The following is a 57671-nucleotide window of genomic DNA, read 5'->3' on the forward strand; positions in this document are numbered from 1 at the left end:
TACTCCCATATTGCCGCCATTCTTGCCAAAAGCTGCCCGCACTTCTGATGCTGTACGGTTTACGTTATTTGTTAAAGCGTCAACAATAACCATCGATCCGCTCGGTCCAAAGCCTTCATAGCGAAGCTCATCATATGTCTCATCTGATCCGCCCTTTGCTTTTTCAATGGCACGATCAATAATATGTCTAGGCACGTTGTATGTTTTTGCCCGCTCAAGCACAAACTTTAATGCTTGGTTGGATTCAGGATCAGGTTCTCCCCGTCTCGCTGCTACATAAATTTCACGTCCGAATTTAGCATATATACGGCTTGTGTTAGCGTCTTTTGCTGCTTTCTTTTCTTTAATGTTGTTCCATTTACGTCCCATCGTAAACACTCTCTTTCCAATTTGAATCTGAATTAAATGATGAATGCAAAATAAACTGGCTTTTCAACACTTTTTCAAAATAACTATACGGAGCTTGTGACGACTTTATATAACGAATCAAATACGTTGTCAAATCATGTGCAGATTATATTATACCGCAATTAAAGCCGCTTTGAAACAAAGAAGAGCAAGGTGTTTCTCCATTTTTTTCAAAAATAAAGCCATCCAAATCCATGACAGTAACTTTTTATCATGCTAAACTATCGACTGTGGAATCGTTCCCACATTCTGTTGCATACGAAAAAGGAGGGTTCTTCCTATGTATAAGCTGCTTGCCTTCGATTTAGAACATACGCTTTCTGATCCTGAATTACCAATGCTGCGAGAAGCCGGTGTGGCGATTAGAATCGGCTTAGAAGAAGCAGATTACACCTTCAGCCATATTAGAGATCCAGTTTCGTTTATTAAAGAGCAGCTCATCGCATCATAAAACAGGCCTTATGAGAAGTTCTCCTTAATCTCATAAGCCCTGTCCAATCTCTTTATAAATCACGAGCATTAAAGGTGTCTCCACCCTTTAAACTGCCAGAACGAAAGCCTTTATAAAACCAGCGTTTTCTTTGTTCAGAGGTTCCATGTGTAAAGCTTTCAGGAACGACATAGCCTCTCGCTTGTTTTTGCAGAGTATCATCCCCAACAGCGCTGGCCGCATTTAAAGCTTCTTCAAGATCCCCTTCTTCCAGCAAGCCCATTCCTTGCGCATGATGAGCCCAAACACCAGCCAGATAGTCGGCTTGCAGTTCGAAACGAACGAGATATTTATTAAACTCTTCCTCACTCATCTGCTGGCGAAGCGGCATAATCTTGTCGCTTGTGCCAAGAAGCGTCTGGACGTGATGACCAACCTCATGAGCAATGACATAGGCCATCGCAAAATCCCCAGGTGCGTGAAATCTTTGCTGCAGCTCATCGTAAAAACTTAAGTCAATGTATAGCTTTTGGTCACCTGGACAATAAAATGGTCCCACTGACGCGCTAGATGTTCCGCAGGCAGACTGCACACTATTTGTGTACAAGACAAGCGTCGGCTCTTTATACACTAAGCCTTCCTGCCTAAAAATATCTGACCATACATCCTCTGTATCCGCTAGCACGACAGATACAAACTCTGAACGCTCTTTTTCCGCTGCTGTTTCTTCGTAAGGAGTATTATTATCATCAACCGTTTGCAGACCGTTCATCAGTTCTGTCGGATCACCGCCGAGGAAGGTAAAAACGAGTAAAAGAATTAAACCGCCGATTCCTCCTCCAATAAGTGTTCCTCCGCCTCTGCCTCTCCGGTCTTCAACGTTTGTGCTTTCTCTTCTTCCTCTCCACTTCATCCTTCTTCCTCCCCTGGTTGCTTCGTCACTAGTGTTATACCCGGGATTGGTTAATTTAAAAAAGAAGATTTTGGATAATAAACAGCTAATGCGGGCGAATAAAGCGGTTCAGGAACCGATCGCGCCCGCTACATCATATAACTGCAGATCAATGTCAACCTCTTCACCAAGAGCCAGCTTAGCGAGCTGCGCGCCAAGAAACGGTCCGGCTGTTAAACCGGAGGCACCCAGTCCGTTGGCGAGAAGAAGGTTTTTAAAGCCTGGTACCTCGCCAATGATCGGCAGAAAGCCCGGTGTGAATGGACGAAAGCCGACACGCGCTTCAAGAAATGTACCGTCAGCTAGCCCGGGGGCAACAGATAATGCTTTATCTAATACTTCATGTAAGCCGCCAGCTGTCACACGCCGATCAAAATGTTCATGTTCTTCATGCGTAGCGCCAATCACGACGCGGCCTTTGTCGAAAGCGAGAATGTATTGATCATTTGGCGGCATAACGACCGGCCATTTAGCCGTTTCGGTATCCTCCAGTTGAAGATGAACAATTTGCGCTTTTTGTGAAGTCACTTGAAAATTCAAACCAAGCGGTGCCAGCAGTTCAGCACCCCAAGCTCCTGCTGTCAAGATGACGCAATCTGCTGCATATGCCTTATCTTTTACCCGCACACCTGTCACTTGACCTTCTGTATGCTCCAGCTCCGCAGAACCATTTACACATACAGCACCATGCTTCTGTGCTGCCCGGAGAAGCGCATTTCGTAAGGCCCGGCCGTTCACACGTGCAGCACCGCTCACATGTACAGAAGCAAATTCTGTTGATAATGGCGGAAATAGTTCAGTGGTGACCGTGGGTGTCAAAGGGCCAACCTCGCCGATTTCTGGAGCATCTTTCCGCCTTTTCAGAGCCCTTTCTTCCATTTTCTCAAGCTTTTCAGCATCCGTATGCAGGCTAATAGCTCCTACTTGCTCATACCCCGTTTCTGTTTCTCCATCTTTTTTAAGCTGTTCAATCAGTGAAGAATAGTACGCGGCCCCGCCTTTTACGAGCGCGTACCAGGCTTTATTCCGCCGCTGGGACAGCCACGGACAAATAATCCCGGCAGCCGCATCTGTCGCCTGTCCTGCATCCCGCCGATCTATGACCGTTACATTGGCGCCTGCTTTTGCTAAGTGATAAGCTGTTGAGGCCCCTAAAATCCCTGCACCAACCACAATAAAATCTTTCATATGAACACCTTTTTCAATTGTATTTCGCTAATCTGTTCTTCCTTTAGAAGCAAATGCTTTGTGTTTATATTTTAACATGCTGCTTCATCAGCACGACAGAATACATCACCAGCTTAATGACAATATTATAAGAGAAATATACCGATAAGGAGGCCAGTTGATGAATACACAGCGTGCGAAAGAAATTGCCGCTTCACCTGTTATGATGGACGTTACTTATCAAGGAATGCCCATTTACATTCAACACGTCGATGAACAAAATGAAACGGCTAGAATTTATCCTTTAACTGAACCGGAACAAGAGCAAACAGTATCATTAAATGAACTAGAAGAGCACCAATAAGCCTGCTTGCTGCCGCCTCTACTTTTCCCTTGTGAAACGTAGAGGCATTTAAAGTTCTCCCTCATGCCTTCTTTCAAATAAATCTTGAGTAAACCGCAGCCATTCACGTGCTGCAAACGACAGATAGCGCTCTTTACGCCAAATCATGACTAAATGCCATGGGATCACCGGTTCAACAAGCGGCAGCACCCGAATGCGCTCTTTATCCAGTTCTCGGCAAATCGGCTCTGGGAGCAGAGCAACACCAAGATTGGCTGCCACCATTTCACTAATAAAATCCCATTGTGAACTTTCATATATGACCTGTGGATGAAATCCTACTCGTACACATTCTGCGATCACTCGGTCATGAAGGGCAAAATCTTTGCGAAAAAAAACAAAAAATTCTTGTTGCAATTCCGATAAGGTGACTTTTTCCTTTTCTGCTAACGGGTGTGAAGGATGAACAAGCACCATTAGCTTTTCTTTTACAAGTGAAAATGAATGAAACAGCGCCTCATTTGTTGGCGACAGCACTACTCCCATGTCAAGCTGACCGCTTTCTACATCGGCTTCTACTTTCTTCGCTCCATCTTCCACAAGATGAATGGTCACATCAGGATACTGCTCCCGAAACTTCCCGAGCACTTTAGGAAAAAAGCTCGATCCAATCATCGGAGGAAGCCCAATACTAATACGGCCCCTTTTCAAATTCATTAAGTCATCCAGCTCCGTTGATAAATTGTCAAAGGAGTTCACAATGTCTTGCGCTTGGGCGAAAATCACTTGTCCTGCATCTGTTAATTCCACCTGTTTGCCAGAACGGTTAAATAACTCTACTCCCAATTCTTCTTCAATGCTTTTGATCATTTTGCTAATGGTGGGCTGTGTAATATACAGAGACTGAGCGGCTTTCGTAAAACTCTTATACTGTGCAGCTTTTAAGAAATATTGCAAATGCCGGATATCCATTTTTTTCTCCTTTTTAATCATAGATAAAAAGAATGCTATAGATTCTATATATGCATTTTACCTATGAGAGCAGATGAAGTACACTTTTCTTTGAAAGGGGGAAATGGCATGGTGATGTTTCTTAAAAGCATCTTTCAAATAATCCTTTTATGCACCTTTTCTCTAGGTATGACCCAGCTAGTCAACTGGCTCGATTTGCCCATACCCGGCAGCATTTTAGGCATGTTTATTCTTTTTATCCTGCTTCAAACGAAAATCATTCGCCTGGAATGGATCGAGCTAGGTGCAAATTGGCTGCTAGCAGAGCTATTATTATTCTTTATTCCAGCTGCTGTTGGGATTATAAAATATAAAAATGTACTAATAGATGATGGTCTGTATGTCACATTAGTGATTGTTTTAAGCACCGCTGTCGTCATGGCTTGTACAGGTCTAACGGCTAAAAAAATTGCAGAAAGAAAGGAACAGAGACATTTATCATGATTGCTCTCTTTAGTCTTATATTGACAATTTGTTTGTATTGGGGAGCCAAATGGTGCTATAAACGAAAACCAAAAGTATATTTGTCTCCCTTGCTTACCGTGCCGGTCCTCGTTGTCGGCGGCTTATTTCTCACCCATACTTCATATGAAGCCTATGATACCGGCGCACACTGGCTAAGCCGGATGCTTGAGCCGGCTACTATTGCTTTTGCTGTGCCGCTCTATAAGTATTTCAATATATTAAAAAAACATGCAGCTGAAATTATACTAAGCGTACTATCCGGCTCGGTTACCGCTATTATTTCATCCATGGCGATGGCCAAAATGCTGCATTTAAATACAGAAATTGTTGATAGTCTCATCCCACGCTCTGTCACTACGCCTATCGCGATGGGTGTCTCTGAAAGCATTGGCGGCGTGCCCGCTATTACAGCTGTGTTCGTCATCATGACCGGGTTGCTTGGTTCTGTGATTGGCCCAATGATAATCCAGCTTTTGCGTATTGAGAATGACATTGCCCGCGGAGTGCTTCTTGGCACGGCTGCACACGGTGCTGGCACATCAAAAGCCTTTGAGTTTGGCTCGGTTACAGGAACCATTTCGAGCTTATCCATGATTATGGCTGCTCTTATTACGCTTTTCCTGACGCCGTGGATTCTACCGGTTATGCTTATCTTTTTTTAACTGTTGTGTAATACAAAAGGGACTTGTATCTAAAAGCAAGTCCCTTTTGTATTTCGTCATTGCACTCTAAGCAGCCCCCGTATAACACGAAGGACTGCCTTCGCAACCTGACTTCTACCGTAAAATAATACTGCCATTCAACTGTATATAAATAGGTTGTTTCCCTCCACAGTGAGACGACTGAGATTTTACAGGCGCATCTAACAGCTCAATATCCACCTGCTTAATTTGCCCGGTAAAAGGAAACTCCGGCACCGGATAATGAGGACTGACAGGTGTTAAGCGATCACGCCCAATGTCCAGCCCTTCAATTGAAAGGACAAATGGCAGAGTCCTCTCCAAATGAACGATGCCTGCTAATTCGTTATTAATATAAAGCTTTCCTATGCCCTGAATAAGCTTTTTTCTCTTAAATTCAAAACGGATAACCGAAAATCCAATCGGTACTTCTATAGACGATCGCACCTTATAAACCGTGCCTACATAGTTGTACTCGTATATTAAGTAGTTATCCTTTATATAGAGCGTATAACCGCTCGAATGGCTTCCATAAGCAATTAAAACGCCTTCTTCTGTAGTGTTCAAGCGAAGAATGGGAATGGTAATCGAATAAGAGGTTAAAGTCATTCTGGGAGCGGCACCACTGGGCAGATGAGCCATTCCTGGATAGTAAGTGAAGAGGGTTCTTCCTTCCTGCAAACCCTGATATCCTTTGTGAAACATCCTATCATCGAGAGGAAGGACATTGTACTTCTCCGCTTCCTCTACCCACCTTTCTTCCATTTCTTTTACCTTTTCGGGATACCGTTCTGCCAAGTTGTACTTTTGCGAGAAATCCTCATTGATATAATAGAGTTCCCATTTATCTTCATGGAAAGGAACACCTTTTTCATGATACGTAACAGCCATCCAGCCGTCATGCCAAATCGCCCGATTGCCAAGCATCTCAAAATACTGTGTTATCCGTTTGGTGGGAGCTTGAGGTTCCTTAAAGGTATCCTTCATGCTGACACCGTGCATCGGCATCTGGGCAACACCGTCAAATTCTTGCGGCGGAGCAATCTTTAAAATATCGAGGATAGTAGGCATAATATCAATAGCATGATAGAACTGGGAACGAACAGCTCCTTTATCACAGATTTCCTGAGGCCATTGAATAATGAGAGGAACACGGACCCCTCCTAAAAATGTATCTTGCTTATAGTATTTAAAAGGGGTGTTACTAACTTGAGCCCACCCTTTCGGATAATTTGGACTGACAGAGGCCCCCCCAATTTCATCTATTTTTTCAAAGAGCTCGTCGACACTCTCCCCAATTCCATTAAAATAGGCTGCATCATAGATGGAACCATTCCATCCACCTTCCTGGCTGCCTCCATTATCCGATAGCAAAACGATAATCGTATCATCCAATTGATCTTTGTCTCTTAAAAACTCTAAAAGCCGCCCAATTTGCTCATCGGTATGTGTTAAAAAGCCAGCAAACGTTTCCTGAAACCGAATAAATAAAGCTCTTTCCTTCTCAGTCAGTTCAGACCATGGCTTGATTCCGGGGTTGCGCTCTACCAGCTCAGCGTTCGGCGGGATGACACCTAATTCTTTTTGGCGCTTAAACCGCTCTTCACGGATATAATCCCATCCTTTGTCGTAGACCCCTTTATATTTTTCGATGAAAGATTTCGGCACTTGATGCGGCTCATGCTGTGCCCCAAAGGCTAAATATAGAAAAAATGGGCGTTCTGGAGTAACAGACAAGTGATCCGTCAAAAATTCCAATGATTTATCAACAAGATCCTCCGATAAATGATAATTTTGTTTTTTATCCCGCTGAACACGGTGATTGTCGTAAATTAAATCGGGCTCATACTGATCTGTCATCCCTAATAAAAAGCCATAAAATCGGTCAAACCCTTTAGCAAGCGGCCAATTGTCAAATGGGCCGCTGGAAGCCGCTTCATGACCGGGAACGAGATGCCACTTTCCAGCCATATAAGTAGCCATTCCATGCTTTCTTAAAATTTCTGCTATGAGAGCCGCGCGCTCTGTAATTCTTCCTCGTTTATTAGGATATTGAGGCCCCCAGTCCAATTCAGTTACCATCCCCACTCCAACAGCATGACAGTTACGGCCAGTCAGCAGACAAGCGCGAGTGGGTGAACATAAAGGAGTCACATTAAAATTATTGTACCTTAACCCATTGTGCGCGATTGAATCTATATAAGGTGTTTTGATTTCCGAACCGTAACAGCCTACTGCAGAAAACCCAACATCATCTAATACAATAAATACGACATTTGTTTTCTGTTTACCGATGTCTGTTTCCTTTTTCATTCCCCTCTTCCCTTCAAGTAAGATAGGCATAACTACATGAGAGTGTAGACGAAGCCTCTATTAGGCTGATGGAAACGTTTGTCAACAGCCTAATACATTATGAAGTGTATTTTGAGAACGAAATAGTTATGCTGACGGAACATAGAGGTTTATGTGCATAACAAAAAAAGCTTAACCTGTAAATGAGGTTAAGCTTCACTATCTATTGCCGTTGCTTTATTACGTTTTAGATGGGTCTTTTCTTAAGGATTTCTGGCCGATCGTTATTTAGAACGTGATTGCTCCGCGAATTGATTGAAATCCGGCATAGTTGGATTAGATATATAGTGTCCGCCTTCTACTTGAATCGTTTGTCCTGTAATAAATTTAGACTCATCAGAAGCAAGGAATAAAACGGTATAGCCAATGTCGTCCGCTTCCCCGTGGTATGGCAACGCATTATATTTAGCGAAAATATCAAGCACCGCTTCCGGCATATTGTTTTTAGCTGCAGGAGTTAAAATTAATCCTGGGGCTACTCCATTACAGCGAATACCATCTTTTCCGTATTGTGCTGCAATGTATCTTGTCAAATTCACAACAGCGGCTTTAGAAGCGCCGTAAGCAGAACGCAAGGCATCGCCAGCAAAGGCGGCCATAGAAGCGGTATTAATGATCGAGCCGCCTCCCGCTTTAATCATATGAGGGATGGCAAACCGGCTGCCTAATAACACACTTTTTGTATTAACATTCATTAAACGGTCCCATTCTTCTAAATCCATATTTACAACGTCCAAATCTTTATGAAGGTTTGTTAAGCCTACATTGTTAAAAAGGACGGTAATCGTTCCATATTGTTCAACTGTGAAATCAACAGCCGCTTTAATAGACTCTTCCTTTGAAGCATCTAAAAATACCGCCGCTGCTTCACCCCCTTGTTTCTTTATATTCTCTGCAGCCTCTTTGGCTCCTTCAATGTTAAAGTCAGCAATAATAACCTTTGCTCCTTCTTTTGCCATTAAGGTAGCAGCCGATAATCCAATTCCAGAAGCGCCTCCTGTAACGAGAGCTACTTTTCCCTCTACACGTTTCATTTCCTTCACTCCTTTATATATTGCTACTCTCTTAGCTATTCCCCACTGATTAACTCAATGATAACTCTTTCATCCTTAAAATATTTTAACATTTAAATATTAACTTTCAAAACAATTTGTTTATCCAGTTTTCCCCTATATTTCCCCGGCTTTTTTACATATTCTTTCTCTCAATTGGAAATGATAGGAGACGTGAAGAAAGGACGGAGTACAGAATGGACAATTTACTCATTGCGCGGTCCCTGTTTGGCACAACGATGGCTTTTCACATTATTTTTGCCACTATTGGAGTCGGACTGCCCTTAATGATTTTGACGGCAGAATTGCTTTATCAAAAAACGAAGGACTTAGACTATGTGGTGATGGCCAAACGCTGGACCAAAACATTTGCCGTTTTGCTTGGAGTTGGCATTCCAACCGGTACGATCGCTGGCGTTCAATTATCTCTTCTTTGGCCTGGCTTTATGGAGGTTATCGGACGCGTCATGCCGCTGCCATTTCAAATTGAAATCTATGCTTTTTTCATAGAGGCCCTCTTTATGTCTATTTACGTCTATGCAGCCGAAAGAATTGCTCCATGGATGAGAGTTATCAGCTTAACGTTAGTTGCTCTAGGAGCGCTCGCATCGGCTGTTTTGATCACCAATGTGCATGCTTTCCAAGGCACTCCCGCCGGATTCCGTTATGAAAATGGCAAATTTCTTGATATTAATCCATGGGAAGCCTTCTTTAATCCGAGCTTCTTTGTTACGGCTGGACATGTCGCCTTATCGGCCTATGTTGTTGGCGCTTTTGTAGTAGCTTCCGTTGCGGCCTTTAAAATGATGAGAAATAAATATGGTTCAAGAGTATATCTTTTTCATCAAAAAGCGTTAATGGCAAGCCTTGTTTTAGGAGGAATCTTTTCTTTTTTAACAGCGATTAACGGGCATGAATCGGCCCAGTATTTACATGAATACCAGCCAGAAAAATTAGCGGCTGCTGAAGGCTTGTTCGAAACACAGTCACATGCTCCTTTAGCGATCGGAGGCATTACGGATCGGGAAACCCAGACGATCAAAGGGGCTATTGAAATTCCCTGGTTATTAAGTTTTCTAGCAGGCAACAGCTTTGACACGGTTGTGGTCGGGTTAAATGACTTTCCCGAAGAATTGTGGCCGCCCTTGTTTATTCACACACTTTTTAATGCTATGGTCGGGATCGGTTCATTGCTTATTCTCATTTCGCTAGCGGGGATTGTATGGAAAAAGTTTATGAAAAAGGACCGCTTTCCAAAATGGTTTTTGTGGGTGTTAGTGGCATCCGGCCCGCTAGCGGTGATTGCGATTGAATGCGGTTGGATCTTCGCTTGTACAGGAAGGCAGCCATGGGTCATTTATCGAGTGTTGGCTACCGCTGATTCAGTTACCTCCGCAACCAACTTAGGCGTTCTTTTCCTCTTATTCTTTAGTGTATATGTACTTCTAGGCATTACCGTTGTAGCAGTGCTGTTGTACTTTTTTAGAAAGAATACAGAGTTGGATGATATCCAAAAGGCTGAAAAAGGCGCTTAACGATTCTACTTACATGTATAGGAGGCCCTATTGATGACAAATGAATTAATCGCGATCACAATCTTGTGGGGGTTTGTATTTATTTATTCTATTATGGCAACGATGGACTTCGGTGCAGGCTTCTGGTCGATGATTTACATAAACCGGGAAAAAACAAGGGCGACGAATATTGCCAACCGCTACTTATCCCCCACTTGGGAAGTGACAAACACGTTTATCGTCGCCTTAGTTGTTGCTGTGTATAGCTTATTTCCGAAGGCCGCTTACACGCTCGGTACAATTCTGCTCGTTCCAGGAAGCATGATTTTGTTATTACTGGCGGTCAGAAGTGCCTTCTTAGTCTTTTCAAATATTGCAACTGAGTATAAAAAGCCGCTAACGTATGTTTCAGGTATTACCGGCATTTTAATTCCCGGCCTGTTAATTAGTGTGCTGCCAGTTGCTCACGGCGCATTCATCGAGTACGAAGGCGGTCACCCGTCTTTAAACCTCCAAAAGCTGTTTACGAGCCCGAATGAATATGCCTTTATCGGCTTTGCGATTAGCAGCACCCTTTTTTTGTCTTCTTTATTGCTAGCAGATTATTCGAAAACCTCTAATGAAATGGAGGCTTACAAAGTTTATTTAAGAGACTGCCGCATTTTAGGTCCTATTTCATTGTTAATGGCTTTTGCGATTATGCTGACTTTAAGAGCAGAAACACCTTGGCTATACACACGCATGATGAATGATTTGCCTTTGTTGTTCGTTTCACTCGGCTTCTTTTTAATTGGCGGGATTAGTCTGTTCCTTCCATCCTTTCCGAACAAAGAAGAGAGGGGAATGCCAAGAATTGCCGTCATTGCGGTTACAATTCAATATTTCATTGCTAGTTATGTGTACGGGAAAGCTCATTTGCCGTATATGGTCTATCCTAACGTAACGATTCAATCAGGCTTCACAGACCCCAATTCTTTTATGGCTGTGTTCATCACGTACATTGCCGGCTTTGCCATTCTCTTTCCCGGCTTTATTTATTTTTGGAGATTGTTTATGCACGATAAAAAATACTTGCGGCAAAAAAGTTCCTAGCCATGAAAAAAGCTTAACGGGCTACAAGCCCGTTAAGCTTTTAGACTATTGAGAAACGTTGGCTTTCTTCGTTGCTCGCCAGATACTGCGCCTCGAAAGACAAACTTTTTCAATCAGCCTGATGATATATAAAGTAGACTTTGCTTACAATCATTCCTACCAATAAAAAACGATGGTGAACAGCCTAAAAGCTTTGCTTTATTGCTGCCAATAATCCAGCACGGACGTAACCAGTACTGACAACGCGTAGATAAGCAAAATGACTTGTAACAAGTTTACTTTTCTCTTGCGTTGATTTATGAAAAAAAGCCCTATACAGATAATTGCTAGGAGGATACTCGTCACATTGAGTAAAAGTTGGTTTTCTACCATTGCTCTTACGTAAACACGATTGTTTTATTACCATGAACAATAATTTTATCCTCCACATGCCAGGAAACCGCCTCAGCAAGTACACTTCTTTCTACATGACGACCAGCAATCTTAAGGTCTTCTGCTGTGTAACGGTGATTTACCCGCAGGATGTCCTGTTCAATAATCGGTCCCTCATCTAGCTCGTTTGTCACATAATGCGCAGTCGCTCCAATTAATTTTACCCCACGGTTAAAAGCTCGCACATAAGGATTTGCCCCTACAAATGCCGGCAAGAAAGAGTGATGGATGTTAATGATTTGATTTGGATATTTTGATATAAAACCAGGAGAAAGGATTTGCATGTATCTCGCTAAGACAATAAAGTCTACTTTTCCTTCCATTAGTTCCATTGCTTTTTGTTCCGCCTCTTCTTTCGATTCATGGGAAAGCGGAATATGGTAATACGGAATGCCATAGCTCTCTACTACTTCTTTTAAATCTGGATGGTTACTAATCACCATTGGAATTTCAACTGGGAGCTCCTTTGATTTCCAGCGCCAAATTAATTCTAACAGACAATGATCCGCCTTAGAGACAAAGATAGCCATGCGCTTGGCTTTTTCTTTGTTTCTTAATTCCCACTCCATTGGATAGGACTCGGATAACTCCCGCAACCCTTGTTCAAGCTTCTCAACGGCTGTATCCGTCTCTTCCATATCAAATTCAATTCTCATAAAGAAAATGCCGTCTTTTGGATTCGTCGTATGCTGGTCAAATTGAACAATATTCGCTTTGTGCTCCAGCAAAACATTTGACACAGCTGAAATAATGCCCGGCTTTTCCGGACAAGTGACTAACAATTTAAAGTAATTAAGATTCCCCTTTTTATGCAAAACTCTTCCTCCATCCTTAAATGTTATATTCATTTCAAAAAGAACTACTCTATCGCACAGTCGCTTGAAGTAAAGCTTTCCCCCACTAGAAAACCTAATTCTTCTGTGTAATCAACCTGTGTTTCTGTATCTAAGTACCGTTCGGTAAAACGATCCATTCGAATTTCAATTCCTTGACAGTCAATCACTTTATCATTTCGGCGCGGCTCATCAAATACAAGCTGAAACCTCACAGATACACCACATCCGCCAGCGACATCCGCATCAATTCTTGGACTATTCTTTTCCTCTAGTACCATTGCTTTTAACTGTTTTACAGCCGGCTCTGTTAATCTGATCACGATTATTCCACCCCTTCCTGTAAGCGTTTTCCCTGGTATATACCCTTCTCCATTTGTCGGCTTTCAACCACTTCCCGACACTTTTTATACACGCAAAAAAGGACAGAAAAGGGTAACGTTCCCTTCTCTGTCCTTTTACCTGAGAGTTTAACTCCATCCAGCGATCGGATTGAGCCTTCCCCTTTGGTGGCGTATTTAAACGCGCTCTCCAGAGGTGCGTCCCATTGTGGTTCTTCTACCTGAGAGATTGATTCCAAGGGTCTTTTTGGAACTTGCTCCTTCGGTGGCTCACTGCTTGCACTCTCCCACAATCGTCATCCGCTATTTTCATTCAGAATAATTGAAATATTAATGATTGTCAATTGCTTTTATTTTTCTTTGACGATTCCGCTTACAAAAAAAGAGGGAACCATTAGTATCCCTCATGACGAAAAATCAAAAACCGTTCATTGTCATTCTTTTCATAGAGCCCTGGCACCTTCACTTCTTTTAAAAGCTGAAATGGAGTATACATCTCGAGAAATTGAATGTATTCGGCCGTTGGGTAGTAAAGAACAATATCAACAGACCGCTGTTGTTCTTCAACTGAGCTCATAATATTGTGAACGACTTTCATAAAAATTTGGATAGAAAACGGGTTAAAAAAATAAAAGCGATTATCTTCCTTCCCAATTTTATAGTCCTCTGCGGCACAACATTCAAAGCGGATAGAACGAACGGGACTCTTTTTTTTCTTCATATACTCGGCCAGATTTTCAATCGCTTCCTGGTATAGCTGTCCATTCACCTCAACCCCCGTGCCCCGCACGTTAAACCGATAGTGAATATAAAATAACAGACGCCCTTTTCCACAGCCGAAGTCTACGACTCCGTCCGTTCTCTTTAGCTCGTATTCCCGGAACAACTCGTCTATTGCTTCATAAGGGGTTGCTTCATAACGATTATAATGAAGCGACTGATAGAGCCATTCCCATGTGCCGCCTGTCTGAATTTTGAGCAGACGGTCGTACTCTTTTTCATTCATTGCAGTTCCCCAATTCGTTTTTCTCTATTATAAGACAGCCGCTTTCTCCTGCTCAAATAACGATCCTATCTCTGTGGTCAGTAAAATGGCGAACATGGCGAGTAACGGACACTCCCCTTACTCAAACAAGCTTTTAAACTCTCCATATCCTTCTTCGTCTAGCTTATCCTTTGGCACAAAGCGAAGAGCGGCTGAATTAATGCAGTAGCGCGCCCGATCTGGACCGGGACCGTCATCGAACACATGGCCTAAGTGGGAATCAGAGGTTTTCGCCCGTACTTCAATCCGCCTCATGCCATGAGAAGTATCGAGCTTTTCCTCTAACTCTATACGGCGCAAGGGCTTTGTAAAACTCGGCCAGCCGCAGCCAGCATCATATTTATCAGTCGAACTAAACAATGGCTCTCCTGAAATAATGTCGACGTAAATCCCCTCTTCTATATGATTCCAATACTCATTGCGAAACGGTGGTTCCGTTGCGTTATGCTTTGTCACTTCATATTGAAGCGGTGTTAATTCTTGACGCAATTGCTCATCTGTTTTCCGATTCTTCCAATTTTCACGAATAAACTTTGCCCGTCCAGACCCTTCTCTATAAAGATTATAATGGAAAGGGTTCTTTTTATAATAATGCTGATGCTTCTCCTCCGCCCGGTAAAAAGGACCTGCCGGCAGGATGGCCGTTACAACGGGCTTTTGAAAACGGCCGCTCGCTTCAAGCGCTGTCTTCGAAGCCTCTGCTAATTCTTTTTGTTCTTCGTCATGATAAAAAATCGCCGTTTTATAAGACAAGCCCCGATCATTAAATTGCCCGCCCGCATCTGTCGGATCAATTTGCTGCCAGAATAGTTCCACTAATTTTTTATAGGGAAAAACAGCCGGGTCAAACTTTATTTGGACCGCCTCATAGTGGCCGGTTGTATCAGAGCAAACCTCTTCATATGTCGGATTTTCCGTGTGACCGCCTGTGTAGCCTGAAACAACCTCTTTAATTCCCGGCTGCTCGTCAAAAGGCGAGACCATGCACCAGAAACATCCTCCGGCAAACGTAGCTAACTTCCATTGTTCAGCCATGAAACAACACTCCTTTACCTCTATTTTTTGTTTCCAATCTTCAAAAGTTTTTTATATGCCGATAAAAATTGACCCCAATCCCTTTTTTCACCCCAAAAGCTGCGAATGAGATTGGCAAATGCTTCATACTTTCCTTCATAAGGGAACCAGTTCACTTCTCTTTTCTTATGACCCTTGTCTACCATAACAGCGGTCTGCACACAAAAACTCTGCATGCCCACATCTCCATGATAAGCGCCGATCCCTCCTTCTTTTACTCCTCCATAAGGAAGATAAGGATTGGCTACAGTGATAATGACATCGTTAATCACAGCATTTCCCGATATGAGCCGGGATACAATCCGTTTCCCCCGATCTAAGTCGGCCGTCCAAACGCTGGCATTCAGGCCAAAGCGGGTATCATTCGCTAAAGCAATGGCTTCCTCTTCCGTCTCAAAGGACATAACCGGCAGCACCGGTCCAAATGTTTCTTCTTGCATAATCGCCATTTCGTGATCAACCTTCGTTAATATTATAGGTTTAATAAACATCTGATCCTCCCCCCACTGATCGGGATGGTCACCGGCAATCAATTCTGCCCCTTTTTCGAGTGCGTCTTTTACATGTGCTTTAATGATGGCGGTTTGTTGAGGGAAGGTCATCGAACCAATATCGCTGTCAGCAGCTGTCCCTTGCTTTAAAGCTTGTGCTTCCTGAACTAAACGGTCGACAAACTCTTGATAGATGGACTTGTCCACATACACCCGTTCAACTGACATACACACTTGACCGCTATTTGTAAAAGCTCCCCAAATAGCTCCTTGTACAGCTCTTTCCATATTGGCATCGGCGCAAACAATCATCGGATCTTTGCCGCCAAGTTCCAACAAAGTCGGGATCAATTGTTTGGCTGCTTCTGCTTGAATAATTTTTCCTGTTCGGACAGAACCCGTAAAGTGAATAAAATCAGGCTTTCCTTTTACGAGGGCTGCGCCTAGTTCCTTGCCGCCATGGGCAACTTGCAATAGACCAGCGGGAAAACCAGCTTGTTCAAATAACTGTTCAATCAGTACTCCCACCATCGGGGTAATTTCCGATGGCTTTAAAATAACAGCATTTCCCGCAACGAGCGCTTCCACAATCGGAATCATCGAAAGCTGAAACGGAAAATTCCACGGAGAGATGACTAATACTGTTCCCCGCGGCTTGTATTCAATGTAAGAGTATTTTCCAATAAATGCAATCGGCGTTTTTACTTTTCTTGTTTTCAACGCCGCTGCCGCCCTCTTTTCAATATGTGAAATGGAATCTACAACGGTCATTACTTCCGTTGTTAAAGCTTCAACAGCAACTTTTCCAGTGGAATCATGAATGACTTTCACGATATCGTCTAACTGTTCCACAATAGAAAGCCTTAGCTTTTGAAGGAAATGAACCCTTTCGGAAATTGACAAGCCAGACCAAGTTAAAAAGGCTTTATTCGCGTTGGTATATAGGTCTTTAGCTCTCTCTAAAGGCGTCTCTTCTAGTGTGCCAATTACCTTCTTCGTTGCCGGACTTTTCACCGTCCATGTCATGTCTGTTCCTCCTTAATGAACCACAATCATCTTGTCGTGACTTTTCGATGCTTCTGATAAAATTGTACAGCAGCTGGAACATAATCGGCAAAGTCTGGACACTGAATGCCGGCACCTTTTAGCTCTCTTATCGCTTCTGGACGGTCATACTCTGTTTTCAATAGAAAATACTGAATCATCTCTTTTTCTGCCAGGATCCACCGCCGATAGCAAGGAAGAAACAATAGGTAGCGGAATCATATATTGGATGTTTGGCCTATTAGCGTTTCACAAATGACCCGATAGACATCCTTTGTTTTATAAAGGTTCGGATCTGTTAAAGGATAAACCTTATTTTCGCCTCTCGGGTCCAGTGCTAAAAAGCAAGCGGCACTTACAATGTAATCAACCGGAACTAAGTTAAATCCTCCTTCTCCTTTTCCAAGGTAAGGAATCGGTAACCTCGCAAGCTTATCTAAAAATCTCATCATAAAATAAGGCCCATCAAAATGGCATTCACTCATTACAAAAAAAGACAGGCCGTACCCAAAGAGGTCGTGTCTGTCTTTTGCTTATCCATAAGTGGTCATTCTTTATCAGAATCGGAAAACTCGGATTCAATTCGTTTCATGAATTCTTCTGCAGCACTGTACCCTTGCTGCTGCAAATACCAGTTATTCGCTGCCGCTTCAATTAATCCGGCTACATCACGACCCGGCTGAAGCTGAATTTGAATGTGTGGAACACGAACACCCATGTATTCTGTGAACTTCGTTTCAACTTCCAGTTCGTTATTTAACGTATTGTTCTGCCACTTCGTCAGCTCAATATCAAGCGCAATCCGCGTCTCTTCCTGAAAAGCCTTTCGTCCATATAAACGGACGACATTCAACAAACCAACACTGCGCAACGCGAGGAATTCCTTGTTCTTTTCATCATGAGTACCGAGCAGCGTTTGCGGACTTAGCTTCTTGAGTACTACGATATCATCCGCAACCAATCGGTGCCCGCGGCCAATCAGTGTGTGGGCGGTTTCGCTCTTTCCAACTCCTGATTTCCCCCGCAGCAAAATGCCGATTCCCGAAACATTTACACAAACGCCATGTACGGCAATTTCCTGTGCCAACGTCTTCGTCAAATAAGCATCTAATTTTCCAACAAATTCATAAGTGGATTGATCCGTGCGCAACAAAGGAATCTTTTCCTCTGTGCAATACTGCGGCAAATACATTAATTCCTCTTCATGAGCGGTGACAATAATGCAAGGGGGATGGTATTTCACAATATTGCCGATCCGCAGCTTGCTTTCGCTGTCGCTCAATCTATGTAGGTAGTTTATTTCATTGTTGCCGAGCACCTGGACGTGTCCACTTGGGAAAAAATCAAAGTAATCAATAAACTCCAATCCCGGACGCTGAGTTGGAGACTTTTCAATCTTCCGATGCAGCTGATCCTCTCCAGCTAATACCTCTAATGAAAATCTACGGACTATATCTCCAACCGTAATGGATTTCATCATGAACACTCTCTCCTTGCTTCATCTCTTTAAAAACCTGATAGACTAAATCAGCAGTCTGTTTTTTTCCTAGCCTCTTAGCATTACACTCTAATTTAACATAATAATGGCATGATTATTGCACAAGTTGACTTTGTTCAATAAATGTTAACCTTTATATGATGAAAGCGTTTTATCATGCCTATTTAGTGGCACTTGGATTACTAGATAGTGCTTACCATTTAGTATTTACCAGTTTCCTGAATAATTACATTATATCGGAAAATACTCCTTAACATTCTGTTTTTAATTTATTTTCCAATTATTTACCCAGAACATAAAGAAGCCCTAGGTACAGGTTAACAGTATGCTAGGGCTAACAATGTAGTATATTGAATTTTTTAGTGAAAATTACTGCGACTATATGGTGGAAGAATAAAGAATCCTTCCATTTAGCTACATTAAAAGCTTTCGTCTAAATCAGCTGAATGCGTAACGCGATTTCGTCCGTTAAACTTAGACGTATATAAAGCCTTATCTGCTTTAGCCAATATAGAAATATTCGTATCATGCTCTGTGAAAGTAGCTGCGCCGATGCTTATCGTTACAGGACAACAGCTCCACGGCGCCTCTTCAACAATCTTCCGCAGCCTTTCAGCTGCCTGTTTTGATTGCATTTCATTCAATTCTGGCAAAAGAATAATAAATTCTTCTCCACCATAACGGGCTATAGTGTCACTTTCTTTTGAATTGGCCTCGAGAATCCCGGCAAATTCTCGTAAAACTTGATCCCCAGTCAGATGACCATACGTATCATTCACTTTTTTAAAATGATCGATATCCATAATTAGAAGAGAAAAAGGAGTTTTAGAAAGAAAAAAATGGTCAATATGCGAATCTAGCTTTTCAATAAAATAACGCCTATTTCTTAATCCAGTTAAGGTATCTGTGACTGCCAGACTCTCTAATTTAGCATTTAACCGCATAAGTTCTTCTTGCTTTCTTTCGACATCACGATGCAATGCCTCTAATTTCTCAAGTGCCTCATCTTTAATCCGGTAAGCTTCCTCTATTTCTCTCTTTGCATTGCGGATTTCTTTCTCGTAATCAATCCGCCGGGCCATCTTTACAAAAACACAGTCTATCTTCTCTGTTTCATTCTCTTCATAGCTTTTTCCATTTAAAAGAACAGGGATGCTCTCCCCTTTGCTGGATTTCAATGTTAAATACATCTCATCTACGTGTCCATACAATTGGATAAATGGGTAAAAGTATGTGTGAAACAGAAATTTATTCGCCATGGACATAATCGACTCAATATGATGATTCATAAGGTCCTCTCTGCCGTAACCGACCATATCAAGAAACGTTTGATTGACATGGCTGATAATTCCTTGACTATTAATAGTCATATATCCACAAGGAGCACGGTCTAGCCGTTCATCCATTTAATACACCCTCTCAATCCATATAATCCTCTTTAAAGCTTGAAAGATACTCTTTTATAAGGCGGACTGTCTCTTCGGGGTGACTTAAATGCGGGTAATGTCCTTTGGCCTCCATTAAGCGAAACGTGCTATTTTTAAGATGACTCTCTAAGTACTTTCCTACTCCTACAGGAACAATACTATCTTCTGAGCATTGTAAAATAAGAGACGGTGTTTCCACTTTTTCCAAATCTCCCCTATGATCGGAGAAAAAAGTGACTTCGGCAAACTTGCGGGTAACAGCCGGGTCTGTTGAGCAGAAGCTTGTCTCTAACTCTTTAGTAAGAAGAGGACGGTCTGAATTGTTCAGTGCAAGAGGGGCAAGATAACTTGCCCAGCCCACAAAGTTCATCTCCATCATATCCAATAATTCTTCGACATCTTCTCGCTCAAAGCCTCCATAATAACCGGATTCATCATTTAAATAACGGGGAGATGGTCCGACCATAATCAAACATTCAAAATATTCCGGTCTTCGAATAGAAGCCATCATTCCTATCATGGCACTGATAGAGTGTCCTACAAATATCACTTTGCCTGCATTTAAGGCTTCCATAACCTCTAGCAAATCCTTTACATATCCTTCAATGGTTCCATATCTTTCATAAGAATAGGCCGTTAAATCTGACTTTCCTGAACCCACATAATCGAATAGCACGACTCGATATTCTTTTTCAAATTGAGGGGCAACAAACCGCCACATATTTTGATCGCATCCAAAGCCGTGCCCAAAAACAATTGTCTTTTCCCCTTGACCAAAAACTTTTACATTATTACGAACAAGAATATTTTCCATTTAATAAAATCCCCTAATGTTCATATTTCTTATTCTTCTGCTGGACCGCCATATTCAAAATAATTTTTAGCTGTCTCCCAAAGCCCTACTTTCGATAAACTTGGCAAACGTGATTGCAGTAATTCCCAGAAGACTATAGTCATAACCTCGGCTGTTGGATTCAATCCATTAAATTCCTCAGTATCAAGATTAAGGTGTTTGTGATCGAATTTTTGTATGATGGTTTCATCTACTATTTCATCGAGTTGAGCCAGGTTTATAATCATTCCTGTTACAGGATCAATTTCTCCTTCTACCGTTACTTCAAGAACATAGTTATGCCCATGTCCGTTCGGGTTGTTGCACTTTCCAAAAATCTCTTTATTTTCTTCATCAGATAGCTGATCACTGTGCAATCTATGTGCAGCCGAAAAATGATATTTTCTTGTTAATTGAATCATTGAATTTTCCCCTTTTTGAGAAAACAAAAATGGATTCTCGTGCAATATTATTCTATCAAGTTTACAGCCATTAAATCTATCTTTCAATTCATTCCATATATAATTCACAATATTTTCCGTTGTTGGAATGTGTTCTTTAAAAAAAGAATGTTCCCGGTTTAAAAATTTTCCATCTAACTCCTCTAAAACTACGCTCTTTACTATTCTATCAACATCCGTAATATTCACTACGATGCCTGATGAAGAATTAAGGTCTCCTTTGACCGTTACTTCTAATGTATAATCATGCCCGTGGCCGTTAGGGTTGCTGCATAGACCAAATGCTTTTCTATTTGTTTCTTCATCCCAAGCATCAATCCGATAACTATGAGCTGCTGAGAACTCCACTTTTCTTGTTAGTAAAATCAAGATTTCATCTCTCCCTGGTGCAAGAATTGATCAATATAGGCTCTCTTACTATTCGCTTTTTCTGTTTATCTTAGTGAGTGCAGCTTCTTGTATCTCACTGAATGCCTTATAAAACTCTTCTATCGATAAAGGCTTGCTAAATAGATAGCCCTGTACTTCATTGCATTGTTGCTGTTGAAGGAATTGAAGCTGTTCAGCTGTTTCTACGCCTTCTGCGATAACATTGACCTTTAGATTATGAGCCATCGCGATAATGGTCGTAATAATTTTATTATCATCAGAGTCTTCCTCTATATCTTGAATAAAGGACTTGTCGATCTTTAAAGTATGGAACGGGAACTTCTTAAGATAGCTTAGCGAAGAATATCCTGTTCCAAAGTCATCGATTGCAATCTTGACCCCTAGATCTTTTAGCGCCTTCAGCTTGGCAATCACATAGGATTCATTGTACATAGCGATTGTCTCTGTAATTTCCAGTTCTAAATATTGTGGTGCAAGTCCCGTTTCCTTTAATATCTTGCTAACGATTTCTACCAAGTTCGCTTGTTGAAATTGTCGCGGAGAAAGGTTCACTGATACACCCATTTTAGGCAGACCTAGCCTTTGCCATTCTAGGCTTTGTTTGCACGCTGTGCGCAATACCCACTCTCCAACTGAAACAATTAATCCAGTTTCTTCAGCTAGCGGAATAAATTCTTGAGGGGAGATCATACCCAGTTGCGGGTGTCTCCAACGAATCAAGGCTTCACTTCCAGTTATTTTTCCGGTATTTATATCAACTTTAGGCTGGTAATACAAAGTAAACTCATCATGCTCCAACGCCTGACGCATGCCTTTTTCTAAAATCGCTCTTCTTTGAATCCAATCATTCATATCAGCTGTATAGAATTGAAGATTGTTTCTCCCCTGTTCTTTAGCACGATACATGGCCATATCAGCATTCTTAATCACATCTTCAACGTGTTTACCATCTGCCGGATACATACTGATTCCGATACTTGATGTGATAAACAGTTCATTTCCTTCATAAATGAAGGGCTTTTCTAATTCTTTTAAAATAGTTTGTGCCCTATCATTCGCTTCCTTACAGCTAGTGTTAGGCAGAAGCAAAATGAATTCATCTCCACCAATACGTGACATCATCTCTCCTTCTTTAAGAAGGGAAGAAATACGATTCGTGACAGCTCTTAAAATAGCGTCCCCTGCAGAATGTCCAAGTAAATCATTAATGAATTTAAACCTGTCCAAATCGAGGAATAAAAATGCCATCGTTTCCTTATCGTTTGAATTCGCTAACTCTAATGCCGTTTTATTAAAAAAGCGCAAATTTGGAAGCCCAGTTAAAAAATCGTAATAAGCGTGATATTGGATTTCTTCATTTTTTTTCTTAAGCTCATCGGTATGATCCAACAAATTCAACGACATGACATTCACTTGATTAGCAAGCGCCCCTAATTCGTCACGACGTTCAATTATTACCTGTTCCCCAAAATTTCCCTTGGCAATTTCGTCAACTTTTAGTAAAATTTGATTAATAGGACTGACAATATACCTAGATAAAAAGTAACTAACAATAAAAACTAGTACTAAAATAGCAATCGAAATGATGAGGTTATTCAATAACTGCTTGTTCAGTACGTCTTGAATTACTTTATAATCTGTTACGATTCCAATTACATAAGGATTTTGAGCAGAAACAGGAATAAAGCTCTTAAGGACTTTTTTACCATTCACTGTGCTCTGTACACTGATTGGTTTACCCGTTTTCATTGCTTTTCTGACAGCTGAAACATCTACGTTTTTATCTTTATACTCGTATTCACCAAATTGAATGGCCTTATTTTCTAGTTCAATAAATTTCTTTCCGTTCTGTTCTGTATAAACTGGCGGAAGGCCAAAGGTGTTTGGGTTAAATCCAGTAATATTCAGTAAACTCTTGTTGTTGCTTAATGTTTTCTTCACGATAGCGTCAGGACCAATGTGTTCTTCAAAGTCCATAATCCGTTTGTCCCTCATATAGGGACTGATTATATAGTTTGTTGTGCCATCATAATAGTATCCCCATTTATCAACATGATCAGGATTGGAGGCAGAGACATTCATAGGGCCTGACCAATAATTTGATAATTTTTGACCCTGAGGAATTGTGACATTTTTATTAGAAAATAGCTGTTGAAAGGCAGTATACCAATATCCCCATTCTTTAGTACTTAAATTTCTCTCTTGCGGATCAGAAGACTTGACTCCTACGATGTCTCCTTTTTCTTTGACTAGTAGGGTTATATAGGAAACATCGAGCTTTTTGCTAAGCTCTACAAGTTGTTCATTCGTCACTTTATTGATATCGGGATCAAGCGCATTCTGCGCCGCAATGGCTGCGGCACGAAGCTTTTCCCCTATTGCATTCTCCAAAGACTCTACTCCAAATTGTGAATGGTTAATGGCTATACTAATTTCCTTTACTAAGAGTTCCATCTGTTTTTCTTGATCTTTGATTAATAGGTCTCTCGTATAGTAATAGGATAATATATTGTTTAAAATGAGTATTAACGTGACTATCGTAGAAAAAATGAATGAAAGTTTTTTCTTCAGAGACAAACTCTCTCCCCCAATGCAGGTTGTTTTTTATAGTGATTACAATACACCCTTTGGAGGAGTTAAGGTGATTTCATCCATCCGAACATGAAGTGGAGTAGCAGCCACAAATGACACTACACGCGCTACATCATTAATATGCAGCATATCTTCAGGAGAAAATCCTTCGACACCTTTCCAAATATCCGTGTATGTTGCACCTAATTGAAGATTTGTAGTGAAAATATTATGTTTATACCATTCTTCTGCCAAAACACTGCCTAAGCCGCTCAGTGCTTGTTTAGAAGCCGCATATATAGAATTTAACGGCAAACTCCTTTTCGTGGCGATAGAACTAATATTAATGATGCGCCCTCCTTCTTTCTCCAGTAACGGGAAGGCATTTTGGATGCAGTGAAACAAACCAAACACATTCGTTTGAAAAACATCTTCCCATTCCTTAGGAGTAAACTCTTCAAATGCCTTAAAGTAACCAATGCCTGCATTGTTAACCAGCACGTCTATAGCTTCATGCTGTTCACCGATCCTGTTAAAAGCGTTCTTTATTTCTTCTTCATCCATGATGTTCATTTGCAGAGGGATCACATTTTTCACATCACTGTTTACTTCTTTCTCTCGGGTCGTCGCATAGGTGATGAAACCTTGTTTCGCAAGATTTCGGCTAATTCCTTCGCCAATCCCTTTTAACCCACCTACAACAACAGCAACTTTATCTCTCATATTGCACCTCTTTTTGCTTAGTTACTTTGTAAATATAGCCAAAAATATCTGTTAATAGATAGTAATCACTATATTCTTTCATCCTATCAATCCAATTACCTGCGACTTTTAAATCAACATTATGAGCTCTTTGCTGTAACGCAGCAAAATCGAAAACATACTGATTTTCCTCAATTTCCCCATGGTCAATATGGTACAAAATCCAATTTAATGGATTGTCAATAATGAGCTCACAGCCACTTTCGGTTACCAATGGTACGGGCCTTGGGACGATAGCTGGAGCCGCAGCATCAATTCCTTCAGACGTTATAGAAGGCATAATTAATTGAAATGTAATATGTTGATTTTCAAGCAAATCTATTTCAGGAGTATACTCATATGCTTGCACCGTAACAGGTGTGTTCCCCAGCTCGTTCTTTAATCCTTGAAGTTCATTTAAGGAAAATGGAATTTTCGTTTTTTTCGTATATTCACTTCCTTGGAGATACGTTCTATTAAACTCCTCAACTAGCTGATGCACCGTCACATCAACCCCTAATGTGCCTATTCTGCTCGCTGTAGTCTGGATAGCTAATCGAGAATTATCACTCGCCAGCCATCTTCGATTCATTTTTTCTGCCGTAAAAGATAAAGAGCCGCTTCCACAATAGAAATCCCCCACTAAGTCTCCTTCACTTGTCGTCATTTCTAAAATACGCTCCATAAGTTTTTCAGGTTTTTGTGTAGCATAAAATGTATCTTCTTCTCCCAGGTGTTCATACTGCCCAACATCATCCCAAACGGATGAATAAGAAACGTCCTTCTTTTTAAAGTAGTGATCTGTTTTAGCATAAAAAAATAAAGATTCATGATTAAGGCCAAATTGCGACTTCTTATATACCGCGTTATCCGCAAATTTCCAAACGACTTCTCCAAGAAACCGATTGGGTCCAAATATTTCATCTAAAATTACTTTTAAATAATGCCCTTCTTTTTGTGATGTATGAAAAACAAGGATTCCTTTTTCATTTAGCAACTCTCTAGCAGCTGCGATTCTCTCTCGGTAATTAGAACGATAAATATCCGAATGATAGAAGTTTTTAATAGTGGCAGCCTCATTCCACGGATCAATAATACGTTCATCTAACCTCTTATTAAACACAGAAAAAACCCAGCCGGAATTGAACGGGCCATCAAAATAAATCATGTCGAATTTTTCTTTGTAACCTATATTAATTAACCCTTGCATAATATACAAATTATCACCATAAAATAGGCTATTTTCCTTAATTTCATTTGGTTCAAATATCACAACCCAATCTCCCCTCCATGTCTTTAAACCTATTTTATTGAAACTGTTTTCCATAAGAGGAATTATTCAATAATACTTATTGTACTTTTTTTATCGAATTGTCGATACCTCTTTTTATTTGTCGATAAACAAAGAAATAGGTCTATTTTTAAGTAATATGGATTGAACTACCTAAAAAGCTATGAGAACTCCTTAAAACACCGCTATAATGAGAAAAATTATTTATAGAGAATTTAGGAGGATGACAAGGTCACAAAAAGGAGTCATTCTATGCAAGAATTATTAATTACCATGCTCGAATGACTTGGAATTATTGTCACTATCGTTTTTATCTTGACGCGCTTTAAGTTTTTTAAGGGCATGGTTTATTAAGAACAGCTGCATCACTGCGATCCTATTCTTCAATTTTTGTGGCATTATCGGTACATATACACGGTTTAGTTGCTAATTCGTGTATGGACGGTGCCCTATTAGTCGGTCTTCTTGATAGTTATAGAGTTGGTATTGGATTTGGACGGCAAATTGCTGCTGCATTCACAAGAAGGAAGCGGTCTTGCTATTTACAACGTAAACCGCAGGCTAATGGAGAGATTTTTGATCTGAAACCTAAAGACATTCTTTATACATTTATTGAGAGACGATAAATTAACGAGGATTATTACAAAAACAGCAAAGAAGTACATGCCTGTACTTCTTTGCTGTTGTCTTTATCTTATAGATAAGCATCTGTTACAAGAAGGCGATCTACCTCTTTGATGGAACTTCGTCCTGAAATAGCTAATTGCAGCTCAGTCTGTGCAATAAAGTTTTCAATCACTTCCCGTACACCCATTTCCCCGGCTACCCCTAGAGCATAAGCATAGGGACGGCCAATTAGCACGGCGGAGGCACCAAGAGCCATCGCTTTCATAACATCGGCTCCCCTTCTGATCCCGCTGTCCAACAAAACAGGAATTTTATTTTCAATGGCTTCGCATATGGAGGGGAGTACATCTAAAGTAGCAACCGCTCCATCCAACTGCCGGCCGCCATGATTAGAGACAATAACGCCTTTTACCCCATGTTCTAGCGCAAGCAGCGCATCGTCCGGATGAGTCACTCCTTTTAATAAGACGGGCAGCGAAGTTTGCTGGCAAATATATTCTAATTCCTTCCAAGTAAAAGCCGTATTATTTCCTTCATCTAACGCCTTCTTGCTTGCCGCTTTTACATTTTTTTCTGGCGGTTCCTCTAATTTTGAAAGAAAGACAGGATCAGAAAAATAATTCCCCATGCCTTCTCCTGACAGAAAGGGCAAGTACGCATTATGTAAATCCTTCTCTCGCCAGCCGAGTAAAGTAGAATCGATTGTAACGACGATCGCCGAATAACCAGCGTTCTCTGCCCTTTTTAAAAAGCTATTTGTCAGGTCATGATCTTTAGGGGGATACAGTTGGAACCATCTTAGGGCATCGCCCATTGCTTCAGCCACTTCCTCCATCGACTTCGTAGAGACGTTGCTGAGAATATAAGGAACCCCTAACTTAGCTGCTGCTTTTGCAGGGGCAAGTTCAGCCTCTGGGTGAAGAATCGAATTCACTCCAATAGGTGCAAGTAGAATTGGGACAGGAATCGATTTTCCAAACAATTTGATTGTTAAATCACGCTTCTCGACGTTACGGCAAATCCTTGGCTGAATCTGATACTTTTGAAAAGCTTCTAAGTTGGCTCGCATCGTATCTCCTGCTCCTGCCCCTCCATTTACATAGTCAAAGGGTCCAGCAGCAAGTATCTTTCTTGCTCTTTCTTCCCATTCCTTTATCGAAACCGGCAGAAGCTTTGCCCCTTCATCTCCGCTCTGGTAAAACTTCATCTGAATATCTTCACAGTTCTTCATTTTAGCCCTCCCCTTAGAGTTATGTGTCAGGATGTATATTGCTTATCCAACAAAGTGAGATTGAATATTCCTTCTGTATTATTGCCTAAATCCTTTCACTATATTGTTGGAAGAGAAAAATTTACTCTTAGCACGTTGTCATAATCATTCTCAGACAAGCCTAAGAACAACAGGGACCAATATTTCAAGAAAAACCTTACAAAGATGTAAGAACGGTGTAAGAAAGATAAATTTCTTGCTTTCAATGAATGGCCTATACTTTTTTAAAATGAGATATAAGGAGGAGCAATCCAGTGAATTTTTATGAGGTAAACGTTGAGCTATTTAGAATGACCAACAATTTAGGAAACCACTTTACATACTTAAACCCTGCTATGACATTCACCGCTGAATATATGGTCTTTTTCTTAGCCTTAAGCATTATCCTGTTTTGGTTTATGAGAAGTGAGACAAATAGAATGATGATCGTTTGTGGAGCCATTACTTTGGCTGTAGCTGAAGTATTAGGGATGCTCGCTGGAAAGGTCCATTCCAACCATCAGCCATTTGCCGAACTAGCTAATGTGAATAAATTGATCGGGCATGCTGTCGATAATTCCTTTCCGAGTGATCACACCATTTTATTTTTTTCGTTTTGTATGACCTTCTATCTGTTTAAAAAAAGAGGGAGAATATTATGGCTGTTATTAGCTGTCTTAGTTGGCTTTTCTCGTATTTGGGCAGGCGTTCATTATCCGGCGGATGTCTTCGCGGGAGCAGCCATTAGCGTTTTCACTGCCGTACTCGTTTATTGGGGAGTGCCTAAGTTAAGCTTTATTAAGAGGCTGTTAGTGATGTATGAAAGAGGAGAACGAAGAATCCTTCCTGTAAAAAGCAATTCAAGAAACTATTAATGAGATCAAAGTGTTAAGAATAAAAGCTGCTCATGACAGCACTCTGGAGCATTTACACATAGACAGCTATCATGAGCTGCTAACTTTTTCAGTAATACTGGCTTTTTCATTTAATACTATATAATTTGCATTTATCATAAAAGCTGGTTTTGCTAATTCCTAATAACTTTGCTGCTTTTAACTTATTGCCTTTTGCAACGGCTAAAGCACGCTGCATAGCTTGTTTTTCAGCAGCAGCAACTGTTTCTTTTAAAGGTTGAACTGACAAGGATGCAGATAATTCATGAATATTTCCTGGTTGATGCTCATCATGTACATTGATTTCAGCTTCTTCTGTTATGTCGGCTTCCTGATCGCGTAAATATAATGGCAGGTGAGGCAGCTTAATGACTTTGCCATCCAGCACATTAATGGAACGTTCTAGCACGTTCTCCAACTCGCGAATGTTCCCCGGCCAAGAATGTTGTGTTAATCTCACTGCCACTTCCGGCGATAACTCTATGCTGTTACGGTAAAATTTTGTTCCTAACTTTTTTAATAGCCAATTAGAAATAAGGATAATATCTTCCCTTCGTTGTCTCAGCGGAGGAATTTCGATTTTAATGACATTTAAGCGGTAATATAAATCTTGGCGAAAATCTCCTTCCTTCACCATCTTTTCTAAGTCACGATGGGTAGCTGCAATGATCCGCACATCAACAGAGATAGATTTTTGACCGCCTACCCGATAAATTTCTTTTTCCTGGAGGACTCTTAACAGTTTACTTTGCATAGAGAGAGGCATGTCCCCGATTTCATCCAAGAAGAGCGTACCCTTGTTGGCCATTTCAAACTGCCCCTTCTTCCCCCCTCTTTTAGCTCCTGTAAAAGCGCCATCCTCGTAGCCAAACAGTTCAGATTCCAGCAAATGCTCTGGAATAGAGGAGCAATTAATCGCAACAAAAGGACCGGACGCGCGCATGCTGTTATGGTGGATCGCATGAGCAAACAATTCCTTTCCCGTACCGGATTCACCAATCAATAGAACCGAAGAATTGCTTCCTGAAATTCTTTGGGCAAGTTTTTTAACCGAAAGAAACGCCGGGCTGTCTCCAATTAAATCATTAAAGTTATATTTACTTTGCAAGTCTCTCTGGGCCCTTGCTTGGTAATAATTCAACTCCTCCACCAGATTTTGAATTTTTGTCTTGTACATCTGCCACTCTTCAGGGTTACGAAACATAACACTGCCTAAAGCCCCGACAATTTCCCCATTCTCAAACAGAGGAAACCGATTAGCAATCATCTCGCTGCCATTGATCGATTGGAGGGCAGCAAGTTCGGTTTGTCCTGTTTTAGCTACGATATGCATGCGTGAGTTTTCAATTACGTCCTGTACGGGACGATTGACCGCCTCTTCTACCGTCGTTCCAATAAACTCACAGTACCCCTCATTGATATAGATAATAATGCCGTTGCGGTCGACAACAACGACTCTTTCCGCCAATAAATTAATGATTTGTTCATACCAACTATCCGGAATTTTTTCAAAAGCCCGTTTCATTCCACATCCCCCCCTTCTCACCTGCATGTATGTATTATAACAAAAATGCAACCATAAATTTCCTTAACATCATTCATATACAACAAATAAGAGAACCCTATTCCAATCAATCGGACAGGATTCTCTTTGAACTTTTAGTTTACATTCACATTATCCATTTCCTACTTTACTGAGCGGTGTAGCCGCCATCTAGCACGACAGCTTGCCCTGTCACTCCTCTCGCTTTGTCACTGGCTAGAAAGACAGCATAATCAGCGATTTCTGATACCGTTAACAGCCGCTTTTGGGGAACAAGAGGCAATAACACTTCATCAATCGCACGGTCCAAGCTGACATTTCTTGTTTCCGCCAAGTCACTTAATTGCCCCCTGACTAACGGTGTATCTACATAACCAGGACATAAAGCGTTGACCGTGATGCCATGTTCTGCACCTTCTAATGCGGCCACCTTCGTCAAACCGATGACCCCATGCTTGGCACTATTGTATGCCGCTTTTCCGGCAAAGCCAATAATGCCATTTATAGAAGCCATATTGATAATTCTGCCAAAGCCCTGTTCCTTCATAGCTGGAAATACATGCTTTATCCCAATGAAAGGCGCCGTTAACATGACTTTGATCAACTGTTCAAATTTCTCTGTAGGAAACTCTTCAATAGGCGCAACATATTGAATTCCTGCATTGTTCACTAAAATATCTACTTTCCCGAACGTTTTTTGTGCCAATTCAAGGCTGTTTTTATAAGCTGCCTCATCCGTTACATCACACGGAGCAGCCAATGCGGTGAACCCATGTTCCTTTAATTCTAAAACTACTTGTTCACTTTTTTCAGCGTTTAAATCTGAAATAACGATATTGGCTCCTTCTTCGGCGAACGTCTTGGCAATCTCTAAGCCAATTCCGCTGGCCGATCCCGTAATAAATGCTGTTTTTCCTGTTAATGCTTTGCTCATATTTCCGCTGCCTCCTTAAATTTAAACACTTTCGTGATCAAAAAGGCCCTTTTCCTATTAAACAATGCCAAAAAATGTGTAAAGGGCAATCACAACGAACACGGTTAATGTCTTGATAACTGTAATAGCAAATATATCTCGATACGATTGCTTGTGTGTCAGTCCGGTCACAGCAAGAAGCGTGATAACGGCTCCGTTATGAGGAAGCGTATCCATGCCGCCTGATGCCATTGCGACTACTCTATGCATTACTTCAGGAGGGATATTAGCTGCCGCAATCGCCTGGTTGTATTTATCAGCCATTGCTCCCAATGCAATGCCCATGCCGCCAGAAGCCGATCCAGTCATCCCCGCAAGTGTAGTCGTTGTCACCGCTCCATTTACGAGCGGATTAGTGAACGTATTAGAGATCCCATCACTCATTTTCGCAAATCCTGGAAGCGCGGCGATAATTCCCCCAAACCCATATTCCGCTCCGGTATTCATAGTGGCCAAGAGTGAACCACCGATGGCCGTGTTCACGCCTTCTTTAAATCCTTTTGTAACCCGTTTCCAATCGTACGCTATTGATGAAACAATACCCACTAACAGGGCCATAATAATCGCCCAAACAGGTGCAACCGTGGCAACATCTACTGAATAATCCTTTAAGCCAATAGCCGAAAAGTCAAAACCATTAGGGTACCATTTTGGTATATACGTAATAAACAGCTTATTCGTCACCCCGACGAGAAGAAGCGGAATGAAAGCCAAAACCTGTCTAGCTGTCGATTGTTGTGATGTTAAATTAGGAAGCCCAGTGCTTTCCTCTCTTGTCTCAGTGTTTTCCACCGCAGCTGCCTCTTCTGCTTCAAATCCGTAATAGCCTTCACCGGCCTTTTCAGCTTTCTTTCTCCTTGTTTCCAAGTAAAACAGGCCTGCAGCTAACACAAGAATCCCGCCAATAATGCCAAGCGTTGGGGCTGCATAAATATTTGTTTTAAAAAACGAAATGGGAATGACATTTTGAATCTGCGGCGTTCCCGGCAGAGCATCCATTGTAAATGTAAATGCCCCAAGCGCAATGGTTCCTGGAATGAGCCTCTTTGGAATATCCGCCTGCCTAAACATTTGAGCAGCGAACGGGTAGATAGCAAACACGGCTACGAATAAACTAACACCGCTATACGTCAATATCGCCCCTAATAACACGATCGTTAACATAGCCCGTTTGGCTCCAAGCCAACGCACAATCGTCTTAGCGATCGATTCTGCGATTCCTGACATCTCTACAACCTTCCCAAAAATAGCTCCTAATAGGAAAACAGCAAAATAAGATTTAATAAATCCAACCATCTTTTCCATAAACACACCCGAGAAGAAAGGCAAAACGTGCAATGGGGCAATTAGCAAAACAGCGAGCAGCGCACAAATAGGCGCAAACAAAATGACTGAATAACCCCGATAAGCAAAAAAGATTAAAAGGCCAAGCGACAATAAAATAACTAGCAAATCCATGTAAATCCCCCCTGTATCGTTTGATCAATCATAAAGTGCTGCCTTCTGGTAAGCGTTTACATTAGAAAGCAGCCTCTATGTTATTTCCCCCTCTGTCTCCAAAAGCTAATCATCCTGTTAATTTCTTTCAATCATTATAAAACAGGCTTACCTCTATTTCTCTTTAGATTGCAATTATCGTACCAATCAAAAGAAACTCACAAATATTCCTATAGCAAAAGGAAATCTCATACTAATGAGCGAAAGACGGATTCCAAAAAAACGGAAAATTCCTGTTTTACGGAATTAATCATTCAGAAAAATCCTAAAAAACGGAAAATCCTTATCATTTTACTGAGTGAAGCCGCCCTATTACATTCAGAATGAATAAAGTCTTAACTACGTTTAAATTGTAAAGATTGATATACCCTAAGTTAGAACCTCAAAAGTGGAGGAACAGATTAAGAGATAGCCGTACACTCCCCACCTCTCCAGGTGAATGGCTTATTAATCCAGTTAGGCATGACTAGGCGGCTGAAAAATTCTTGAAAACACATCGATTATTAAGTTATTCTTAAACATACAACTCTTACTTAAGGCTGTGATCAATATTGCGTATTAATAAATTCATTAGCGAGTCTGGAAAATCATCTAGAAGAGGAGCAGATAAATTAATTAGTGAAGGAAGAGTCACCATTAATGGGAAATTAGCGGAGATAGGGAGTCAGGTTGAACCAGGAGATGACGTCCGGATAGATGGAAAACCTATTCAAATGGAGAAAAATCACGTTTACATTGCATTAAATAAACCTGTAGGCATTACGAGTACAACCGAGAAACATATCAAGGGAAACATCGTTGATTTTGTCAATCACCCCTTAAGAATTTTTCACATTGGCCGGCTCGACAAAGATTCAGATGGCTTAATTCTGCTCACAAACGACGGAGATATCGTAAACGAAATTTTGCGTGCTGAAAACAATCATGAAAAAGAGTATATTGTAACAGTGGATAAGCCTATTACGGCTGAATTTCTGAAAAAGATGGCAAGCGGAGTAGAAATTTTAGATACAAAAACACTTCCTTGTGAAGTAACAAAGGTTTCGAAATACGTATTTCGTATTATTTTAAAACAAGGATTAAATCGACAAATTCGACGTATGTGTGCAGCACTCGGATATAAGATCTATAGACTTCAACGGATTAGAATTATGAATATACACTTAGGAGACCTTCCTATCGGGCAATGGCGAGACTTAACTAAGAAAGAGCTCAATCAATTGTTTAAAGACTTGAACTACACACCAAAGGATTGGTAAATAAAAGGGAGGTGAGATAGTAAAAGCTATTCCACCTCCCCTTTCTATATCTCCTCCGCCTTTTCGTTAGCTAACATACTAGACTTTCTTTGCCCATAGTAAAAGAACACTGGCAAAAATAATAAAGAAGCAAATGACAGTAATATAAAAGTATTAAGCATGGGGCTAATAGATCCTTCTGTAATTAATAATAGCCCGCCCCCTGCCTTGCCGATCAATCCGTAAAATAAACCGTAAGCAACATTTAATCCAAAGTGAATGCCTGTATCCGCCCAAACCGAGCCGGATTTATAGAAAGAGAAGGTTAATGAACAGCCTAGAATAAGAGAAAAAACAAAATTTAAAATGGTGAGATCGCCATTCCAAAAGTCGTCTAAAGCATAGACAAAAATACTAATGATACTGATAAACATCGGCGGTAACTTGCCTATCAATATATTGATAACAAATCCCCTTGTAATCAAATCGTTGATGAAGGATCCTAGGAAAAATCCGATCATTACCTGAATTAACGTCCACCAAGCCTCTCCGCCTGTTTGGATTCCTATTATTTCAAACTTTCCAATCCACCCATAAACACTATACATGAGCAGCCAAACTCCAAAGCCCATGACAAAACTGGCAGCAAAATGTTTCCGCCAGTTGTGGTGGAACACTAATCCGATTCCTTTCAGCCCTTGAAGCCCATTTAACTTTCCAACAGACGAAGCAAGAGGGAAAAATAACAAGAGCCCCACAAATTGAATGACCGTATTGGAAATAAAATGCGTGATCACATTAAAGTATAGATCTAATATCAAAAAGCTGCTCATGCCTATTATTAATTTTTTCATATGTTCTCCTTTTACCATGATTCTTCTTTGTTTCAGCATTGGTTATAGAACGCTTTATAGTTCAAAATTACCACAATTTAATTAGGAGCGTAATCTTTTTAATGAAGAACAAGCCTTAGCCTGCTCAATTTTTCCAGAAAACAAAAAACCGGAAGAGCCTATGAGCTCTTCCGGAGTGGATATTCTAAATCTTAACAGCGTTATTCAGCTTTGGTTAATCGAACGACTAGTAACCCAAACAGTACTAGGGAAGCCAGAGCGATAAAGGCAAGAGTCAGCAGCACTTGGCTAAATGCAATCTTATCTATCATAGCAGCTGTGTAAGCTATACCAATAGCAGCTGCTACATTTAATACTAAATTATAAAATCCAACAGCTGTACCTGCTTTTTCTTTCGGAATCGTGTTAATGCACGTATCGAGCAGTGGTGCATACATAAAGGCAAAAGAACCTGAGAATAACACCATTGAAAGAACAAACACGACAACCGAACTCTCTACGAGGAACGATGGCAGCAATAAGCTTATGGCAATACCAAGCATAGCCACTGCAATCGCCCGCTTGCTGCTCAAGATCTTTGCAATCTTACCAGACAAGCCCCCAACAATAACGGCGATTACATAGCCTGGAATGAGAAGCAAGGAAATCGTGTCCAGTTTTAGACCATAAACCTTTTCCAGCAAAAACGGAAACAGGAAGATGTATCCTAGCTGTACCGTATAAATAACAAAAGCGACCGCAAGAGTAAAAATAAATCGTTTATTTTGGAAAAAAGCAATATCGATTAATGACTTTGTACTCTTACTGACATAAGCAAGGAATAAGGCGACTGCAGCGATAAAGACAACAATATAAATCCAGTTAAAATTTGACAGATACAGCATCACCGAAGTGGCAATAGCAGCAATTAGAAAGAGGCCGATTACGTCGACATGACTCTTTTTTGCTTTTTCCTTCGGCAAATATTTCATAATAAATGGAAGGATGAGAAGTGTTAACAAAGGAATCAAAAATAAGGTTGTCCAATCTAAATAGGTTGAAACATATCCGCCCGTTAAGGAACCAATCACGAGTGATAAAGAGTAGCTGCTCGTGCTTAAACCTAAAAACTTCTTCTGTTCCTCACGAGGTAAATGCTTTGTTACGTAGATGACGTATAACGTTTCGGCTGAAGCTAAACCAGCCGTCTGAATAATCCTTGAAATGAGAATCATTGTAAAGGATTCTTGAAAAAGAAATCCCATTAAAGAGCCGATACAGATTAAAATAACCCCTGTGCTCAAAAGGGTACGAATGCTAATCGTATCAGCCAAGGATGCATATACAACCGCTCCAATTCCGATCACGAGGCCAGCTAATGTAGCCTGCCAGCTAACGGTTGTAGCTGAAATGCCTAGATCATTGGCAATTTCTACAGAAACTAACCGAAATGAGTTATCAATGATCAAGGCAAAGACGAAGAAGAATAGGATGACGGGTACAGCTTTTTTGACAAGATGGCTAGGATGATCTGTTGAATTTTCAATTGTTGTAGCCAATAGCTATACTTCCCTTCTAAATGGTGTATTCATGTTGTTTAAGCAAGCTCTAAAGCAATCTCCATCATCTTCGTGAAAGCTGTCTGTCTTTCTTCTTGTGTTGTCTGCTCGTGTCTAAAAATATGATCACTAATCGTTAAAATGCAAAGTGCGTTTACACCTGCGTGAGCGGCATTCATATAAAGACCTGCTGATTCCATCTCGGCGCATAAAATTCCCATATCACTCCACTTTTGCAGGGCAGTCGGGTCCGCATTGTAGAAAATATCACTCGAAAGGACATTTCCAACGTGAACTTTCTGTCCTTGTTGATCGGCAGCCTTTTTCGCTTTTTCCAATAACTCAAATGACGCAGTAATAGAATAATGTCCCGGCAAGTTATATTGATGGCCATAATTAGAATCCGTGGAAGAACCCATCGCGAATACGATATCATATAAGTTTAAATGGTCCTGAATCGCACCAGCAGAACCAACGCGAATTAAGTTTTTCACACCAAATACGTTAATAAGCTCCCACGAATAAATGCTCATACTAGGTGTTCCCATACCAGTTCCCATAACAGAAATTCTTTTTCCTTTATACGTTCCCGTAAATCCTAGCATGCCGCGAATTTCATTAAATTGTATAACATCCTCTAAATAAGTTTCCGCAATAAATTTGGCCCGTAATGGATCACCAGGCAAAAGGATCGTTTCAGCAATTTCCGCCCCATTTGGCTTGATATGAGGTGTTTCTTTATGTTCTATTGAGCTCATTATGTTCTCTCCTCTTCACAGTAAAATATCAAAAATTATTATTGCCCACATACAACCATCTATACACTGCTTGATCACGCTTTCATTTTATATTGATAGGCTGGACAGTCACACCTCTCATTCATACAACTTTATAAGTTGTATGAAAAGTTGTCTAATAAGTACTAATCAAAAATACCACACACCTTATTCCTTTATCAACTAGTATTTTCAGGGTCTTCCTTGCTTGGTACACACTTATCTACATAAAACTATATGCATAACAAAAAAACAGCGCTATTCCATAAAGGAACCGCACTGTTCTTAAAATTTCTATATTTTATTGATTCGAGTGCCTCATTATTTAGAAGCAACGATCCTTATTTGACTATATTCTTTAGGAATATAGTATTTATTATAAACAACAGGATACGACTCGTTGATGTAGACACTTTCTAACAACAAATCACATTCCTCGGCGCCAACGATTTGATACTTTTCTGTTGATGAATGAATAGCCATTGAGCGTTTTACTTCCGTAACTGTTGAAGCAGCTAGTTCATACACTTCTTTTTCAAGCATGTCTAACAGCCGCTTTTCATCCTGCAAATCTAGTCCCATCTCTGAAACCGTTTCGATGGCCATATAGGTAAATGAATAGGCGACAGCCTGATCTTTGCTTTTATACCATCGTTCAAAGGCCACAACAGCCGCAGCTTTTCTGCCTAACACTTGCTGTGTATACTCACTCTCTAAGTCTAGACGCAGGGTCATCTCTACGCTGTCAATTTTCTCAGTGTGACATTTATACATGGGGTTTCCTATTTTCTCTAAACCGATCGCTGTTTTTTTATTTTGCGACCTTGTAACAAAGTTTCCTTTCCCGTGAACGCTTTTGATTAATCCATCATCCTGCAACAGGGCTAAAGCCTGCCTTAGCGTCATTCTGCTTACACCCAGCAGCTTTGCCAATTCAGGCTCTGCCGGTAACTTCGTATCCACCGGAAACGTGCCATTCATGATCTGTTGAAAAAGTTGATCATACACGACCGTATACAAGGGCTTTTTTCCTTTTTGTATATCGCCAAACTTCATTTCCATCTCTTCACACACCTATATCCTGCCAAATAGTGACAGGGTATCATTCATTTAGTAATAGTAGCAATCTCAAAGGTATTATACCACAAACGAACAGCGTCCTTTAGAGGGCCTATTTTTTAAAATAGCCTATAAGCAGTGACAAAGTTAGTTTGCTTGCAAGTTCTCGTACACAAGTCGTTCAAAAATAGAAAATAACAGTTAACTTATTCTTAATGCTTCAGCAGTCATATGAATAATAAAAATATTTATGATCAAGTAAAAAAATTTTCATCCCTAACGGTAAATCTAGCTATGTTTATCCATTGTAAAGACTGATAAAAACAAAGCATTCCAGTTTTTAAATTTTGGCATAGTTATTGCATAATAAGTGAGGCGATTTTACTTTATAAGGAGGAAATAATGGTGTGGGTTTTAACCCTTTATTTAGAAGATAGTATTCAAATGTTCGAATTTGATAGCAAAAAAGAAGCTAAAGAGAAATGCAATAAGATCGATGGATATAAAATCCTTTCTGAGGTCATTTATTATACAGATGTGGAGAAGATAGAGGCAGTGTAGGCCTTTTACTTTCATCTCCTGAAAATTTAAACTCCATTACTAAATCCGGCAGAACGATGAACTTCCTGCCGGATTTTTTTATAAGTTTAAAAACTATGTTTCTTTCTTATGATCAAATATCTTTCCTAAAAAGAAACCATCTATTTCGCTTAATTTCCCCCGCCAAAGAATTTCCCCTTTGGAGGGTGTCGGTTTGCTGTCACCGCAATATACCTTTGTGTCTTTCATATGGATAAAGTAGGCTTCAGCATTATCTTGAGCATGGGCTGCTTCTCCAGCATCTTCCAGCTGTTCACTTAACATTTGGGCAACCTCATCACCATCCTCAAATAACCTGCTCAGCCTATCAAAATACTCCTGAGCAGATATGATGGTTCCTGTAACAACCGCTCCCTTTATGTTTAATGTAATATCTAAGGAAAAATCGTGTTTATTGGCCGCTTGAACAAAAAATTCAAGAATGCTGTCTTTCATGACGCCCGATCCCATACTCATTTTACATTTCCTTTCTTAATTTATTCAAAAGGAGATACGTGTCTTGATCATCAGAAAGAACATTGTAAGCTTCCTCAGCCTGACTTACGGGTTTTGATGTTTTGTCAGATGAGCTTTGCTTTTTAGTGTTACTTGATCCCTCCTTCTTCTCTTTTTCTTCCTTTTTGTCATCTTGTTGGCTTGTTACACCTTCAGACTTCTCTTCTTTGTCGTCCTGATTAGGTCGCTCTTCCTTATCTGTTAGAGCTTGCTTCTTCTTCTCAGCTGACTCATTTTCTTGTAAATCTTCTTCTTTCAATTCGTCTTCTTTTTGCTCGGACGTTGATTCTTGACGATCATTGCTTTTTTCTTGCATTAGCGTTGTTAGCATTTCCTCTATTTTTCCTAAACGATTCTGCAAATGCTCATTCTCTGTCTTTAATGATTCGTAATCGTTGTCAGTTGATTGTTGGTCTGTCTCATTTTTAGCACTCTCCTCTTGGCCTTCTGAGTGGGATTGTGCTGCTTTATTGTTCAATGAATTTTGGGATATAAAGGATTGTGATTCATTGCTATCATTTTCATCCTCTGATTGCAAGCGTGCTTCTTTACTTTGAGATTCAGCTTGTTCATCGTTTAATTGAGTTGACGGTATAGCTTCATTTGATTCATCATTTACCTGCTTTTCTTTTTGTCCTTGGCTCTGATCCTTTCTTTCTTGAATTAATTTTAGAAGTATCTCTTCTAATTGATCATTAGAAATTTTACTTTCCTTATGAGGTACATCATTGTCATTGGTAGAATTTTCATTGGAATCTGATTTAAGATAGGTTTCACTCTCAGCCGTTTCATCTTGTTCATTTGCATAACCTTCAGTTAAAACATCTTCTTTATTAAATAAATTTCCGGCTGAATCTTTAATAGAACCCGCTGCTTTCATGGTCTTTTCTTTAACAGCTTGACCTAAATCCATACCTGTACTTTTTAATTTATCCGGACTAATATTCTCCATAATTTTTTTTCTATTCTCAGGAGCCGCTAAATATCCAACTGTCGCTCCAATCAGCCCTCCTGCTATCGAACGCTTAATTGGACTATCATTTAGAGTATTTGCTGCTGTTGTATTCTGACTTTCTTTCTTTTTTGTTTTTTCCATTGTAAATCCTCCTATCAATCATTAGATTCGCTTGTACCCAAACGATGTTGGCCTATATTTTTTTCAAGAGATTCTAGCCTTTCGCGCAGCTCTTTATTTTCTTCTTCAAGAGCTTTGACATTATGATCCGAGGCTTTTGAAGTTAAATAGGGATCCGTTTCCCACCAATCCATGCCAATTTCTTTTGCCTTATCAACAGAAGCGACAATCAATCGTATTTTAATGGTTAACAATTCAATATCAGCAATTCCTACGGTGATATCTCCTGCAATAACCACTCCCTTGTCTAATATCTTCTCCAGCACATCTACAATCGAGCTGGACTGCATTGAATGTTCTACCGCCATTTTGAATCCTCCCTGGCGTTTGTCTTAAAGTAAGTTTCCTAAAGGGCCAAGATTAATATTGAGATCTTCATCATTCAGTCCGAAAAGTTCTTTTAGTTCTTCCATTTTTTCTTCAAGATTCATTAAGGCTTCGCCTAGGTTTTCAATTTGCTCGTCTGTCAAAGTCCCACCTTCAACACGTCTAATGGCATGCCTTTCAACAATTTGTCTCAACAGCTCAATAACAGTTAAAACAAGCTGAGCCAATCCATGCTCTGCATTTTCAGGGTCAAAGTTAATTTTCCCACTCGACTGGTTGACCGGTTGCATCAGCCAACTCCTCCCTCTCTCTATTAAATTGTTCTGAAGATACCGTTTTGGCATTTACCTGCTGAGCCTGAACAAGAGATTCTACCGAAGCAATTAATAATCTCAAATCGAGATAAACCAGATCGACTCCTGCAATGGAAATGACCAAATCCGCTTTTATCGCCACTCCCTTATCAAGGATGACATCCAAAATATCAATGAGCGCGATCTCCTTGTTTTCTATTGTTTCTCTTAATGACATATTTTTGTCCTCACTTATGAAAAGCTAGAGAAGTGGTAAGCTGGCCAGGGGCCGGATGCCTCAAACTGCCATCCATTTTCCCGCAGCTCTTTTTCATACTGTTGGATTTGTTCGAGAAAACGCTCTACTTTTGACTTCTCGACAAGATACACACCATTCCAGGCCATATCTTCCTTTCTTGCTGTCGCAGCCGCACTCCAGGCTTTTTTTACGTCTCCTTTACGGGCCAGCTCTTTCAAATGCAAATGAATGTTTTCACTGATTTTGTTTTTTTCTTCCTCAAGCTCGGAATCAATCAGCTTGTCCAGCTTTTTCTTTTCAAAAAATTGTTTTCCCTTCGATAATTGGCTAATCTCTTCTCTCTTTGCTTCTATTGCCGGATTGCTCTTGCTCACTTGTTTCTTTAATAACTGATCATCACAATACATTTTTAGATTCCATTCTTCATGTCCAGCTATCAGGTCAAATGTATACAGCATGTTAGACCTATTAGACTGAACAGCTCTTTTTAGACTGTCTGGGTTTTTATATAAAGTGCAGAATTTCAGCGGTATAACGGTAAAAATCTTCGACAAAGCCATGACCGTTTCATGATGATGAAAGGCCTTTTCCTGAAGCCATTCCATGTCGTCATTAACCCGCTCTTTTATACTTTCTTCTGAGTATTTTTCTGGATCGAGCTGGCAAACAACAGCTGTTATATCTCCAATAGGAATGGTATACAAGTTATCCGTGCCATCAAATCCCTTTAAAGGCGGAAGCGGCTGCGGGCCTTCCTCCTTTGTTGGAATCAAGCCATATAAATAAATCAACCTATCCATCTTCTAGCTCTCCTCCTTTCTTCTTTGCCATCTGTTCCCATTGCGCCATTTCCATTCGTTTTGCTGCTTCATACCTTATAAGCAGTTCTTCTTCCTTAGCCTCATAGGCCGTCTGAGGAATATCACCAAGCTCATACATCATCTGCAGCTGAATGAGCTTTTGTTGAATGGTAGGAAGATCATAGAGCTCTTTATCTGCCTCTTCCTTCACTTTTTCCGCAATTTTTATAACAACATTAATAGGTGCGGAAACTAACTTATGCAGCATCAGGCTTCCTCAACTTTTAATCTAATATTGACAAAGTTATAGGCAGGCCAAGGACCGCTATAGCTAAACTCCACCTTATCCTTCCATTTTTCATGCAAATCATTTACTTTTTGATCAAACCCATCTTCCTTGTCCCGATCTACTAAAAAAGCGGCATTGAGAAGCATTCTCTCGCCTATAGGATCATTTACTTTTGCTGCTTCTGCTAACTCTTTTAATGGGCTAAACACTTCTTGTTTTATCTCATCCTGTAGAGAGGCAATTATTTTTTGGGCTGCCCCGCCCAGCTGGACTCGTTCATAATAGCTGGCTTCCTCAGATTTTCCCTTAATGGCCTCTGCCATCTTGTTAATTTTCGAATTCTCGCTAACCTGTGACTCAAGCCACTCTTTTTTCCCAACCACTTTTAAGCCAAGCTCAACCTTTCCTTTTATTTCAGGAAAGAGCTTCTCAAACTGCGGGTACAAGTTTTCCAGCAGCACACGTACGTCTTCTTTTGAATGAAATACATTGCCGAAGCTAACAGGTATAACCGTTGAATTCTGCTTCATCACAAGTGAAACAGCGCCTTGATGCATCATTAGATTCTCTTTATTTGGGTGATAAATTTTCATGGGTACCTCAGCGGCAACAATGGCTGCGTCTTTATACCGAATTATAAATAGCTCTCTTTGTTCTCCTTCAAATTCAATCTCACCCAACTTTTCATCTGTTTCTGTCTGGATTCCACAAAAAATATATATGCCCATTTGTTCTTCCTGGCTCATTGTCAAACTCTCCTTTATTCTTCAGTCACCTTCATGTTATGACACGCTTTTATAATCAGTTTTTCTGCTGTTGTTATTGGAGTATTAGATTCTATACATCGACTCACCTGATGGCCTAATACATCTATGCATAGACGCTGGAAATGTGAATTTGATCCGTCTATCGGAATACCGGCTGCTTCAGCCAATTTAACAATCATTAACGAAGCACGCAGGCTCGGACCGCTATTCTCTTTGCATTCCTTTCGCAGTTCAGCTATAAGATTGGTAATGGCTTGGGCCTCGTTCTTACTAATATCCATTTTTTCTGAGATAATAGCTGCCTCACGATCACTATCTTTATGGTCAATAAATATAGTAATGAGCCTATCCAATAAGGCATCCTGCGTTTGATAGACGCCTGCATATTCATCAGGATTACTGGTGAATATGCAGGCAAAATCAGGATGCACGCGAACGAAGGGGTCAGTTCGTTTCGCCCCGTACAAAGGGAGAACGCCTTCTTCTAAAATCGATAAAAAGATATTGTTAGTGGCTGGCCGTGAGCGGGTAAATTCATCGTAAACAAGCGTGTAACCGTTCTTGACAGCCTCCAGCAACCGCCCGTCATTCCATATTTCCGTTACGCTTTCGTCTCTTTTGTAAACAGAGCGGACATAGTTATCCACCACTTTTTTGCTCGTATATCCAGTAAAATCGCCAATTAAATCTTTATTATTTAATTCGTGATTACCATGTATGAGCATAACGGGTTTTTTTCTTCTTTTCGCTAGAGCTAGAGCGAGGGATGTTTTTCCGGTGCCGGATGGTCCTGTAAAATGAACAGGATAGCCAGCTTTCAAGTATTGCAACGAACGGGCAAGTAAGTCCTCTGTCTCTTCGTCTCGAACAATTGCCCTGTTATTCTTGTCGATTTTTTTCTTTAAAACCGTCACTCTTTTTCCTCCTGCTCCCATATCCTACACTCCTGGATCAATGGCACTTCTGTAACGAATATCCCGCCTTTTGTAAGACGTAATTTCTTTTTCCTGATTCAAACACACTTCGTAGACGCCGATCATTTCATCCTTTGCATACTTTTTCATATATTCCTTTTCTTCAATGACCTCTATCGTAAGCATCCAGCCATTATGCTCTTGTTTTTCAACAGCGGTAATTTTATGAACGGGTGCTACGTATTCATTAAAGAAGTCAGTAGCATTTCCAATGATTTTTTTAATTTCCATGGTCGCCTCCTGCTAAAGCATGGCTTTGCCTAAATACTAAAGCGTGCATTTCTTTCACTTTGTTGATCTGGAAGGCCGTTTTCTTCCACTCCATCCCGAAGCAGCCCGACAGCCTCTGCATAACGTAACCACGTGTCCACACTAGCAATCACTACTCTCGCTTCAACGGTTAAAATTTCAATCCCGACTACCGAAACTTTCACAAATGCATCGATTACAATTCCTTTATCTAAAATGCGGTCAATAACCTCAGCCAAGCTTGAACCATCTGTGCTCTTTTGTACTGCCATTATTGCATTCTCCTTTCATCCTGCTATTTAAGATTGCATCGTTTTAATGTCCTTGGAAGATTTAATTGTCTCTATGCTTTTAATGTTCGCAGCACTCTTTATATCCTTAGAAGTTTTTATATCGCTAACGCCTTTAATATGCCGAGCGCTCTGCACCTTTCGCTCATGATCCTCTTTATCTTTAAAAGACATATTTCTCTGAAAGTCTTTTCCAACTTCAACCGCTGTGCCTAGCTTCTCTTTCGCAGAGAGCAGAACATCTTGGGTTTTTTCTTTTGCTTTGCCGGCTTTTTCCTGAACATTATCAGCTAACTCATCTTTAGAGCTACTTAATTTTTGGGCAAGTTCCTTCCCTTTCTCCTGGATACCCCCCACTATTTTCTCCTTCGCCTTGTCTACTGCTATTTCTTTCACTTTTTCTTTTACTGGCTCCGGTGCATGGTCCACTGCATTTTTTACGATTTTTCCAACCACTTTTTTTGCTTGTTTATCCATCCGATCACCCCCACCGTATTTTTAGAAAAAGCAATTAGTATTACTTTGAGTTCACTAGGTTAGTGAGCATTTTTTCTATTCTTTCAAGACGCTCGTTTAAGTTTTTATTTTCATTTTTAATTTCTTCATACTTTGCATCACTTGAATAATCTTCACTGCCATTTGTCTCCTTTTTAGAAACTGGCAGTTCTTGAGTGGTTTCATCGATATACCCGGCAGCTAACTGTCTAATAGTAGTTTGCGCTTGTCTAGCAAGAACTTCTTGAGCGGTTTTCTTGAATTCCTCTCCGGCCATTTTGACAAATTCGGATTCTCCTAAATTTCTTATAGCCCTCTTGCTCGTTTCCGGATTAGCAAACAAGCCCACTCCTGCTCCCACGACTCCACCAATTATTGCTAGATTCACAGAATGATGATGATCATTTTTGTTCTCTTTCGTTTGCTTCTCTTCTTTCTGATCCTTTTCACTCATTTCTTCAGAGCGGGAACTATCTGTATTTTTTTGAGTGCTCATACTTTTGTCTCCTCTCAACTTTTTATTTACGGCAGAGAGTAGTTGGACCAATTTGTTTTAGGGGTTTAGTGTGGATATACCATGAATGCTTGGAATCAAACGAGGTTCTTCTCACCAACGGGGGAAATTTAATGATTTTTTTCAAATATATTGAAAAAGATAAATTCTAAAAGCCGATTTTCTCCCGGTTTCAAAAGCCTATGTTCCTTCCCCTAAAAAACAAAAAAGAATATGGAATTCCATACTCTTTTTTACAGACAACTCGAATGACTTCATATAAAATGGATAATTAACCAATTAATCGAAATATTTTTTTATTAATCAACACTTCTTTTTTTAACTTACTAACAACCAATCTAACAAATTGTATAAAATAATCTGATTTTTTTAAACATTATGTCTATTGAATCGGATAACCATTGATTATATAGTCTACATAAATGTTTAGTTGCTGTTAGGGGGTGATAACATGTTTAACTTGCCTGCAGAAACGTTTTGGTGGATTGTTCCCTGGCCATTTATATGGATAGGGTTGGGAGTAATTCTGTACTTTAAGTTAAAGAGAGAAGATGATGCAGAAGAGAGGGAAAATATTGGTTAGGGGGTTGTAGCGATTGAGTATGGACGGTGTGATTTTTATCACCTACATCTTAACTTTATTAGGAATCGGAATTTGGTTTTCCCGTAAATCCTCGGAATCGTCGGAACAGTATTTACTCGGAGGCCGATCACTCGGACCAGCTGTCACGGCCATGACGATGCAGACGACTGCTATGAGTGGTTATATGTTTATGGGAGCGCCGGCCCTTGCCTTTCAATATGGCTGGTATGCAGTCTGGTATGCGATTGGAGATGCAGGGGGTTCCATTATTAACCTATCCGTTTTAGGAAAACGCATGAGGCGAATGTCTGAACTATTGGGAGCTCTTTCGCCCATTGAGTTCTTGGAAAAAAGATTTGAAAGCGCCAGTGTACGCATCGTTGGATCTATTATCTCCATTGTCTTCCTCTTCGCCTATGTTTGCGCCCAGTTTATAGCAGCTGGAAAAGCAATGTCTACTTTAACTGGATTTCCCTATGAATTATCCCTGATTATCGGCATTAGTGTCATTATTATTTATACAGTAGCAGGCGGTTACTTAGCTGTTGCTTATACCTCTTTTGTACAAGGGGTGATTATGGTCCTCGGAGTAGTCGGGATCGGATTTTTAGCTTACTTTCATGTTGGCGGATTAACTGGTCTTAACGTTGCACTTGAAAAGATTGACCCTACCTATTTAAGCATTTGGGGAAAAGACCTCGCCTTTTACGGTCAATGGGGCGTAGTATTAGGGGCTATTTTGATTTTCTCCATCGGTTATATGGGGCTGCCTCATGTGGTTGTACGGCACATGTCCATGAAAAGTACGAAAACCGTTAAAGGCGCTATTCTCATCAGTGCCATCTGGAATCAATTCTTCATCTTTGTCCCATATATTCTAGGGCTTATCAGCATTATTCTGCTGCCCAATATAAAAGATCCAGAAATGGCCATCACTCAACTAGCTTATACACTCTTCCCTGGTTTGTTCGCCGCCCTTCTCTTATCAGCCGTCATGTCTGCTGTTATGTCAACAGCTGACTCCCTTCTTATGCAGGCGGGCACGATTTTATCACGTGATGTTTACCAACGCTTTATTAATCAAAATGCCACTCAGAAAACGACTGTCCTCGTTTCTAGACTTTGTATTTTAGGCGGAGGCATTGTCGGTATTATTGTGGCTATTTATGAACCTCCTTCTATCTTTGGACTAGCTGTTTTTGCTTTCGGTACACTTGGCAATAGTTTTCTCGTTCCTTATGTAGCTTCTGTTTATTCGAAAAAGGCCAATTATGTCGGTTGCTTATGCGCAATGATTGGCGGCGCTGCAACCAATATTGCGTGGACCTCAATGAACCTAGAAGCGGTCACTGCTATTCACCCATTCTTAGCTGGCTTAACCGTTTCCTTTTTAGGAATGGTCATCGGCAGCCGATTTGGCCGCAAACCCTCCCAGCCGGTTCAGGACATCTTTGAGCAGTCGAAGAATAAGCGATTCTTTTCAAAAGAGTTTGACCAAAATATCGCTCGTCATCTAGCACCAGAAGCAAAGAACATCTCTAAGTTTGTAGCAAAAAATACGGAAAGCTACAGAGGCAGCTGCTTATGACCTCTATCCTCACCCAGAAACCAGTATTTGCAGAAAAAGAAATTTTGAGAGGGTTGCAGCAATATGACCGGCAAGCGAATGTTCATATGAACGGGATGGTCTTCTACCCTTATTACTTTTTTGAATATGACATTAGCGCCAAAAGTCTGCTGAAGCTGCAAGGAAAAATTGCTTGTACCATTGATGCGCTTAGCGGCCAAGGGGCGATGGTCGATGTTCAGCCTGAGTTTTCAACTTATCTGATGGAAGGTGAAGAAGTGCTCCCTATTACGATTGCGGAAAATGAAGCTGAGCCGTTAGCCGAAAGGTTTATCTCTCAAACCCTTTCACAAAAAGCTAAGTTTATTACAATCCCTCGGCTGCATTTATCGAGCTGCTCGCTCTTTTATCGCCCGTTTTGGCTGGCGAAATATACGAAGCCAGGACGTGGACAACAGCCGTTAATTGTTGATGCCATTAGTGGAAGCTACCACCCTTTATAGAGACACACTTTTCACCATATCAATCTATGTATTTATCATGTTTGGATAGCTCCATGTATAGACTGGTGAATGAAGCTTTATATAAAAAGTATTGATAATAGGAGGCTAAAAAGATGGAAAACTTAGTTGAGGTACAAAAACTTACTCATTTTATTGGCGGGGAGATGAAGCCGGGAACTAGTGAACGTTTTGGAAAAGTGTTCAAGCCTTCGACAGGCGAAGTCATGGCTTTGTGTCCCTATGCTTCAGCAGAAGAAGTCAATGAAACAGTTGGAATAGCAAAAAAAGCGTTTATCGGCTGGCGAAAAACTCCTGTTGCTCAAAGAGTAGAGATTATTCACCGCTTTAGAAGCTTATTAGTTGAGAAAACCGAAGAGTTAGCGAACTTGATCGGCCTTGAAAGCGGCAAGACGATCTCCGATGCAAAAGGTGAGATCAGCAGAGGAATTGAATCCGTTGACTTAGCGATTAATGCACCGCATTTGCTAAAAGGAGAGTATTCCGTTAATGTCGGCGGTGAGATTAACGCTTACTCTATTAAACAACCACTTGGGGTAGTCGCAGCTATTTCACCATTTAACTTTCCTTTCATGGTGCCTGTCGCGATGTCAACGATGGCTGTAGCATGTGGAAATGCGGTCATTTTAAAGCCATCTGAAAAGGTGCCCAACTCCGCCTTGTTCTTCTCTGAGCTGTGGAAACAAGCAGGTCTGCCGGCTGGTGTATGGAACGTTGTGAATGGTGATAAAGAGGTAGTAGATGCTTTACTGAAGCACCCTGACGTGCCTGCTATTTCTTTTGTTGGATCAACGAAAGTGGCGCAATACATTTACGAGGAAGGCTGCCGGCATCATAAGCGAGTAGCAGCTTTTGGCGGCGGGAAAAACCATATGATTATTATGCCGGACGCCGATTTGGATCATGCGGTTAACTCCTTCCTTGGAGCAGCATATGGAGCTGCTTCACAACGCTGCATGGCGATTTCGGCGGCTGTTCCGGTAGGAGAAAAAACAGCGGAAGCCTTTGTGGCAAAACTCAAGAAACGTGTAGAAGAACTAAAGGTTGGCGCCTATAACGATGAAAAAGCAGACTTCGGGGCCCTCATTTCAAAAGAATCAAAGGAAACCGTTACGAGGTTCATAGAAGAAAGTATTCAAGAAGGCGCCCGATTGTGCGTAGACGGCCGAAATCCAGATGTCCAGAATGCGGAAGGCTTCTACCTAGGAGCTACTCTTTTAGATCATGTAACGCCTGATATGCAAATTTACCGCGAAGAAGTGTTTGGACCAGCTCGGATTGTCGTTCGTGTTGATAGCTTGAATGAAGCGATTGAACTGATTAATAATCATGAATATGGCAATGGAGTCACCATCTTCACAAACAACGGCTATGCAGCTAGAACATTTGCCGAGCAAATTGAAGTCGGCATGGTCGGCATCAACGTACCAATCCCAATCCCAGTTGGATACCACAATTTTGGCGGCTGGAAACGTTCAAAGTTTGGAGAAGGCCATATGTTTGGACCAGACACGGCCCGCTTCTTTACAAAATTAAAAACGATCTCGGAAAGATGGCCAGAAAATCAGGTTCATGATGATAAAGTAAATTTTGATTTTCCAAGCAACCGATAACATCTCCTCCTCTACACATTTAATGAACGAAAAAACTCGGCAGGAAGCTCATCACCCCAGCCGAGTTTTCTTGTCGTTCTATGTGTGCTCGATAATCTCTACAAATTTCATAGAAGCTGTTGATAATGGTACACTTTTTAAAAAACAGATTCCGATATGTCTTTTCGGAATTTCATCCTCTAATTGTACCTCGTACACTAACCCTTTGTTTAAGTATTCCAAGGAAAATTCTCTCGTTACGCAGGCAATTCCTAAATTTATTTTAGCGAATTCTAGTAATAAATCATGTGAGCCTAATTCAAATTCAGGAGCGATTTTTACTCCTTTTGACAAAATATAATCCTCTGCATACCTTCTAGAAATCGATCTTGGCTCAAGAAAGATTAATGGCTGTTTGGCTAATTCGTGAAAGCTTAATGGCTGCGGCACCGTATCTTTGTATTTCTCTCCACAAACAAAAATATCTTGAACCTCAATGCACGCTTTTTGTTCTAATGCCGGATCATCAATTGGGAAGTTACAAATCGCGATATCTACTTCTCCTGATTTCAAAATAGCACATAATTCCGAGGTAGTGCCATTCTCAATCTTAAACTTAATGTTCGGATATTTATTGTGAAAAGCCTCTAAATAAGGAAGCAAGAAATAACGGGATATCGTATCCCCTACACCGATTCTTAATTCGCCAGTCGTTAAATTTTTAAATTCTAAAATCTTTTCTTCTCCAACATCAATTAAATTAATAGCAGAGTGAACATATTCAAATAAAAGACTTCCCTCATTTGTCAGCGTTACTCCTTTAGGCGTTCGGTTGAAGAGACGTGTATCCAATTCCCCTTCTAATTGCATGATAGCTTGACTAACTGCTGGCTGTGTCATGTAAAGTGCTTTCGCTGCCTTTGAAAAACTCCCGCTTTCCCCTACTATGCAAAATACTTTATATAAATCTAATTTGCTAATCATATAACTACTCCTTATATCCATCATTAGAGATATTAACTTTACTTATATCATTAACCCGCTGTATAGTACAAGTAGATATGGTTTACATTAACTTCATTCGTTATAAGGAGCGATTATAGTGGAAAGAGTAGTTGGAACGGTGGTTAGGGGTCTTCGCGGTCCGATCATTAACCAGGGAGACAATATCGAGCAAATCGTTGTAGATACGGTGTTAAAAGCTTCAGAGGTTGAAGGTTTTAACATTCAGGATAAAGACATTGTGACAATTACAGAGTCAATTGTTGCCCGTGCTCAAGGGAATTATGCAACTATTGATCAGATTGCTAAAGATGTCAACTCAAAATTCGGAGACGACACGATTGGCGTCATTTTTCCGATCTTAAGCCGAAATCGTTTTGCGATCTGTCTACGCGGTATTGCAAAAGGGGCTAAAAAGATTGTTTTAATGCTGAGCTATCCATCTGATGAGGTTGGCAATCACTTAGTAGATATTGAACACCTTGATGAAAAAGGAGTCAATCCTTGGACAGATGTTTTAACAGAGCAGCAATTCCGTGACCATTTTGGCTATAACAAACACACGTTTACTGGCGTGGATTATATTGATTATTACAAATCGTTAATAGAAGAATATGGAGTAGAGTGTGAAGTTATCTTCTCAAATAATCCAAAAACCATTTTAGATTATACGAAAAATGTTCTGACTTGCGACATCCATACGAGATTTAGAACAAAAAGAATACTAAAAGAAAATGGCGGAGAAAAGATTTACAGCCTTGATAACATATTAGCTGAGTCTGTTGATGGCAGCGGCTTCAACGAAGCTTATGGTCTATTAGGATCTAATAAATCAACAGAAAACAGCGTTAAACTTTTCCCACACACTTGCCAGCCTATCGTTGATCAGATCCAGCAAATGCTAAAAGAAAAAACTGGGAAAAATGTAGAAGTGATGATTTACGGAGATGGCGCGTTCAAAGATCCTGTCGGCAAGATTTGGGAGCTTGCTGATCCAGTTGTATCTCCAGCCTATACATCAGGTCTTGAAGGCACACCAAATGAAGTAAAATTAAAATACCTTGCGGATAATAACTTTGCTCACTTGAGCGGCGAAGAGCTAAAACAAGCTATTTCACAATTCATTGATAATAAAGAAGCAGATCTTGTAGGGTCCATGGAAGCACAAGGAACGACACCTAGAAGACTTACAGACCTTATCGGCTCTCTTTCTGATTTAACTTCAGGAAGCGGGGATAAAGGCACACCAATTATTTTTATCCAAGGCTACTTCGATAACTATACGAAATAATTATTTATATAAGCAATATAAGCCGGCTGAGAATGTCCTGCCGGCTTTCTTTATTTCACTTATAGTTTCTGTTCTGGAAAGCTTATCGTAACCGTTGTTCCCTTATCTTTTGAACTTTGAAAGTCAATACTCCCTTTGTATTTGGCTGCGATGTTATAGCAAATCATCATACCCAAGCCGGTCCCTTTACTTTTTAAAGAATAAAAAGGAGTGCCGAGAGACTTAATTTCTTCTGCTGACATGCCCCGCCCTTGATCCATTACTTTGATTTCCACAAAATCCTTCTTTCTTTTGGCTGTTAAAGTGACAGAATCACCTGTTTTAGAAGCTTCAATGGCATTTTTAATAATATTCACTAGCAATTGTTTAATTTCCATATTGTTAGCCGCGATATAACAATCTTCCACTTTGTTGATCTCAATCTTATTTTCATTCAACAATCCGTATGAATGAAGCAGCTCAGTTACACTTTGCAAAGCTGCCCGTACATCTACTATTTCCACCTCTGTATCTTTACTCGGCTTCGCTATAGATAACAATTGAGACACTACCTCTTCAGCTGTATTTAACTCTTCAATCATTAAACTAAAATGCCGCTTCTGACTCTGATCACTAGGCAGGATATTTTTTTCATATAACTGTAAAAATCCCTTTACAACCGTCAGCGGGTTCCTAATCTCATGTGCTACAGCCGCTGCTAGCTGTCCTGTTGTCTTCAAGCGTTCTGCCTGCTGTATTTGTTCATAATATAGCTGCTGTTTTTCGATCCGCCCGTACGATATGTAAAAGATAAAGCATATAATTGCCTGGCTTCCTATAAAGTTAATTACATTCCCTATAAGATCTCGCTTTAAATAGACTTGTAAATATCCCTGGTCAAAGAGCCCAATATAAACAAATATAAGGATGATGCACACGTTGTTTAACAGTAAGGAAAAATAAAAAATCTTCGCATCAAAAAATAAAATCGCCACAGCCGGAACAAAACAAAGAAAAATAAAAGTCGACCAAGTATCTGGATATAAAAAGAAAAGTGTATAAAAATACACAGAAGCTACTATCGTAAGGATTATTCTAAAACTACGAGTAAGATACTTTGGATAAAGCAATAGGCAAACAGATGCAACGATAACAAGAATGAAGTGAAAGAAATAACCGGCACTTACTCTCTCTAACTGTGGATTATCTATTAACAAGCCTGCCACCATCATAATGATGACGGCTAGAACTGTACTATAATATAATTTTTTATTTATATAAATATGATCTTCCCTCATACATGCTCCTCTTATTTTCATGTGAAAATCGCTTGTAAATCCTTCAACGACATATCCCTAAACACCTTTATCTTATCATACATTTTTTTCATAAATTGCCTATTACTCTATCAATTGAAAAATAGTTAAAAGGCGTTTTTTACTGTCACTTTACCTGTAACAATTAGAATCGCACAAAACCCTTCCTCTATTTCCCCACTACTTTCGGCGACTGCAGAAATAAAACTGCTCTCCCTTCACAAACAGCATTTAAAAAACCTTGAAAAACGAGATGTATCTCGTTTATTATATCTTTATAAAAGAGAGCGCTCTCGTTTTTAAAAAGGAGGAATGATGGATGAAAGTAAAATTATTTATTTGCCTTGCTCTATTCTTGTTCATGCCGGGACATTACACAGCTGCAGCTGCTTCTCCCCCTTCGTTACAAGATCATCAAAAAGCAGAAGCTTTTTTTGATGAATTTTTTAAGAAAGAGATGAAGGAACAGGGAATTCCTAATGGGGTCGTTTCACTTGTGCAAGGAGATCAAATTATCTTTTCAAAAGGATATGGGTACGGTGATTTAGAAAAGAAGACTCCTTTTGATCCAGCATCCTCTTCTTTTCGGGTTGCTTCTGTCACAAAATTTTTGACAGCGGCAGGGTTAATGAAGCTGGTGCAAGAGGGAAAAGTGTCTTTAAATAAAGATATCAACACTTATTTAAGGTCTGTAAAAGTTCCTAATGCCTATTCTCAGCCGCTTACTCCTTACCATTTGTTGACGCATACGGACGGATTCCAAGAAGATTCCATTGGACTGAAAACAACGGACTCTAAAGACATAAAATCGTTAATGGCTTATTTAAGAGGGGGTTCCTTCCATCAGGTAACAGCGCCAGGAACGATGGTCACATATGGAAACTTAGCTTCGATATTACAAGGAGCGATCATTGAAGATGTTTCTGGAGAATCTTATGAAACGTATATGACTAAGCAGTTTTTACAGCCGCTTCACATGGAACACAGTTACTTTAATCAAGTGCTTACTGAAGAGCAAAAGGAGCATTATGTACCAGAATATATAAAGTCAGATGGCCAGTACATAAAGAATAAAATGATTTATTCTCATATTGTGCCTGCCGGAGAACTAAAAGCCTCTGCAAATGATATAGCACAATTTATGATTATGCTGTTAAACGGCGGAAAAACAAAAAATGGCAAACACATATTAGATCAAAACACTGTTCATCAAATGCTTTCGCAAACCTATACGGCTCATCCAAATATGCCTGGTGTCGCCTTAGGTTCATTTGAGCATTTTGAAAATAGCAAACGGGCGTTAATTCGTGATGGGCAATCAGAAGTATTTCAAAGCAAATTAGTGTTGTGGCCTGATCAGAAGCTTGGTCTCTTTGTGTCTTCTTACAGTGAAGAACTTGCTGATCACCTTGTATCTGCTTTTCTTGATTACTATTTTCCCGTAGAGAAGACGGAGAAAAAGATCCTAACCACTAAAGAAGATGTTGTTAAATTTGAAGGCATGTACAACTATGTGCAAGCCTCGGACACAACATTTGCAAAACTACAAACATTGGCTACCCCTCTTATTGTTCAAGCGAATGAGGACGGGACGATAACTGTTCGTCCACTGTTTATCGATCCTTTTGGCGGAGTAGCGAAAGCTGTAAAAATGGCAAAAGTCGAAGCAGGATTATTTAAAGGCATAGATGATGAATTATACATTTCTTTTAAAGAGGACACAAAGGGGCACGTTACACATTTATTCTCCGGATCTGGCTACCACAGCTCCTTTGAAAAGTTATCCTGGTATGAAAATATTAAACTTCACATCGGATTATTGATTTTCTTTCTACTGTTCTTTTCGGCGGCACTCATTCATTCTGGCATACGAGCATGGCGGCAAAGAAAGCAGCTACTTGAAAAAAACACCAAAAAAATACGCAGGCTGGAGGGAGGGATCATAGCTGGAAACTTAACATTCCTGCTCTTGTTGGCTCCTGCCGTTGCATTTATCGGCATGTCCTCGGGGGTGCCAGCTTATGTACAAGGAATTACACCATACATGAAAGTCGAATTTACAATCCCGCTCATCACAACGGCACTGCTTGCTCTGTATATTTTTAACACAGTGAAAGATTGGCAAAACCGTTCATTTTCTTTTAAACTTTATTACAGTGGTTTCCTATGCGTGAATATTGGATTTTATCTCTTTTTATATTACTGGAGATGGTACGGTTATTGGTTTAACTAATGAAAAGAGAGCGCCGTCACGAAGTGAAAAGCGAGTAATGCCTTAGAAAGGGGGAGAAAAATGTCTCCAAAGGTATCAGCGGAATATAAAGAGCGGAAGCGTCAAGAAATCCTGCTCTCTGCCATGGAAGTCTTTCAACGGAAAGGGTTTGAACCTACTACAATGAAAGATATTAAAGAAGAAGCCGGTATAAGCTTTGGTGCGCTTTACTCTTATTTTTCAAGTACAGAAGAAATGTTTATCGAGCTTCTGCAAAAGAGCAGCCAGCTCGACACCCTTACTCAACATGATTCAGCAACTGCGAGCAGCTGGAAGCGCCTTGAAGACTACCTTCTAGTTCAAGATGAAATGCTTAAAACTATTAAAAGCAGTCTCATCCCAGCAGCATACGAATTCTTTATGACAAGCTGGCGCAAAACTGGAAGGCTTTCCATTTTGAAAGATCGCTACAAAGAGGCTGGAGATCAGATAAAAGCCATGCTGGCAGATGGGATTAAAAATGGAGAATTTCAACCAACTGTCCCTCTCGATTCTCTTGCCAAATTAATCGTTTCAACTTTAGAAGGCCTCAATGTTAGTGTCCTCTTCATTGGCTATACAGAGAGCGGAGCAAAGGAACAGCTTGTCACTCTTATAAAAATGCTGAAACAATTGCTACGTGTTAAAGAGTAATAAACAAAGATGAGCAGCATCAGCTATAACTTATGCTGCTCACTCATAAAGTTCTTCAAATCTACTTCCTATTTCCCATTTTAGAAGAGCAATTCAAGTTAAATTTAATTAAAAAAGTGGTACCTTCTGTTCCCGTTTCAATTTCAATTTTTGCATTGTGACGGGCAGCAATCGCATAGCAAACGCCTAGCCCTAAGCCCGTTCCATTATCTTTTGTTGTAAAAAATGGAGTACCCAGCTTTTCTAATATTTCAGGACGGATTCCTTCTCCTTGGTCCTCTACTGTAAGAACTATATAATCATCGCCTTCTTTATAGGTTCTAATGGTCAGGACTTGTCCGCTGCTCATTGCATCTAGGCCATTGCGATACAGGTTAATCAATAATTGCCGTATTTCATTTCGATTTAGCAGTAACGTTGGAATCTCATTCGTCTCGACTTCAATGATTTTATTTTGGCTGAATGCATCAACTTTGATCAAAGGAGTAATGTCATGAATAATGGCATTTAAATCTAACATCTCTAAATCAGAGGTCTTCGTATTACCCATTGAAAGAAACTCCGTAATAATCGAGTTGGCACGATCAAGCTCTTCAATCATTAAATGAAAGTAATGATGGTAAGTTTTAAAGGCACCTTCTTTGGTCAATAATTGCAGGAAGCCACGTACAGTTGTCATTGGATTTCTAATCTCGTGGCTGATCCCGGCAGCCATTTGTCCTATCAAATCCAAACTGGATAATCGTTTTAGTTCTTTCTCATATTTCTTTTTTTCCGTTGCATTTTTAAACAGACAACAAATCCCCTCATCATACGGATACGCAACGATCTCGTACCAATACTCTCCATAGACCGATGGGACCTCAAATTGTACCGAAATCCGCTCTTGCATTGCCCGCTGGAATTCTTTATATATCACTGTATCAACAACTTTAGGGAATAACTCCCATATATTCTTGCCTAACACATCTTTTGGTGTTTTATTTTCCGGTAAAAATTGGTGTTTATTAACATAAATAAAGTTCCAATCTTTGTCTAAAGCAAAAAAACCATCCGTAATCCCTTCAATGACGCTTGTCAACTTTTCATTAGCAGCCGCTAATTCCCTTGTTCGCTCTTCTACTATGCTTTCAAGTTGATCCATATAATGTAAATTTGAAAATGTAGGAGCAGTGGCGTCGACAACAGACTGGGCCAGCTGTATTTGAGTGTTACAGTAATGACGGCCTTTCCCTTCTAAATTC

Annotated in this window: 60 protein-coding genes, 1 pseudogene and 2 riboswitches (2 of these 63 only partly in view); of the genes and pseudogenes, 16 read left to right on the plus strand and 45 right to left on the minus strand. The window is 40.4% G+C overall.

What is annotated here, in order from left to right; translation table 11 throughout:
* A protein-coding gene (locus AC623_RS19275) for a YebC/PmpR family DNA-binding transcriptional regulator (RefSeq protein WP_049665681.1) crosses the window boundary here: on the minus strand, positions 1–369 show its 5' portion. 351 nt of this gene lie to the left of the window's left edge; 369 of the gene's 720 nt are visible here — the first part of the coding sequence; its start codon is at positions 367–369; its stop codon lies off the left edge, out of view.
* 319 nt (positions 370–688) lie between these two features.
* Between AC623_RS19275 and AC623_RS21645 the strand changes: the two genes are divergently transcribed.
* The gene (locus tag AC623_RS21645) at positions 689–859 is read left to right on the plus strand and encodes a hypothetical protein (RefSeq protein WP_156187090.1); all 171 of its coding nucleotides are present in this window, start codon (positions 689–691) and stop codon (positions 857–859) included.
* 52 nt (positions 860–911) lie between these two features.
* On the opposite strand, the gene ypfJ is transcribed toward AC623_RS21645, so the two are convergent.
* Positions 912–1751 carry a KPN_02809 family neutral zinc metallopeptidase gene (ypfJ, locus tag AC623_RS19280; RefSeq protein ID WP_049665684.1) on the minus strand — a complete coding sequence of 280 codons (840 nt, stop codon included), beginning with the start codon at positions 1749–1751 and terminating at the stop codon, positions 912–914.
* A 108-nt stretch (positions 1752–1859) separates the two neighbouring features.
* On the minus strand, positions 1860–2978 hold the full coding sequence (locus AC623_RS19285; protein WP_049665686.1) for an NAD(P)/FAD-dependent oxidoreductase: 1119 nt from the start codon (positions 2976–2978) through the stop codon (positions 1860–1862).
* 160 nt (positions 2979–3138) lie between these two features.
* Between AC623_RS19285 and AC623_RS19290 the strand changes: the two genes are divergently transcribed.
* Positions 3139–3321 carry a small acid-soluble spore protein H gene (locus AC623_RS19290; RefSeq protein ID WP_049665689.1) on the plus strand — a complete coding sequence of 61 codons (183 nt, stop codon included), beginning with the start codon at positions 3139–3141 and terminating at the stop codon, positions 3319–3321.
* A 48-nt stretch (positions 3322–3369) separates the two neighbouring features.
* Here AC623_RS19290 and cidR read toward each other — a convergent pair whose 3' ends face one another.
* A complete protein-coding gene (gene cidR / locus AC623_RS19295; RefSeq protein ID WP_049665692.1) occupies positions 3370–4272 on the minus strand; it encodes a cidABC operon transcriptional activator CidR in 903 nt (300 codons plus the stop codon).
* A 108-nt stretch (positions 4273–4380) separates the two neighbouring features.
* On the opposite strand from cidR, the gene AC623_RS19300 reads away from it, so the two are divergent.
* A complete protein-coding gene (locus AC623_RS19300) occupies positions 4381–4755 on the plus strand; it encodes a CidA/LrgA family protein (protein ID WP_049665694.1) in 375 nt (124 codons plus the stop codon).
* Positions 4752–5438 carry a CidB/LrgB family autolysis modulator gene (locus tag AC623_RS19305; protein WP_049665698.1) on the plus strand — a complete coding sequence of 229 codons (687 nt, stop codon included), beginning with the start codon at positions 4752–4754 and terminating at the stop codon, positions 5436–5438. The genes AC623_RS19300 and AC623_RS19305 overlap by 4 nt, the downstream gene beginning before the upstream one ends.
* A 114-nt stretch (positions 5439–5552) precedes the next feature.
* Here the strand turns inward: AC623_RS19305 and AC623_RS19310 are convergent, their stop codons facing one another.
* Positions 5553–7769, minus strand: coding sequence for an arylsulfatase (locus tag AC623_RS19310; RefSeq protein WP_049665702.1), 2217 nt, complete (start codon positions 7767–7769; stop codon positions 5553–5555).
* Positions 7770–8032: 263 nt separating this feature from the next.
* Complete coding sequence (locus AC623_RS19315; protein ID WP_049665704.1) at positions 8033–8842, minus strand: SDR family NAD(P)-dependent oxidoreductase; 810 nt, start codon at positions 8840–8842, stop codon at positions 8033–8035.
* A 215-nt stretch (positions 8843–9057) separates the two neighbouring features.
* Between AC623_RS19315 and AC623_RS19320 the strand changes: the two genes are divergently transcribed.
* Together AC623_RS19320 and AC623_RS19325 are read left to right on the plus strand one after the other, a co-directional pair.
* Positions 9058–10395 carry a cytochrome ubiquinol oxidase subunit I gene (locus AC623_RS19320; protein ID WP_049665706.1) on the plus strand — a complete coding sequence of 446 codons (1338 nt, stop codon included), beginning with the start codon at positions 9058–9060 and terminating at the stop codon, positions 10393–10395.
* A 33-nt stretch (positions 10396–10428) separates the two neighbouring features.
* Complete coding sequence (locus AC623_RS19325) at positions 10429–11466, plus strand: cytochrome d ubiquinol oxidase subunit II (protein ID WP_049665708.1); 1038 nt, start codon at positions 10429–10431, stop codon at positions 11464–11466.
* A 377-nt stretch (positions 11467–11843) separates the two neighbouring features.
* Here AC623_RS19325 and purU read toward each other — a convergent pair whose 3' ends face one another.
* The 16 genes and pseudogenes from purU to AC623_RS19400 form a co-directional block, all read right to left on the minus strand.
* Entirely contained in the window at positions 11844–12746 is a 903-nt protein-coding gene (gene purU, locus AC623_RS19330) for a formyltetrahydrofolate deformylase (RefSeq protein ID WP_156187091.1), read from the minus strand.
* Between the two features lie 11 nt (positions 12747–12757).
* Positions 12758–13054 (minus strand): iron-sulfur cluster biosynthesis family protein, encoded by a 297-nt coding sequence (locus AC623_RS19335; protein WP_231603559.1) that lies wholly within the window; start codon positions 13052–13054, stop codon positions 12758–12760.
* A gap of 125 nt (positions 13055–13179) precedes the next feature.
* Positions 13180–13268: riboswitch (glycine riboswitch) on the minus strand.
* Between the two features lie 3 nt (positions 13269–13271).
* A riboswitch (glycine riboswitch) is annotated at positions 13272–13372 on the minus strand.
* A gap of 94 nt (positions 13373–13466) precedes the next feature.
* A complete protein-coding gene (locus AC623_RS19345; protein WP_049665716.1) occupies positions 13467–14078 on the minus strand; it encodes an SAM-dependent methyltransferase in 612 nt (203 codons plus the stop codon).
* A 117-nt stretch (positions 14079–14195) separates the two neighbouring features.
* Positions 14196–14645, minus strand: coding sequence for a peptide-methionine (R)-S-oxide reductase MsrB (gene msrB / locus AC623_RS22455; protein WP_442853582.1), 450 nt, complete (start codon positions 14643–14645; stop codon positions 14196–14198).
* Positions 14631–15152: pseudogene (gene msrA, locus AC623_RS22460) on the minus strand (peptide-methionine (S)-S-oxide reductase MsrA); the annotation flags it as partial. The gene msrB and the pseudogene msrA, both read right to left, overlap by 15 nt.
* Before the next feature lie 20 nt (positions 15153–15172).
* Positions 15173–16708, minus strand: a complete 1536-nt coding sequence (locus AC623_RS19355) for an aldehyde dehydrogenase family protein (protein ID WP_049665723.1) — start codon at positions 16706–16708, stop codon at positions 15173–15175.
* A gap of 26 nt (positions 16709–16734) precedes the next feature.
* Positions 16735–16887, minus strand: coding sequence for a hypothetical protein (locus AC623_RS21650; RefSeq protein WP_156187092.1), 153 nt, complete (start codon positions 16885–16887; stop codon positions 16735–16737).
* Positions 16888–16944: 57 nt separating this feature from the next.
* Positions 16945–17178 carry a hypothetical protein gene (locus AC623_RS19360; protein WP_049665725.1) on the minus strand — a complete coding sequence of 78 codons (234 nt, stop codon included), beginning with the start codon at positions 17176–17178 and terminating at the stop codon, positions 16945–16947.
* 95 nt (positions 17179–17273) lie between these two features.
* Complete coding sequence (hprK, locus tag AC623_RS19365; protein WP_049666822.1) at positions 17274–18203, minus strand: HPr(Ser) kinase/phosphatase; 930 nt, start codon at positions 18201–18203, stop codon at positions 17274–17276.
* Positions 18204–18643: 440 nt separating this feature from the next.
* On the minus strand, positions 18644–19630 hold the full coding sequence (locus tag AC623_RS19370) for a sensor domain-containing diguanylate cyclase (protein ID WP_049665728.1): 987 nt from the start codon (positions 19628–19630) through the stop codon (positions 18644–18646).
* 13 nt (positions 19631–19643) lie between these two features.
* The gene (locus AC623_RS19375) at positions 19644–20465 is read right to left on the minus strand and encodes an alpha/beta fold hydrolase (protein ID WP_049665732.1); all 822 of its coding nucleotides are present in this window, start codon (positions 20463–20465) and stop codon (positions 19644–19646) included.
* 29 nt (positions 20466–20494) lie between these two features.
* A complete protein-coding gene (locus tag AC623_RS19380) occupies positions 20495–21313 on the minus strand; it encodes a 6-carboxytetrahydropterin synthase (protein ID WP_049665736.1) in 819 nt (272 codons plus the stop codon).
* Between the two features lie 48 nt (positions 21314–21361).
* On the minus strand, positions 21362–23911 hold the full coding sequence (locus AC623_RS19385; RefSeq protein WP_082174489.1) for a bifunctional diguanylate cyclase/phosphodiesterase: 2550 nt from the start codon (positions 23909–23911) through the stop codon (positions 21362–21364).
* A 36-nt stretch (positions 23912–23947) separates the two neighbouring features.
* A complete protein-coding gene (locus AC623_RS19390) occupies positions 23948–24628 on the minus strand; it encodes an SDR family oxidoreductase (RefSeq protein ID WP_049665739.1) in 681 nt (226 codons plus the stop codon).
* Positions 24618–25919, minus strand: coding sequence for a DNA methyltransferase (locus AC623_RS19395; RefSeq protein ID WP_049665742.1), 1302 nt, complete (start codon positions 25917–25919; stop codon positions 24618–24620). The genes AC623_RS19390 and AC623_RS19395 overlap by 11 nt, the downstream gene beginning before the upstream one ends.
* A 712-nt stretch (positions 25920–26631) precedes the next feature.
* Positions 26632–27795 (minus strand): alpha-hydroxy-acid oxidizing protein, encoded by a 1164-nt coding sequence (locus AC623_RS19400; RefSeq protein ID WP_049665744.1) that lies wholly within the window; start codon positions 27793–27795, stop codon positions 26632–26634.
* 293 nt (positions 27796–28088) lie between these two features.
* Between AC623_RS19400 and AC623_RS19405 the strand changes: the two genes are divergently transcribed.
* Positions 28089–28688: an undecaprenyl-diphosphatase gene (locus tag AC623_RS19405; protein ID WP_049665748.1), complete on the plus strand. Its 600-nt coding sequence runs from the start codon at positions 28089–28091 to the stop codon at positions 28686–28688.
* A gap of 106 nt (positions 28689–28794) precedes the next feature.
* Here AC623_RS19405 and AC623_RS19410 read toward each other — a convergent pair whose 3' ends face one another.
* From AC623_RS19410 to AC623_RS19420, 3 genes are all read right to left on the minus strand, one after another.
* Entirely contained in the window at positions 28795–30231 is a 1437-nt protein-coding gene (locus AC623_RS19410) for a sigma-54 interaction domain-containing protein (protein ID WP_049665750.1), read from the minus strand.
* 166 nt (positions 30232–30397) lie between these two features.
* On the minus strand, positions 30398–31183 hold the full coding sequence (locus AC623_RS19415; RefSeq protein ID WP_049665753.1) for a 3-hydroxybutyrate dehydrogenase: 786 nt from the start codon (positions 31181–31183) through the stop codon (positions 30398–30400).
* 57 nt (positions 31184–31240) lie between these two features.
* The gene (locus AC623_RS19420; protein WP_049665755.1) at positions 31241–32680 is read right to left on the minus strand and encodes a GntP family permease; all 1440 of its coding nucleotides are present in this window, start codon (positions 32678–32680) and stop codon (positions 31241–31243) included.
* Between the two features lie 590 nt (positions 32681–33270).
* Between AC623_RS19420 and rluF the strand changes: the two genes are divergently transcribed.
* Positions 33271–33978 carry a 23S rRNA pseudouridine(2604) synthase RluF gene (gene rluF / locus AC623_RS19425; protein WP_049665758.1) on the plus strand — a complete coding sequence of 236 codons (708 nt, stop codon included), beginning with the start codon at positions 33271–33273 and terminating at the stop codon, positions 33976–33978.
* Between the two features lie 44 nt (positions 33979–34022).
* Here rluF and AC623_RS19430 read toward each other — a convergent pair whose 3' ends face one another.
* The 4 genes from AC623_RS19430 to AC623_RS19445 all read right to left on the minus strand — a co-directional run bounded on the left by AC623_RS19430 (position 34023) and on the right by AC623_RS19445 (position 38187).
* Positions 34023–34811 carry a CPBP family intramembrane glutamic endopeptidase gene (locus AC623_RS19430; RefSeq protein WP_049665760.1) on the minus strand — a complete coding sequence of 263 codons (789 nt, stop codon included), beginning with the start codon at positions 34809–34811 and terminating at the stop codon, positions 34023–34025.
* 200 nt (positions 34812–35011) lie between these two features.
* On the minus strand, positions 35012–36337 hold the full coding sequence (locus AC623_RS19435; RefSeq protein WP_231603673.1) for an MFS transporter: 1326 nt from the start codon (positions 36335–36337) through the stop codon (positions 35012–35014).
* A gap of 50 nt (positions 36338–36387) precedes the next feature.
* Positions 36388–37107 (minus strand): purine-nucleoside phosphorylase, encoded by a 720-nt coding sequence (deoD, locus tag AC623_RS19440; protein WP_049665763.1) that lies wholly within the window; start codon positions 37105–37107, stop codon positions 36388–36390.
* 339 nt (positions 37108–37446) lie between these two features.
* Complete coding sequence (locus AC623_RS19445) at positions 37447–38187, minus strand: GntR family transcriptional regulator (protein ID WP_049665766.1); 741 nt, start codon at positions 38185–38187, stop codon at positions 37447–37449.
* A gap of 399 nt (positions 38188–38586) precedes the next feature.
* Here AC623_RS19445 and AC623_RS21655 point away from each other — a divergent pair, with 399 nt between their 5' ends.
* Positions 38587–38745, plus strand: a complete 159-nt coding sequence (locus AC623_RS21655) for a hypothetical protein (protein WP_156187093.1) — start codon at positions 38587–38589, stop codon at positions 38743–38745.
* 93 nt (positions 38746–38838) lie between these two features.
* Here the strand turns inward: AC623_RS21655 and gvpU are convergent, their stop codons facing one another.
* Genes gvpU through gvpT (AC623_RS19510) form a run of 13 tightly spaced genes read right to left on the minus strand, consistent with a single transcriptional unit; the run spans position 38839 to position 45653 of the window.
* Positions 38839–39240, minus strand: coding sequence for a gas vesicle accessory protein GvpU (gene gvpU / locus AC623_RS19450; RefSeq protein WP_049665770.1), 402 nt, complete (start codon positions 39238–39240; stop codon positions 38839–38841).
* A 1-nt stretch (position 39241) separates the two neighbouring features.
* The gene (gvpT, locus tag AC623_RS19455) at positions 39242–40375 is read right to left on the minus strand and encodes a YtxH domain-containing protein (protein WP_049665771.1); all 1134 of its coding nucleotides are present in this window, start codon (positions 40373–40375) and stop codon (positions 39242–39244) included.
* A gap of 14 nt (positions 40376–40389) precedes the next feature.
* Positions 40390–40722 (minus strand): gas vesicle protein, encoded by a 333-nt coding sequence (locus AC623_RS19460; RefSeq protein WP_049665773.1) that lies wholly within the window; start codon positions 40720–40722, stop codon positions 40390–40392.
* A gap of 24 nt (positions 40723–40746) precedes the next feature.
* The gene (locus tag AC623_RS19465) at positions 40747–41031 is read right to left on the minus strand and encodes a gas vesicle protein K (protein ID WP_049665775.1); all 285 of its coding nucleotides are present in this window, start codon (positions 41029–41031) and stop codon (positions 40747–40749) included.
* Positions 40997–41272, minus strand: a complete 276-nt coding sequence (locus AC623_RS19470) for a gas vesicle protein (RefSeq protein WP_049665776.1) — start codon at positions 41270–41272, stop codon at positions 40997–40999. The genes AC623_RS19465 and AC623_RS19470 overlap by 35 nt, the downstream gene beginning before the upstream one ends.
* A 14-nt stretch (positions 41273–41286) precedes the next feature.
* Entirely contained in the window at positions 41287–42093 is an 807-nt protein-coding gene (locus AC623_RS19475) for a GvpL/GvpF family gas vesicle protein (RefSeq protein WP_049665778.1), read from the minus strand.
* Positions 42086–42361 (minus strand): gas vesicle protein GvpG, encoded by a 276-nt coding sequence (locus AC623_RS19480; RefSeq protein WP_049665779.1) that lies wholly within the window; start codon positions 42359–42361, stop codon positions 42086–42088. The genes AC623_RS19475 and AC623_RS19480 overlap by 8 nt, the downstream gene beginning before the upstream one ends.
* Complete coding sequence (locus AC623_RS19485; RefSeq protein WP_049665781.1) at positions 42361–43128, minus strand: GvpL/GvpF family gas vesicle protein; 768 nt, start codon at positions 43126–43128, stop codon at positions 42361–42363. The genes AC623_RS19480 and AC623_RS19485 overlap by 1 nt, the downstream gene beginning before the upstream one ends.
* A gap of 14 nt (positions 43129–43142) precedes the next feature.
* Positions 43143–44063, minus strand: coding sequence for a gas vesicle protein GvpN (gene gvpN, locus AC623_RS19490; RefSeq protein ID WP_049666825.1), 921 nt, complete (start codon positions 44061–44063; stop codon positions 43143–43145).
* A gap of 24 nt (positions 44064–44087) precedes the next feature.
* Positions 44088–44354, minus strand: coding sequence for a gas vesicle protein GvpO (gvpO, locus tag AC623_RS19495; RefSeq protein WP_049665783.1), 267 nt, complete (start codon positions 44352–44354; stop codon positions 44088–44090).
* Positions 44355–44383: 29 nt separating this feature from the next.
* On the minus strand, positions 44384–44644 hold the full coding sequence (gene gvpA, locus AC623_RS19500) for a gas vesicle structural protein GvpA (RefSeq protein WP_049665784.1): 261 nt from the start codon (positions 44642–44644) through the stop codon (positions 44384–44386).
* 27 nt (positions 44645–44671) lie between these two features.
* Positions 44672–45139, minus strand: coding sequence for a gas vesicle protein GvpQ (gene gvpQ / locus AC623_RS19505; protein ID WP_049665788.1), 468 nt, complete (start codon positions 45137–45139; stop codon positions 44672–44674).
* 40 nt (positions 45140–45179) lie between these two features.
* Positions 45180–45653, minus strand: coding sequence for a GvpT/GvpP family gas vesicle accessory protein (gvpT, locus tag AC623_RS19510; RefSeq protein ID WP_049665789.1), 474 nt, complete (start codon positions 45651–45653; stop codon positions 45180–45182).
* A 469-nt stretch (positions 45654–46122) separates the two neighbouring features.
* On the opposite strand from gvpT (AC623_RS19510), the gene AC623_RS22150 reads away from it, so the two are divergent.
* The 4 genes from AC623_RS22150 (at position 46123) to AC623_RS19525 (ending at position 49955) form a co-directional block, all read left to right on the plus strand.
* On the plus strand, positions 46123–46254 hold the full coding sequence (locus tag AC623_RS22150; protein ID WP_269429930.1) for a hypothetical protein: 132 nt from the start codon (positions 46123–46125) through the stop codon (positions 46252–46254).
* 19 nt (positions 46255–46273) lie between these two features.
* Positions 46274–47842, plus strand: a complete 1569-nt coding sequence (locus AC623_RS19515; RefSeq protein ID WP_049666827.1) for a sodium/proline symporter — start codon at positions 46274–46276, stop codon at positions 47840–47842.
* Positions 47839–48324: a hypothetical protein gene (locus tag AC623_RS19520; RefSeq protein ID WP_049665791.1), complete on the plus strand. Its 486-nt coding sequence runs from the start codon at positions 47839–47841 to the stop codon at positions 48322–48324. The genes AC623_RS19515 and AC623_RS19520 overlap by 4 nt, the downstream gene beginning before the upstream one ends.
* Positions 48325–48437: 113 nt before the next feature.
* A complete protein-coding gene (locus AC623_RS19525; protein ID WP_049665792.1) occupies positions 48438–49955 on the plus strand; it encodes a CoA-acylating methylmalonate-semialdehyde dehydrogenase in 1518 nt (505 codons plus the stop codon).
* 78 nt (positions 49956–50033) lie between these two features.
* On the opposite strand, the gene AC623_RS19530 is transcribed toward AC623_RS19525, so the two are convergent.
* Positions 50034–50918 carry a LysR family transcriptional regulator gene (locus tag AC623_RS19530; protein ID WP_049665794.1) on the minus strand — a complete coding sequence of 295 codons (885 nt, stop codon included), beginning with the start codon at positions 50916–50918 and terminating at the stop codon, positions 50034–50036.
* A gap of 118 nt (positions 50919–51036) precedes the next feature.
* Between AC623_RS19530 and AC623_RS19535 the strand changes: the two genes are divergently transcribed.
* Positions 51037–52227, plus strand: a complete 1191-nt coding sequence (locus AC623_RS19535) for a coenzyme F420-0:L-glutamate ligase (protein ID WP_049665798.1) — start codon at positions 51037–51039, stop codon at positions 52225–52227.
* A 59-nt stretch (positions 52228–52286) separates the two neighbouring features.
* Here the strand turns inward: AC623_RS19535 and AC623_RS19540 are convergent, their stop codons facing one another.
* Positions 52287–53504 (minus strand): sensor histidine kinase, encoded by a 1218-nt coding sequence (locus tag AC623_RS19540; protein ID WP_049665799.1) that lies wholly within the window; start codon positions 53502–53504, stop codon positions 52287–52289.
* Between the two features lie 337 nt (positions 53505–53841).
* Here AC623_RS19540 and AC623_RS19545 point away from each other — a divergent pair, with 337 nt between their 5' ends.
* Both AC623_RS19545 and AC623_RS19550 read left to right on the plus strand, forming a co-directional pair.
* The gene (locus AC623_RS19545) at positions 53842–55755 is read left to right on the plus strand and encodes a serine hydrolase domain-containing protein (RefSeq protein ID WP_049665800.1); all 1914 of its coding nucleotides are present in this window, start codon (positions 53842–53844) and stop codon (positions 55753–55755) included.
* A 60-nt stretch (positions 55756–55815) separates the two neighbouring features.
* Entirely contained in the window at positions 55816–56427 is a 612-nt protein-coding gene (locus AC623_RS19550; RefSeq protein ID WP_049665802.1) for a TetR family transcriptional regulator, read from the plus strand.
* Between the two features lie 61 nt (positions 56428–56488).
* Here the strand turns inward: AC623_RS19550 and AC623_RS19555 are convergent, their stop codons facing one another.
* Positions 56489–57671 carry the 3' portion of a GAF domain-containing sensor histidine kinase gene (locus AC623_RS19555; RefSeq protein ID WP_049665805.1) on the minus strand. Its footprint extends 938 nt past the window's final position, so 1183 of the gene's 2121 nt are visible here — the last part of the coding sequence; its start codon lies beyond the right edge, outside the window; the stop codon is at positions 56489–56491.

The organism is Bacillus sp. FJAT-27231, assembly GCF_001183975.1.
GTDB classification, from domain to species: Bacteria; Bacillota; Bacilli; order Bacillales; family Domibacillaceae; genus Pseudobacillus; species Pseudobacillus wudalianchiensis.

What these genes read in the sequence shown, in the direction of transcription:
- AC623_RS19290 (WP_049665689.1), top strand. Translation starts at nt 3,139, where the DNA reads ATGAATACACAGCGTGCGAAAGAAATTGCCGCTTCACCTGTTATGATG.
- AC623_RS21645 (WP_156187090.1), top strand. Translation starts at nt 689, where the DNA reads ATGTATAAGCTGCTTGCCTTCGATTTAGAACATACGCTTTCTGATCCT.
- hprK (WP_049666822.1), bottom strand. Translation starts at nt 18,203, where the DNA reads ATGAAATCCATTACGGTTGGAGATATAGTCCGTAGATTTTCATTAGAG.
- AC623_RS19400 (WP_049665744.1), bottom strand. Translation starts at nt 27,795, where the DNA reads ATGAAGAACTGTGAAGATATTCAGATGAAGTTTTACCAGAGCGGAGAT.
- AC623_RS19300 (WP_049665694.1), top strand. Translation starts at nt 4,381, where the DNA reads ATGGTGATGTTTCTTAAAAGCATCTTTCAAATAATCCTTTTATGCACC.
- deoD (WP_049665763.1), bottom strand. Translation starts at nt 37,107, where the DNA reads ATGAGCTCAATAGAACATAAAGAAACACCTCATATCAAGCCAAATGGG.
- AC623_RS19430 (WP_049665760.1), bottom strand. Translation starts at nt 34,811, where the DNA reads ATGAAAAAATTAATAATAGGCATGAGCAGCTTTTTGATATTAGATCTA.
- AC623_RS19545 (WP_049665800.1), top strand. Translation starts at nt 53,842, where the DNA reads ATGAAAGTAAAATTATTTATTTGCCTTGCTCTATTCTTGTTCATGCCG.
- AC623_RS19325 (WP_049665708.1), top strand. Translation starts at nt 10,429, where the DNA reads ATGACAAATGAATTAATCGCGATCACAATCTTGTGGGGGTTTGTATTT.
- AC623_RS19345 (WP_049665716.1), bottom strand. Translation starts at nt 14,078, where the DNA reads ATGAATGAAAAAGAGTACGACCGTCTGCTCAAAATTCAGACAGGCGGC.
- AC623_RS19525 (WP_049665792.1), top strand. Translation starts at nt 48,438, where the DNA reads ATGGAAAACTTAGTTGAGGTACAAAAACTTACTCATTTTATTGGCGGG.
- AC623_RS19445 (WP_049665766.1), bottom strand. Translation starts at nt 38,187, where the DNA reads ATGGAAATGAAGTTTGGCGATATACAAAAAGGAAAAAAGCCCTTGTAT.
- AC623_RS19515 (WP_049666827.1), top strand. Translation starts at nt 46,274, where the DNA reads ATGGACGGTGTGATTTTTATCACCTACATCTTAACTTTATTAGGAATC.
- AC623_RS19530 (WP_049665794.1), bottom strand. Translation starts at nt 50,918, where the DNA reads ATGATTAGCAAATTAGATTTATATAAAGTATTTTGCATAGTAGGGGAA.
- gvpT (WP_049665789.1), bottom strand. Translation starts at nt 45,653, where the DNA reads ATGAGCACTCAAAAAAATACAGATAGTTCCCGCTCTGAAGAAATGAGT.
- AC623_RS19360 (WP_049665725.1), bottom strand. Translation starts at nt 17,178, where the DNA reads ATGATGAGATTTTTAGATAAGCTTGCGAGGTTACCGATTCCTTACCTT.
- gvpU (WP_049665770.1), bottom strand. Translation starts at nt 39,240, where the DNA reads ATGAGTATGGGATCGGGCGTCATGAAAGACAGCATTCTTGAATTTTTT.
- AC623_RS19355 (WP_049665723.1), bottom strand. Translation starts at nt 16,708, where the DNA reads ATGACATGGACGGTGAAAAGTCCGGCAACGAAGAAGGTAATTGGCACA.
- cidR (WP_049665692.1), bottom strand. Translation starts at nt 4,272, where the DNA reads ATGGATATCCGGCATTTGCAATATTTCTTAAAAGCTGCACAGTATAAG.
- gvpA (WP_049665784.1), bottom strand. Translation starts at nt 44,644, where the DNA reads ATGGCAGTACAAAAGAGCACAGATGGTTCAAGCTTGGCTGAGGTTATT.
- purU (WP_156187091.1), bottom strand. Translation starts at nt 12,746, where the DNA reads ATGAATATAACATTTAAGGATGGAGGAAGAGTTTTGCATAAAAAGGGG.
- AC623_RS19420 (WP_049665755.1), bottom strand. Translation starts at nt 32,680, where the DNA reads ATGGATTTGCTAGTTATTTTATTGTCGCTTGGCCTTTTAATCTTTTTT.
- AC623_RS21650 (WP_156187092.1), bottom strand. Translation starts at nt 16,887, where the DNA reads ATGATTCAGTATTTTCTATTGAAAACAGAGTATGACCGTCCAGAAGCG.
- AC623_RS19315 (WP_049665704.1), bottom strand. Translation starts at nt 8,842, where the DNA reads ATGAAACGTGTAGAGGGAAAAGTAGCTCTCGTTACAGGAGGCGCTTCT.
- AC623_RS19465 (WP_049665775.1), bottom strand. Translation starts at nt 41,031, where the DNA reads ATGCAACCGGTCAACCAGTCGAGTGGGAAAATTAACTTTGACCCTGAA.
- AC623_RS19415 (WP_049665753.1), bottom strand. Translation starts at nt 31,183, where the DNA reads ATGAGCAAAGCATTAACAGGAAAAACAGCATTTATTACGGGATCGGCC.
- AC623_RS19475 (WP_049665778.1), bottom strand. Translation starts at nt 42,093, where the DNA reads ATGGATAGGTTGATTTATTTATATGGCTTGATTCCAACAAAGGAGGAA.
- AC623_RS22150 (WP_269429930.1), top strand. Translation starts at nt 46,123, where the DNA reads ATGTTTAACTTGCCTGCAGAAACGTTTTGGTGGATTGTTCCCTGGCCA.
- AC623_RS19520 (WP_049665791.1), top strand. Translation starts at nt 47,839, where the DNA reads ATGACCTCTATCCTCACCCAGAAACCAGTATTTGCAGAAAAAGAAATT.
- AC623_RS19460 (WP_049665773.1), bottom strand. Translation starts at nt 40,722, where the DNA reads ATGGCGGTAGAACATTCAATGCAGTCCAGCTCGATTGTAGATGTGCTG.
- AC623_RS19480 (WP_049665779.1), bottom strand. Translation starts at nt 42,361, where the DNA reads ATGCTGCATAAGTTAGTTTCCGCACCTATTAATGTTGTTATAAAAATT.
- AC623_RS19390 (WP_049665739.1), bottom strand. Translation starts at nt 24,628, where the DNA reads ATGAGAGATAAAGTTGCTGTTGTTGTAGGTGGGTTAAAAGGGATTGGC.
- AC623_RS21655 (WP_156187093.1), top strand. Translation starts at nt 38,587, where the DNA reads ATGGTGTGGGTTTTAACCCTTTATTTAGAAGATAGTATTCAAATGTTC.
- AC623_RS19320 (WP_049665706.1), top strand. Translation starts at nt 9,058, where the DNA reads ATGGACAATTTACTCATTGCGCGGTCCCTGTTTGGCACAACGATGGCT.
- ypfJ (WP_049665684.1), bottom strand. Translation starts at nt 1,751, where the DNA reads ATGAAGTGGAGAGGAAGAAGAGAAAGCACAAACGTTGAAGACCGGAGA.
- AC623_RS19375 (WP_049665732.1), bottom strand. Translation starts at nt 20,465, where the DNA reads ATGGAAAATATTCTTGTTCGTAATAATGTAAAAGTTTTTGGTCAAGGG.
- AC623_RS19305 (WP_049665698.1), top strand. Translation starts at nt 4,752, where the DNA reads ATGATTGCTCTCTTTAGTCTTATATTGACAATTTGTTTGTATTGGGGA.
- AC623_RS19485 (WP_049665781.1), bottom strand. Translation starts at nt 43,128, where the DNA reads ATGAGCCAGGAAGAACAAATGGGCATATATATTTTTTGTGGAATCCAG.
- AC623_RS19470 (WP_049665776.1), bottom strand. Translation starts at nt 41,272, where the DNA reads ATGTCATTAAGAGAAACAATAGAAAACAAGGAGATCGCGCTCATTGAT.
- gvpT (WP_049665771.1), bottom strand. Translation starts at nt 40,375, where the DNA reads ATGGAAAAAACAAAAAAGAAAGAAAGTCAGAATACAACAGCAGCAAAT.
- AC623_RS19370 (WP_049665728.1), bottom strand. Translation starts at nt 19,630, where the DNA reads ATGGATGAACGGCTAGACCGTGCTCCTTGTGGATATATGACTATTAAT.
- AC623_RS19410 (WP_049665750.1), bottom strand. Translation starts at nt 30,231, where the DNA reads ATGAAACGGGCTTTTGAAAAAATTCCGGATAGTTGGTATGAACAAATC.
- AC623_RS19285 (WP_049665686.1), bottom strand. Translation starts at nt 2,978, where the DNA reads ATGAAAGATTTTATTGTGGTTGGTGCAGGGATTTTAGGGGCCTCAACA.
- gvpQ (WP_049665788.1), bottom strand. Translation starts at nt 45,139, where the DNA reads ATGGATAAACAAGCAAAAAAAGTGGTTGGAAAAATCGTAAAAAATGCA.
- AC623_RS19310 (WP_049665702.1), bottom strand. Translation starts at nt 7,769, where the DNA reads ATGAAAAAGGAAACAGACATCGGTAAACAGAAAACAAATGTCGTATTT.
- gvpO (WP_049665783.1), bottom strand. Translation starts at nt 44,354, where the DNA reads ATGGAAATTAAAAAAATCATTGGAAATGCTACTGACTTCTTTAATGAA.
- AC623_RS19550 (WP_049665802.1), top strand. Translation starts at nt 55,816, where the DNA reads ATGTCTCCAAAGGTATCAGCGGAATATAAAGAGCGGAAGCGTCAAGAA.
- AC623_RS19540 (WP_049665799.1), bottom strand. Translation starts at nt 53,504, where the DNA reads ATGAGGGAAGATCATATTTATATAAATAAAAAATTATATTATAGTACA.